The sequence below is a fragment of the Streptomyces corallincola genome (assembly GCF_019104725.1).
Classification (GTDB): Bacteria; Actinomycetota; Actinomycetes; order Streptomycetales; family Streptomycetaceae; genus Streptomyces; species Streptomyces corallincola.
Genome location: NZ_JAHRXF010000045.1, coordinates 1 through 53,867 on the forward strand (window position 1 = coordinate 1; position 53,867 = coordinate 53,867).

A 53,867-nucleotide genomic window follows, 5' to 3' on the forward strand; every position below is an offset into this window, starting at 1 on the left:
CGCGGGCGCGGCGAGCGGCACTCGCGCGAGACCCCAGCGCCGGGCGGCGGCGACCAGCCGCGTGTGTTCGGCGGCGGCGCGCTCGGCGGCGGTCATCGGCGCCTGCGCGCCGGGGCCGCCCTGACCGGAGGCGGAGCCGCCGGAGCCGCCGGAACCGGTCGAGGAGCAGCCGGAGACGACGGCGGCGGTGGCGAGGGCGGCCAGCGCGCAGCGCAGGGCACGGCTCCGCTTCCACGTCCCGGACTTGTCTTTTTGTCCTACTTGTCTCATGGTGCGGGATACTGACAGGCCACCGTCCGGCCGTCGGCCCGACACCCGGACCGCCGTCGCACGGTCCACCGACTGGCCCACAGCGACCCGGCGGGCGGCCTGGCCCACAATGGGCCGGTGAACGACCTCGCCCCGCTCCTGACCCCCGAAGGCCGCGCCCTCCTCGCCGAGGTGCGCGGCACCGATCCCGCGCGCGAACTGGCCGTGGCGACCCGGCTGCGCCGCGACCACCCGGCCGAGCTGGTGTCGGCCGCGCTCGGCCAGGCCCGGCTGCGCAGCCGCGCGGAGGCCAAGTTCGGCGCCGAGGACGCACAGCGCATGTTCTTCACCCCCAACGGCGTCGAGCAGTCCACGCGGGCGAGCGTGGCCGCGTACCGCGCGGAGCGGATGCGGCGGCTCGGGGTGACCTCGGTGGCGGACCTGTGCTGCGGGATCGGCGGCGACGCCGTCGCGCTGGCCCGCGCGGGCATCCGGGTGCTGGCCGTGGACCGGGACCCGGTGACGGCCGCCGCCGCCCGCGCCAACGCCGAGGCGCTGGGCCTGACGGAGCTGATCGAGGTCCGCGAGGCGGACGTCACCGAGGTGGACACCGCCGGGTGGGACGCGGTGTTCGTGGACCCCGCCCGCCGGGGCGGCCGGGGGCGGATCTTCGACCCGGAGGCGTACTCACCGCCGCTGTCCTGGGCGGTCGCCGCCGCGCGCGGCGCCGGGCGGGCCGCGCTGAAGGTCGCGCCGGGCATCCCGCACGAGGCGGTCCCGGCCGAGGCGGAGGCCGAGTGGATCTCGGACGGCGGCGACGTCAAGGAGGCCGTCCTGTGGTTCGGCACCTCCCCCGGCCTGGTCCGCGCCACCCTGCTGCCCGGCCCGCGCACCTTGGAGTCCCGCGCACTCCCCGACCCGCCGGTCCGCCCGGTCGGCCGCTACCTCTACGAACCGGACGGCGCCGTGATCCGCGCCCACCTGGTCGCCGAGGTGGCCGAGGAGGTCGGCGGCGGCCTGCTGGACGAGACGATCGCCTACGTCACCGCCGACTCCCTCGTCCCGACGGCATACGCCACCGCCTACGAGATCACCGACCAACTCCCCTTCAACGTGAAGAAGTTGAAGGCACTGCTCCGGGAACGCGAGGTGGGCGTGCTGACCGTCAAGAAGCGGGGTTCGGCCGTGGAGCCGGAGGAACTGCGCCGGAAGGTGAAACCGCAGGGTCCCCACTCCGCGACGGTGTTCATGACGCGGGTGGCGGGAGCGCCGACGATGCTGGTCGGGCGGCCGGTACGGGGGTGAAGCCGCCCGTGCGGCAGAGGGGTTGATCCGCGGGCACGGCACAGCACGGCACGGGTGGGGTGAAGTCCGCTTCATGGCACGTGAGTTGCCGTACGGATGGTCAGTGGTCCGGGCTCAGCCGAGGGAGTTCCACAGCTTGCCCGCCGCCGGTTCCTTCGGGATGACTCGGTTGGGGTCCGAAGGGGCGGTGACGACCGGCATCATCACCGTCTTCGTCCGGTCGGCCGTGATGCCCTTCAAGCTCCGCCCCAGGCTGGAGAGTTCGGACAGGGAGTCGAGGCCGGTGTCGGTGGTGAGGCTGGCGGTGACGGCGTCGGCGACGCGGTAGAGCCTGGCCGGGTCGGTGAGCAGGTCGGTGGCGGCGATCTGCTCCAGCAGGGCCTTCACCAGCTTCTGCTGGAGTCCTATCCGGCCGAGGTCGCTGCCGTCGCCTATGCCGTGCCGGGTACGGGCGAGCGCCAACGCCCGCTTGCCGTCCAGGTGTTGCGTACCCGCCTTGATGTGCAGGTGGCTGCTGTCGTCGTCGATGTCCTGGTCGATGGTGACGGTGACCCCGCCGAGGGCGTCCACCAGCTTGGCGAAGCCCGCGAAGTCGATCTCCACGTAGTGGTCCATGCGGATACCGGTCAGCGTCTCGGCGGTCTTCACCGCGCACACCGGACCGCCCACCTCATAGGCGCTGTTGAACATCGCGCCGTACGCCGCCACGCTCGTACCGCCGGACGGGAGCGGGCAGGACGGGCGGGTGACGAGGGTGTCGCGCGGGATGCTGACGACGGTGGCGCTGGTGCGGCCCGCGTCCACGTGCACGACCATCGCGGTGTCGGAGCGGGCACCCGAGCTGTCGCCGCCGCCGAGCTTTTTGTTGGCCTTGCCGCTGCGTGAATCGGAGCCCAGGACAAGGATGTTGAGCGGGCCGGAGGGCAGCGGTTCAGCGGCCGTGGCGGAGGGCACGGGCGGGCGGTCGTCACCCAGCGCGTGGTCGATGTCCACGCTTCTGATGTTGCCGTTGAGGTGGCGGTAGACCCAGCCGACGGCACCCGAGCCCAGCAACAGCGCGCCCACCAGGACGAGTCCGACGGTTCTCAGCCCGTTCGGTCTGCGGTCCTTGCGCGCGCCTTCGCCCTTCACACCCTGTCCGGTCACAGGAGGAACATAAGTCCGAATGACGGGAGATGGCGGGTGGAAGCCGGGCCGGGTGGGATTTCTTCGGAAAATCTCACGCTCCGGGCAGAGCCGGGGGCTCCGAGCGGAGAACCGGGGCTCCGGGTGAAGTCCGTACGGCGCGGTGTGCGCCACGCAGAACAACCCGCTCCCGTAAGTACCGGGAGCGGGGTGTCAGTTGAGCGCCGGGCAGGCCTTGCACCTGCATTTCCCCGCAGGAAGCGGGGCGTCTTTCCTTGGACCACCAACGCACTGCGTCCGGGCCGTTGTTGTTCCGGCCGTTCGCTGTGTGATGATCATAGGCATGCACGGCGGTGACATGCAAACGTCAGTCGCCGTCCACCGCCTCGAACCGCCACCGGTGCACTGCCCGGGTCACCAACTCGGCTTCGGGTTCGGGGAGTTCGGGAAGCTCCGCGTCGTAGGGCGCGTCCCACCACGTGACGACCAGCACCCGGTCCCCCGGTGCGCGCAGGGTCTCGCGGCGCAACGGGACCCGGCTCAGCTCCTGTTGGCGTACCCAGGCCAGCAGGTCGGCGCCCCGGCCGTCCACCGCCCGCGCCTCCCACATCAGGGCGACGGTCACGGGTACAGGTTCCCCTTGCTGACCTCGTGCACATGGTCGTGGCCCGTGTGCGAGTGCCCCGCGCTGCCCGGCACGTGCGGGTCGGTGACCGGCAGGGAGGGGTCGGCGGAGAGGTCCCAGTCGGAGGCTGCGCGGTTGCGGGCGACCATCTCGGCGCCGAGCGCGGCGACCATCGCTCCGTTGTCGGTGCACAGCTTGGGCCGGGGCACGCGCAGCCGGATACCGGCCGCCTCGCAGCGTTCCTGGGCGAGCGCGCGGAGCCGGGAGTTGGCGGCGACACCGCCGCCGATCATCAGGTGGTCCACGCCCTCGTCCTTGCAGGCGCGGACGGCCTTGCGGGTGAGCACGTCCACCACGGCCTCCTGGAAGGACGCGGACACGTCCCGCACCGGGACCTCCTCGCCCGCCGCCCGCCTGGCCTCGATCCAGCGGGCCACGGCGGTCTTCAGCCCGGAGAAGGAGAAGTCGTACGGCGCGTCGCGCGGGCCGGTCAGACCGCGCGGGAAGGCGATGGCGGCCGGGTCGCCCTCGCGGGCGTAGCGGTCGATGACCGGGCCGCCGGGGAAGCCGAGGTTCAGCACGCGGGCGATCTTGTCGAACGCCTCGCCCGCCGCGTCGTCGATGGTCGCGCCGAGCGGGCGGACGTCGGAGGTGATGTCGGCCGACAGCAGCAGCGAGGAGTGCCCGCCGGAGACCAGCAGCGCCATCGTCGGCTCGGGCAGCGGGCCGTGCTCCAGCTGGTCCACGCAGATGTGCGAGGCGAGGTGGTTGACGCCGTAGAGCGGCTTGCCGAGGGCGTAGGCGTACGCCTTGGCGGCCGAGACGCCGACGAGCAGGGCGCCCGCGAGGCCGGGTCCCGCGGTGACCGCGACGCCGTCGAGGTCGCGGGCGGAGACACCGGCGTCCTTCAGGGCGCGCTGGATGGTCGGGACCATCGCCTCCAGGTGGGCGCGGGAGGCGACCTCGGGGACGACTCCGCCGAAGCGGGCGTGCTCGTCCACGCTGGAGGCGACGGCGTCGGCCAGCAGGGTGGTGCCGCGCACGATGCCGACGCCGGTCTCGTCGCAGGAGGTCTCGATGCCGAGGACGAGGGGTTCGTCAGCCATTGATCTCGGTTCCTTGTACGGAGGACGACGGGTCGGTCAGGCGCATCACCAGGGCGTCCACGTTCCCCGGCTGGTAGTAGCCGCGCCGGAACCCGATGGGGGCGAAGCCGAAGCGCTCGTAGAGCTTCTGGGCGCGCAGGTTGTCCACCCGGCACTCCAGCATGACCTCGGCGCACTCGAAGGTGGTGGCCGCGCGCAGCAGCTCGGTGAGCAGGCGGGCGCCGAGGCCGCTGCCCTGGAGGGTGCGGGCGACGGCGATGGTCTGTACGTCGCCCAGGTCCCCGGAGGCGGCGAGGCCCGCGTAGCCGACGAGCCGTCCGCCGGTGTCCTCGGCGACGACGTAGCGCCGGGTGGCCTCGGGGCCGCGGGAGTGGGCCAGCTCGGACCAGAACATGCCGCGGGACCAGGCGTCCTCGGGGAAGAGATCCCTCTCCAGCTCCAGGACGGGATCGATGTCCCACCAGCGCATGTCCCGCAGTCGGGGGGTTGCCGGCGCCGTCACTTCGGGGTGACCACCTTGTAGTTCTTCGGCACCTGCGCGTCGGGGCGGCGCAGGTACAGCGGGCGGGGCGCGGGCAGCTCCCCGCCCGCCGCGAGCCGCTCGGCGGCCAGCGCGGCGAGGGAGGCGGCGGAGACGTGCTCGGGCGCGTGGACGGCCGGGAAGGTCTCCGGGTAGAGCAGCGCGCCCGCGCCGACCGCCGGGAGCCCCGCGACCCGCTCCGCGATGTCGGCGGGGCGGTCCACGGCCGGGTCGGTGAGCCGGGTGCGCGCGTCGGCGTACGTCGCCCAGTAGACCTCCTTGCGCCGGGCGTCGGTCGCCACGACGAAGGGGCCCGCGCCGCCGGGGAGGTCGGCCGCGTACGCCAGTCCGTCCAGCGTGCACACGCCGTACACGGGGACGCCGAGCGCGAGGCCGAAGGTGTCGGCGGTCATCAGGCCGACCCGCAGGCCCGTGTACGGGCCGGGTCCGGTGCCGGTGACGACCGCCGTGACGGCGTCCAGTCCGAGGCCCGCCTCGGCGAGCACGCGGTCCACGGCCGGGAGCAGCAGTTCGCCGTGCCGGCGCGCGTCCACCTGGCTCGACGAGGCGATGACGTCCGTGCCGTCGTGCAGCGCGACGGTGACGGCGGGGGTGGCGGTATCCAGAGCGAGCAAGAGCACGCGAACAGCCTACGGCGCCCGCGGCTCGCGCACGGCCGTCCGGGACGGACGGTGACCGGCTGCTACGGTCGGTGGCGAAATACGACATGTCGCATCAAGGTGCCGCGTCCGCCGCGCACGCTCGTCCGGCATGGCACACGTCCTCGTACCCGTACGAAGCAGAGGTGGGCGCACGTGGCAGGGAGCAGTTCGGGGATCGTCGCCGGGCTCACCGCGGCGGCCGTCGGCATCGTGGGGTTCCTCGCCTTCCAGGCGTCGGCCACCGTCCCGGCGAACCTGGGCGGCAGACCGGGCGCGGGCGCGTCGCCCTCGGCGGCCGTCACCAAGGCGCCGCGCGACCGCAGCCACCCCGGCGCGCTGCCGGGCGCCTCGGGCACCGGCGAGCGGGTCGTGTACTCGGTGGACGACAACCGGGTCTGGCTGGTGGACGAGCGGGGGCGCGCGGAACGCACCTTCGGGGTCCAACCGGGCAACGTGGACCCCCCGGTGGGCACCTACTGGGTGACCTCCCGCTCCAACGCCGTCACCGGCACGGACGGCACCCCCATCGAGCACGTGGTGCGCTTCACCAGCGTGGACGGCGTGGTCATCGGCTTCAGCGCCGCCGTCGGCAAGGGCGAGGAGGACCCGGTCACCCCGGGCGTCAAGACCGGCGGCATCCGCGAGCGGCGCGAGGACGGCGCCGCGATGTGGGAGTTCGCCACGATCGGGGTGCGGGTGGTGGTGATCCGCTGAGGCGCGCGAGGCGTACGGAGTGCGCGGGGGGCGCGGAGGGCGTACGGCGCGCGTGAGGCGCGCGGACGGCGTACGGCGCGCGGAGGGCGCGCGGTACGGGCCGGGCCCGGGCCGGGGTTTCCGACAAGCTGTCGGAATCATATTGCGCAGGACACCGTGGGCATGGTCACATGGAGACCAGGCCGTTGTTAGGTGTACCTAACCACACTCCGCCCCCGCACCTCAGGAGGCGTCCGTGTCCGCTCCCCGCCCCACCGCGCGTCCCGCCGTCACCGGAGTGCCGATGCGTGACCTGCTGGCTTCCTGCGCGGCAGCGGCGGCCGTCTCCCGGCCCCCGCGTCTGCCGGAGCCCGGCACCGGGACCGAGCCGGAGACGGGTACGGGGGCCCCGGTCGGGGCCGGTCACCCGGAACCGCACACCGACCGGTCCTCCCGCACGCGTCCACATCACCGCGAAGCCGCCTGACGCCTACTCCCTGACCCCTACCCCCTGCCACCTGACAGCGCGGGCGTCGCGGGCGTCGCCGCCGGGCCCGGTCGGGCCGCGGAAAGCGGGGCGTTTCGGCGGGCCCGGTTCAGTCGGCCAGTTTCTCCAAGTCCGCGTCCGCCCAGCGGGCACCCAGCCCGGTCAGCACCACGTGCCGTACCTCGTCCGAGGTGTCCCCGACCGCGCGGTGGATGACGACCTGGAGCCGGTCCTCGGTCAGTTCCTCGACCTTGCCCTCGCCCCACTCCACGACCACCACCGACTCGGGCAGCGACACGTCGAGATCGAGGTCCTCCATCTCGTCGAGCCCACCGCCGAGGCGGTACGCGTCCACGTGCACCAGCGGCGGACCGTCCCCGAGGGAGGGGTGAACGCGGGCGATCACGAAGGTGGGCGAGGTGACCGCGCCCCGCACGCCGAGCCCTTCGCCGAGTCCTCGGGTCAGCGTCGTCTTGCCCGCGCCCAGCTCGCCGCTGAGCATCACGAGGTCGCCCGCGCGGACGATCCCGGCGAGCCTGAGACCGAGGTCCCGCATCCGCTCGGGGGAGGTGACGGTCAGCCGGGTCTCAGCGGGAGCGTGCGGTGCCGCCGGCGCTTCCGGCGCTGCTGCTTCGTCCATAGCCACTTACCGTAGCCCCTGCGGGCACGGCTCCCGCGCGGGTGAGCAGGTCGGCGAGGCGGTCGGTGACCACCTCCGGGTGCTCCAGCATCACCAGGTGCCCGGCGTCCGGGACCAGCACCAGCTCCGCCTCCGGCAGCAGATCCGCGATGGCCTCGCTGTGCTCGCTCGGGGTGACGAGGTCGCGCACCCCGGCCAGCACCAGCACCGGGAAGTCCCGGAAGCAGGCGAGCGCGCCGGTCTTCTCGTGGTCGGTGAACGCCGGGTAGAACTCCGCGACCACGTCGATCGGCGTGGACTCGATCATCCGCTCCGCGAACCGCTCCACCGCCGGGTCCACATCGCGGGACGCGAACGAGTACCGCTTGATCACCCCGGCGAACAGGTCGGCCGTCGCCCGGCGTCCCTTCTCCACCAGCTCCGCCTGCTGCCCCAGCGCCTTCAGCACGCCCGGCAGCACCCGGCGCACCGCGTTCACCCCGGCGACCGGCAGACCGAAGTTGACCTCACCGAGCCGCCCGGAGGACGTGCCGACGAACGCCGTCGCCACCACCCGGTCCCGGATCAGCTCCGGGAACTCGGCGGCCAGCGCCATCACCGTCATCCCGCCCATCGAGTGCCCGACCAGCACCACCGGGCCGTCCGGCACCGCCGCGTCCAGCACGGCCTTGAGGTCACGGCCCAACTGGTCGATGGTGAGCGGACTTCCGTCCCTGCTCTGTGCCACCCCGCGGGCCGACCGGCCGTGACTGCGCTGGTCCCAGTGCACGGTCCGGACGACACCGCGCAGCGCGGCGCGCTGGAAGTGCCAGGAGTCCTGGTTGAGGCAGTAGCCGTGGCAGAAGACGACGGTGACCGGGGCGGGTGCCTTGCGGCCGAAGAGGCGGCGGCGGCGCGGGGCGACACCCGGACCGGGGTCCGGCTCCACGTCGTCCACCTCGTAGTACAGCTCCGTGCCGTCGTCCGAGACCGCCCTGCCCGGCGTACCCCGCAGGGTGCCGTACGGGCCCGTCGAGTCCAGGGCGAGCCGGGCGCGGCGGCGCATTCCGCGCCCCACGGTCATCCGCTCGACGGCCACCCCGGCCGCCGCACCGGCGGCGAGCACACCTATCGCGGCACCGGCGATACCGGTCGCCCGGCGCCAGCTCCCGCTCGCGTCGGCGGCCGAGACGGCTTCGGCCACCGAGGCGACCGCACCGGCGACGGCCTCCGCACTGCTCTCGCTCACGTACCGCTCCTTGTCGCCGCATCGCCGTGTCGCTCTGTCGCCGTGTCGCCGTCTCGCGCCGTGTCGGACCGGCGGGGGCTGCCGGGAAGGGTGCCCGAAGTCCTCCGTGGGGGCAATGGGTGGTGCTGGTGTGACGCGTGTCGCCGGTCGGCGCCCGTCCAATCCGGTCGGCGGGCCGTCCGGCTCACGGACGGGTTACCCGCCGGTGCCCGCGTTCACCTCGGCGTCCCCGCCCGCGTGGACGCGGGGTGCCGCGTCCAGATGCACGCGGGGCACGCGCGTACCGATCCGGGTCACGATCTCGTACGCGATCGTGCCGCACGCCTGCGCCCAGTCCTCGGCGGTGGGTTCGCCCTCGTCACCGGGGCCGAACAGCACCGCCCGCGCGCCCGCCTCGGGTTCGTCGCCGCCGAGGTCCACGACGAACTGGTCCATCGCCACCCGCCCGGCCGCCGTACGCCACTTGCCCTGGATCAGCACCGGCCCGGTGCCGGAGGCGTGCCGGGGGATGCCGTCCGCGTACCCGACGGGGACCAGGCCGAGGGTGGTCGGGCCCGGAGTGACGTAGTGGTGGCCGTAACTGACACCGTGTCCGCCGGGTACGTGCTTGACCAGGGCCAGGGAGGCGCTGAGCGTCATCACCGGGCGCAGTCCGAGGTCGGCGGGGGTGCCGATCTCGGGGCTGGGCGAGATGCCGTACAACGCGATCCCGGTGCGCACCAGATCGAAGTGCGCCTCCGGAAGGGTGAGCGTGGCCGGGGAGTTGGCGATGTGCCGCACCTCGGGGCGCACACCCTGCTCCTCCGCGTACGCCACCATCTCCCGGAACCGGGTGAGCTGCGCGGCGATCGACGGGTGGCCCGGCTCGTCGGCACACGCGAAGTGTGACCAGAGTCCGGTGACCCGCAGCAGCCCGGCCTCCTCCGCGCGCAGCGCCTCGGCCACCAGCTCCGGCCAGTCCTCGGGCTGACAGCCGTTGCGGCCGAGGCCGGTGTCGGCCTTGAGCTGCACCCGCGCGGTCCGGCCCGCAGCACGGGCGGCCCCGGTGACCTCGCGCAGCGCCCACAGCGCGCTGACCGCGACGTCCACGTCCGCCTCGATCGCCTGCCGCCAGGGCCCGCCGGGCACCCACAGCCAGCAGAGCAGGCGCGTGTCCAGCCCGGCCGCGCGCAGCGCGAGCGCCTCCTCGGGCGTGGCGGTGCCCAGCCAGGTGGCGCCCGCCTCCACGGCGGCCCGCGCACAGGGCACCGCCCCGTGCCCGTACCCGTCCGACTTGACGACGGCCATCAGGGCAGCACCACCCGCACGGGCCCGCAACGCCCGCACGTTGGCCCGCAGGGCCCCCAGATCGATCTCGGCCCGCGCCCGCAGAGTCGCGGTAGACACCGCTGCTGTCTCACTCATGACCCCTCCAGTGTCTCATCGGGCGGGCGCGCGGCCGGGTTGCGGTGGTGCGGGGTGATTTGGGGTGGCGTGGGGGGCAGGCGGAGGAGGTGGCGGCCGTGATGCGGGGCGGGACGGGGTGCGGGTGCGGGTGCCTGAACGGGTACGGGTACGTGATCATCCCCGCTCCGCTCGGCACTCCCGGTTTCCTCCGCGACCGGTGCCACCTCCCCGTTCCCGAACACCAGGAACCGGAACAGATTGCCCACCGGGCTGCCCTCGCTCCAGCTGAAGTAGGCGTGCGGCACGCTCCCGGTGCGGTCGCGCAGGGCCAGCAGGATGGCCGCGATGGTGTTCGGCACCGTGGGACCGGAGGCGCGCAGCCGCATCACCCCCTGCTCCTCGTCGCCCCGGACCTTCACCTCCGTGGTGAACTCGGAGGAGTCGCGCACCCGTACCTCCAGGAACAGCACCGGGCCGCCCTCGGGGAGATGGCTGTGCGCCCGGCGCTCGTACTCCTCGGCGCGGTCGCGCGGGCCGCCGTGCACGCGGGGCTCGTCCGCGATCACACGAAGCGGCCCGTCGTGGCCCGCCCGTGCGAGCAGTCGCTCGGCGCTGTCGTCGAACACGACCTCGGCGGCCCGCAGTTCGAAGGCGCGGTGCGCCCGCGAGCCGAACGAGGTGAGCAGGATGGCCGTGATGAAGATGAGCGCGATCTTGATGCCGTCGGGGCGCTCGATCACATTCACGACCAGGGTGTACGCGAAGACACCGGTGATCGTGCCGAAGCCGAGGGCCGCCGCGCGGCGCCCGCGCCGGTGTGCGGAGACGGTCGAGGCGAACGCTGCGGACAGCATCAGCACCAGCACACCGGTGGCGTAGGCGCCGCTCTGCGCGTCCACGCTGGCGTGGAACCACAGGGTGATCAGCACGGCGGTCGTCAGGAAGACCAGCACCATCGGGCGGACCGCGCGGGTCCACTCCGGGGCCATGCCGTAGCGCGGGAGATAGCGGGGGACGAGGTTGAGCAGTCCGGCCATCGCGGAGGCGCCCGCGAACCAGAGGATCGTGATGGTGGACAGGTCGTAGACCGAGCCGAAGATCCCGCCCAGTTCCTGGTGCGCGAGGTAGGAGAGCGCGCGTCCGTTGGCGGGGCCGCCGGTGCGGAAATCGGACTGGGGGATGAGGATCGTGGTGGCCAGGCTGGACAGCAGCAGGAAGCAGCTCATGATCAGCGCGGCCGTGGTGAGGAGTCTGCGGGCGCCCCGAATGCGCCCGGCGGGTTCCTCCCAGGTGTCGGAGGCGTCGCCCTTGATCTGCGGCATGACGGCCACGCCGGTCTCGAAACCGGACATGCCGAGCGCGAGCTTCGGGAACACCAGCAGGGCCACCCCGACCATCGCCAGCGGGGAGGAGTGCTGGGTGGTCAGCGCCCCCGTCCAGTCGGTGATCTTCACCGGGTGCGCGAAGACCTCGTAGGCGGAGACCGCGAGGACCACCAGATTGAGCGAGAGGTAGACGGCGACCAGGATGAGGGCGATGCCGATGGCCTCGCGGAAGCCCTTGAGGAATACCGCGCCGAGCAGGGCGACGAGGGCCAGGGTGATCCAGGTGTTCTCGCCGTGCGCCCACTGCGGGGCGAGGGGGTTCTCGGAGACGTGCGCCGCCGCGTCGGCCGCCGACAGGGTGATCGTGATCATGAAGTCCGTGGCGGCGAAGCCCAGCAGCACCAGGACCAGCAGCTTCCCCGACCACCAGGACAGCAGCCGCTCCAGCATGGCGATCGACCCCTCGCCGTGCGGGCTCTCGTGCGCCACCCTGCGGTACACCGGCAGCGCGCCCAGCAGGGTCAGCGCCACCAGCACCAGCGTGGCCAGCGGCGACAGCAGCCCGGCGGCGAGCGCGGCGATGCCGGGCTGGTAGCCGAGCGTGGAGAAGTAGTCCACACCGGTCAGGCACATCACCCGCCACCACGGGTGGCCCTCCTGGTCCGGACGCGGGGTCCGGTGCGGGCCGGGATGGCGGGCCGTCTGCTCACTGAGCCCCTCCAGCAGCCACGCCCGCAGGCGGGACCGCGCGGCGGACGGATCGGCGCCCGGTCTGGGCACGGCGGAGCTGGTCATACGGGCGGGCCTCCTGGCGGGCGGGCGTCCGGCGACGGGCACGTCCCGTGGCACGGGGACTCTGTACCCCGCATGCGTACACCCACCGCCGCCGGTCGCCCCGGTACGGCTCGCATAGGCTGACCGGATGCAGGACGAGTACCGCACAGTGGCCCGTGCGGGCGTGCACGAGACCGAGGTCAACCGCTCGCGCTTCCTGTGCGCCCTCGCTCCGGCGGCCACCGAGCAGGAGGCGCGGGACTTCGTCGCCGCCGTCCGCAAGGAGCACCCCGACGCCTCCCACAACTGCTGGGCGTACGTCATCGGCGCCGACGCCTCCGTCCAGAAGGCCAGCGACGACGGCGAACCCGGCGGCACCGCCGGAGTCCCCATGCTCCAGATGCTGCTGCGCCGCGAGATGCGCTACGTCGTCGCCGTCGTCACCCGCTACTACGGCGGCGTCAAACTCGGCGCCGGTGGCCTGATCCGCGCCTACGGCGGAGCGGTCGGCGAGGCCGTGGACACCCTCGGCACCCTCACCCGCCGCCGCTTCCGCCTCGCCACCCTCACCGTGGACCACCAGCGCGCCGGGCGGCTCCAGAACGACCTGCGCACCACCGGTCGTACCGTCCGTGCCGTTCACTACGGCGAGGCGGTCACCATCGAGATCGGGCTCCCCGAGGCCGACCTCGCCCCCTTCCGCGCCTGGCTCGCGGACGCGACGGCGGGGACGGCGGGGTTCGAGGCGGGCGGGGAGGACTACGGGGACGTGTGAGGCGTGCCGGGGTGAGATGTGTCGGGGGAGGCGTGCACCACGGGGGCGTGTGGGGCGTGTCCGAAGCGTGGCTGTGTGAGGCGTGGCCGTGTGAGTCGTAGCGGTGTGAGGCGTGCCCATGAGGTGCGGCCGTGAGGTGCGGCCGTGTGGCATTCATCGCATAAACGGACAGGGTGCCTGCGCTGAGCCGCCGTTCCCCGAGATCCGTGCCCGTCCGGAGATCCGGAGGCATTAGCGTGGTGGCTGTTCTGCGCGTGCCTGGCCGGGTTCGTGCTGGTTCTTGAGGGCGGATGGAGCAGTCGTGCGGGCCGGAGCGGTTTCTTGAGAGTGCTGCACACGTCGGACTGGCACCTCGGCCGGTCCTTCCACCGCGTGAACATGCTCGGTGCGCAGGGCGAGTTCATCGCCCGGCTGGTCGAGACCGTCCGCGCGCGCGAGGTGGACGCCGTGGTCGTCTCGGGGGACGTGTACGACCGCGCCGTACCCCCGCTGGCAGCCGTGGAACTCTTCGACGACGCCCTGCACCGGCTGGCCGCGCTGGGCGTGCCCACCGTGATGATCTCCGGGAACCACGACTCCGCGCGCCGCCTCGGTGTCGGCGCGGGGCTGATCGGCCGCGCCGGAATCCACCTGCGCACCGAACCCTCCGCCGCCGGTACGCCCGTCGTACTGGCCGACGCGCACGGCGATGTCGCCTTCTACGGCCTGCCCTACCTCGAACCCGCACTGGTGAAGGACGAGTTCGGGGTGGACCGGGCCGGGCACGAGGCCGTGCTCGCCGCCGCGATGGACCGGGTCCGCGCCGACCTCGCGGCCCGCCCCGCCGGAACCCGCTCCGTCGTCCTCGCGCACGCCTTCGTCACCGGCGGCCGGGCCAGCGACAGCGAACGGGACATCACCGTGGGCGGAGTCGCCGCCGTACCCGCCGAGGTCTTCGACGGCGTGGACTACGTCGCCCTCGGCCACCTGCACGGCTGCCAGACCATCACCGGGCGCGTCCGCTACTCCGGCTCCCCGCTCGCCTACTCCTTCTCCGAGGCCGACCACCGCAAGAGCATGTGGCTGATCGACCTCGGCGCCGACGGCTCGGTCACCGCCGAACGCCTCGACTGCCCCCGGCCCCGGCCGCTCGCCCGGCTCCGGGGCACCCTGGACGGCCTGCTCGCGGACCCCGCGCTCGACGTGCACGAGGACGCCTGGGTCGAGGCCACCCTCACCGACCCGGTCCGGCCCGCCGACCCGATGGCACGGCTCGCCGAACGCTTCCCGCACACCCTCAGCCTCGTCTTCGACCCCGACCGCGGCCCCGACGAACCCGGCGTCAGCTACGCCCGCCGCCTCTCCGGCCGCAGCGACCAGCAGATCGCGGAGGACTTCGTCGCCCACGTCCGCGGCAGCGGCCCCGACGAACGGGAGACGGCCGTGCTCCGCGACGCCTTCGACGCCGTACGCGCCGACGACACCGCGCGGGAGGTGGCCCGGTGAGGCTGCACCGGCTCGACATCACCGCCTTCGGGCCGTTCGGCGGCACCCGTAGCGTGGACTTCGACGCGCTGTCCGCCGCCGGGCTGTTCCTGCTGCACGGCCCGACCGGCGCCGGGAAGACCTCCGTCCTCGACGCCGTCTGCTACGCCCTCTACGGCGCCGTCCCCGGCGCCCGGCAGAACGGCCAGGGCACCACCCTGCGCAGCGACCACGCCGACCCGGCCACCCGCACCGAGGTCCGCCTCGACCTCACCGTCGCCGGACGCCGCCTGGAGATCACCCGCCAGCCCCCGTGGGAACGCCCCAAGCTGCGCGGCACCGGTATGACCACCGACAAGGCACAGACCTGGCTGCGCGAGTACGACCCCGCCACCGCCGAGTGGAAGAGCCTCAGCCGCTCCCACCAGGAGACCGCCGAGGAGATCACCCAACTCCTCGGCATGAGCAGGGAACAGTTCTGCCAGGTCGTCCTGCTGCCCCAGGGTGACTTCGCCCGCTTCCTGCGCGCCGACGCCGAGGCACGCGGACGGCTGCTCGGGCGCCTCTTCGACACCCGGCGCTTCGCGGACGTCGAGAAGCGGCTCGCGGAACGGCGCCGGACCACCGAGGCACGCGTCCGCGAGGGCGACGCCGCGCTGCTCGCCGACGCCCACCGCATGCAGCAGGAGGCCGGCGACGCCATGCTCCTGCCCGAGCTGGCCCCCGGCGAACCCGGCCTCGCCGACGCCGTGCTCGGCGCCGCGGCCGTCGCCCGCAGCACCGCCCGCGAACGCCTCACCGTCGCCCACTGCCGTCTCACCGGGGCCGAGTCCGCGCGGGACACCGCCCGCGCCGCCCTGGACGCCGTACGCGAACGGGCGCGGCTCCAGGCCCGGTTCGCCGAGGCCACGCGCCGCGCCGACCTGCTGCGCGAGCGCTCCGGCGCGCAGCGGGCGGCCGAGGAACGCATGGCCCGCGCCCGCAGGGCCCAGACGGTCGCCCCCGCGCTCGAACTCCGCGAGACCGCCGAGACCGAACACCGGCGCGCCGCCGCCACCGAGGCCCGCACCCGCCATGCCCTGCCCGGCAGCCACGCGGACGCCGGACCCGCCGGACTCGCCGCCGCCGCCCGCCGCGCCGCCGAGGAACTGGGCGGCCTGGAGTCCGCCCGCCGCGCCGAACAGCGGCTCACCGCGATCGCCGGGGAACGCGCCGGACTCGACCGGCAGGAACGCGCCGACGAGGACGCACTGCGCGAGGCAGCCGCCTGGCTGGCCGACTGGGACACCGCCCGCGACACCCTCCAGGCCCGCGTCGATCACGCCCAGGAGGCCGCCACCCGCGCCGAACAGCTCGCCGTCCGCCGCGAACCCGCCCTGCGCCGCCTGGACGCCGCCCGCCGCCGGGACGCCCTCGCCGCCGACCTGACCCGCGCCGAGGACACCGGCCGCACCTCCCGGCAGACCGCCCAGGACGCCCGCGACCACTGGCTCGACCTCAAGGAACAGCGCCTCACCGGCATCGCCGCCGAACTCGCCGCCCACCTCAGCGACGGCACGCCCTGCGCCGTCTGCGGGGCCACCGAACACCCCGCCCCGGCCCGCCGGGTCGCCGGGCACGTGGACCGCGAGGCGGAGGAGACCGCGCTCACCGCGTACCAGAGGGCCGAGGAACGGCACGCCGGTGACGTACAGCGGCTCGCCGCCGTACGCGAGGCGATGGCCGCCGCCGGTGCCGAGGCCGGTGACCTGTCCGCCGGTCGGCTCGCCGCCGAGGCGGAGGAACTGGAGCGGGAGTACGGCGACGCCCGCCGGGACGCCTCCGACCTGCACACCGTGCGGGAACGCCTCCGGCAGGGGGAACGGGAGCGCGAGCGGCGCCAGGACGAACAGCGGCAGGCCGAGGTGCGCACCGCGTCCCGGCAGACCCGCCGCGACGCCCTCGACCGTGAACGCGCCACGCTGGCCGACGAGGTGACCCGCGCCCGTGGCTCCGCGCCCGACGTGGCCACCCGCACCGCCCAGTTGAAACGCGGCGCCACCCTGCTCACCGAGGCCGCCGACGCCGCCCGCGCCGCGGAGAACGCCGCCCAGCGCCTCAAGGACGCCGACGCCCGCCTCGCGGACGCCGCCTACCGCGCCGGGTTCGACACCCCCCGCGAGGCCGCCGACGCGCTGCTCGACGACGCCGCCCACCGCGACCTCCAGCACCGGCTCGACGCCTGGCAGGCCGAGGACGCCGCCGTACGCGCCGTCCTCGCCGAGCCCGACACCCTGGCCGCCGCCGCACAGCCGCCCGCCGACCTCGCGGACGCCGAGCGGACCGCCGCCGAGGCCGAACGGCGGCTGCGCGAGGCGGCCTCCGCGCGGGACGCGGCGGACCGCTGCCGCGCCGAACTCGACCGGCTCTCCGCCCGCGCCACCACCGGCGTACGCCGCCTCGCACCCCTGCGCGACGAGTACGAGCAGGTCGCCCGCCTCGCCGCCCTCACCGCGGGCACCTCCGCCGACAACGAGCGCCGGATGCGCCTGGAGTCCTACGTCCTCGCCGCCCGCCTCGAACAGGTCGCCGCCGCCGCGACCGCCCGGCTGCGCCGCATGTCCGCCGGGCGCTACACCCTCGTCCACTCCGACGACCGCAGCGGACGTGGACGCAGCGGCCTCGGACTGCACGTCGTGGACGCCTGGACCGGCCGCGAACGGGACACCGCCACCCTGTCCGGCGGCGAGACCTTCTTCGCCTCCCTCGCCCTCGCCCTGGGCCTCGCCGACGTCGTCACCGACGAGACGGGCGGCGTCCGGCTCGACACCCTCTTCATCGACGAGGGGTTCGGCAGCCTCGACGACCAGACCCTGGACGAGGTCCTCGACGTCCTCGACTCCCTGCGCGAACGGGACCGCAGCGTGGGGATCGTCAGCCACGTACCCGATCTGCGGCGCCGGGTGCACGCGCAGCTGGAGGTCGTGAAGGGGCGGGACGGGTCCTCGCTGCGGGTACGGGGGGTGTAGGCACGGTTCCGGCGGCGGTCGGTGGGGGCGTGGGCGCGGTTCCGGCGGCGGTCGGTGGGGGTGTGGGCACGGTTCCGGCGGCGGTCGGTGCCGCCTTCGGGGGGCGTTGTCAGTGGCCTCGTGCATGATCGGTGAGGTCGGCTCCCTTGCCGGGGGCCGGTCATCGACCGGATACGGGGGGCGTCATGACCATCACCGAGCAGCGGATCACCGAGCACGAGTTCCTGCGCGGGCTGTACGCCGACGGGTACTACCCGGACGCCGTCGTGGACCGGGGGCGGGACGTCCTGCTCGCGCTGTGCGCCCGCATCGAGGCGGAGCGACCCGCCGACCTCACGGCCCTGTACGCCCTCACCCACGAGGCCACCCGCGCGTTCAACCGGCTGGAAGCCGACTTCGAGGCGGCCGGGAGCGAGATCGAGACCGTGGCGCGGGAGGCGATAGCGGAGGACTTCTGGTTCATCGCGTCGGCGTACGGGTTCGCGGGGGCGGACGTGGAGGAGTTGATCGCGCCGCGGGAGTGGTGAGGGGGTGAGGGGTTGCTGTGTGGGCTGAGGGGTGCTGCTCGGCCGAGGGTACGGCGCGCGTGCGCGTGTGGCGCCCTGGGTGCGCTCGGGTGCTGGTGCCGGTGGGGCGCGGGCGCCGCTGAGAGGCGCGGGTGTGCGCCGCGCGCTGTACGGCGTCCGCCGCCCGGCCCTGTCGAGGGCGTGCGGGCGGCGGAAACGTACGGTTGTCGGGCTCCGGGGCGGCGCCCGGACAGCGCGGTGTCCCGGCGGGGCCGCCGGTGTCAGCGGAGCCCGTCGAACGCGATGTCCAGGTGGCGCGGGCCGCGCAGCACCGCGTTCTGGCGGTACGGCGGCGGGTCCTGGACCAGGCGCGGATTGTCCATCCGCCGGGCCAGCTCAGACAGCGCGATCTGCGCCTCCAGACGGGCCAGCGGAGCGCCGAAGCAACTGTGGATGCCGCTGCCGAAGCCCAGGTGCTCGATGTCCTGCCGGTCCGGGTCGAACGTGTCCGGGTTCTCGAACCGCTCGGGGTCACGGTTGCCCGCCGCGAGGACCAGCCAGATCCGCGAGCCCTTCGGGATGGTCACCCCGCGCACCTCGATGTCCGCGATACAGGTCCGCTGCGGCACCATCTGCACCGGCGGCTCGTACCGCAGCAGCTCCTCCACGATCCGCACCGACAACTCCGGCTCTTGGCGGAGCCGTTCCAGTACGTCCGGGTGGCGCAGCAGCGTCAGCATGCCGTTGGTGATGAGGTTGACCGTCGTCTCGTGCCCGGCGATCAGCAGCAGCACCGAGGTGCTGAGCACCTCCATCATGGTCATCGCGCCGTCGGGACCGTGGCTGTTGACGAGGTCCGACAGCAGATCGTCGCGCGGCTCCTTGGAGCGCTGCTCGACCAGTTCCGCGAGGAACATGCCGAGCTGCATCCGCGCTTCCTGCGCCGCCTTCTGGAACTCCGGGTCCGAGCCCTGCCGGGTGTCCGGGTCCAGGCTCGCCACCAGCGGGTCCACCCACGCCCGGAAACGCGGCTCGTCCTCGCGCGGCACCCCGAGCAGACGGCAGATCACCGTCACCGGGAACGGATAGGCGAACTGGTCCACCAGATCGATCTCGCGGGCATCCCCGAAACCGTCGATCAGTTCGGAGACGATCGCGGCCATCCCGTCCCGCATGTCCTCCACCCGGTGCGGGCACTGCGGCGGGCCGAACGCGCTGTTGGCGATACGGCGCAGCCGGTCGTGCTCGGGCGGGTCGAGCCGCAGGAACGACGGGGGCAGCCCGGTCTGCTCGGCCTCCCCGAGCGGGTCGTAACCGGCCGCCGCGAGATTCGAGGCGTCCGAGCTGATCCGCGGGTCGTGCAGCAGGCTCTCGATGTCCCAGTACGAGCTGATCACGTACGGGCCGCCGTCCTGCTCGTGCAGCACCGGCGTCTTCCGCAGCTCCGCGTAGACCGGGTACGGGTCCGCGCGATTGGTGAAGTCGGTGATCTGGTGCACCAGTGAGACTTTCGTCGTCATGAGAAGTCCTCGCGGGTCGGGCCGTGCGGCGGCGAAAGCGGGGGTGTGGGTGCGGGTGTTTCGCCGGATGCTTCGGCGAGTGCGGACGGCGGGGCCCGTCGTATGAACGGCGGGCCCCGCGACGGTCGTTCAGTGGCGCGCCGGAGTGAAGACCAACTGCTGGTCGGCCGGTGAGTAGCCGCTCAGGGTCACGCCGGGCGCGTGGGTCGGCAACGACGGGTCGGGGAAGTCGGCGGCCACCGGCTGCCGTCCCTCGGGACGCCGGTCCACCGTCGGGAACTCCACCGGGAACGGCGCGCCCCGCTCGATCTGCCGCTGGTAGAACTCCAGCCAGCGCGTGTTGTCGAAGCTGACCGCGGCCACCATCCTGCCCTGGTGCCCGTATACGCCCACGAACCGGCGCTCGGCCAGCGACCCCTGGACGATCATCAGATCGTCGCCCATCGGCGGCACCCCGACCGACTTGATGTTCACCCCGAACTGCGACGACCAGAACGCGGGCATCCACAGATGCGGGCGCCGGTCGGCGGGCAGGCAGATCATGTTGTGCGCGGCGGTCTCCGCCTGCGCGACCGCGTTGCCCCAGTGCTCCAGCGACAGGAACTGGTAGCCGAACAGCGCGTGCGGGGAACGCGCCACGTCACCGGCCACGAACACGTCGTCCGTGACAATGCCCCGGAAGTCGAACGCCCGGCACCCCGCGTCGCACGCGATACCCCGCGGCCCGGCCCCCAGCCCCGACCCGGTCAGCCACTCCGTGTTCCGGAGCGAGCCCAGCGACACCACGACCACATCCGCCTCGACCACGCTCTCGTCGGACAGATGCACCGCGCGCACCCGGCCCACCGAGTCGCCCTCCAGCGCGGTCACCGTCACATGCGTGCGCAGGTCCACGCCGTTCTCGGTCATCAGATCGGCCGACACCGCACCGATCACCCCGCCCAGCGCGCCCACCAGCGGCGCCCCGGCCCGCTCCGCGACGGTCACCGCGATGCCCTTTTCCCGGCACGCGGAGGCGATCTCGCAGCCCGCGAACCCCGCCCCGATCACGAACACCCGGCGCGGCCCGGCCTTCAGCCGCTGCTGCAACCGCACCGCGTCGTCCCGCGTCCGCAGCACCAGCACGCCGTCGAGCGCGGCCTCCGCCTCGTTCGGCCACGGCCGGGCACGTGTCCCGGTGGCGATCAGCAGCCGGTCGTACTCCACGTCGTCGCCGTCCGCGAGCAGCACCCGCCTGCCCGGCAGGTCCAGCCCGGTCGCGGCCACCCCGAGCCGCCACTTCGCGTCGATCTCCCAGCGCTGCGGCAAATCCGTGTGCTCCGGGGACGCCAGGCCCATCAGCACGCCCTTGGACAGCGGTGGCCGGTCGTACGGTTCGTACGGTTCGTCGCCGATCAGCGTCAGCTCGCCGGTGAAGCCCTCGGCACGCAGTGTCTCGGCGGCACGCAGTCCGGCGAGGGACGCCCCGACGATGGCGATGCGGCCCTCGCGCCGCAGCCGTTCCATCCGGTCATCGGCCATCGCGGGCCTCCACGGTGACGACCTCCCGAGGAGTGACGGTCGCCGGTACGGCGCCGCCCTCCGCTGTCTCGGCCCGCACGGACGGCGCGTCCAGCCCGTCCGCCGTGATCGCCTGCACCGGGCAGGCGGCCACCGCACGCGCCACCCGCTCCCGCTGCTCCGCGTCCGGCCGGGGGTCGTAGGCCAGCGCCTCCTCGCCGTGCATGACGAAGACATCGGGCGCGAGGAACGCGCACTGCGCGTACCCCTGGCATTTGTTGAGATCGACGACGAGCCTCATCGACGCTCCGCCCTTCCGGGCCAGGTCCGGTGCGCCTCGCCGCGATACGCGCGGGCACCTCCGGACGGCGGTCATGTCCCGCTCGCCAGCATGGGAGCGGGGGAGGGGGGACCGCTTGCTGACTACTCCGTTCGGGTGAAGCGGGCTTCGCTTTCGCGGTCGTTCCCGCAGGTCAGCGCCGCACGCTGGATATTCGGTGCGGGGTGCGGGGTGCGGGGTGCGGGGTGCGGGGTGCGGGGTGCGGGGTGCCGAGTCCGGGTGCCGGGTACTGGATCTCGGTGCTAGGTGCTAGGTGCTAGGTGCTCGGTGCTCGGTGCTCGGTGCTCAGCGTTCGGCGTTCGCGCGGTGGGTGTCCCGCCGCCTCCGCGCCCGCCCGCTCGCCACGAGGATGTGGACGCTCAGCACCAGTGACCAGGCCGGGAACACCAGCTCCGCCCACGGCACGTTCGACGACACGAACAGCAGCGTCACCGCCGTGAGGAAGCCGATCACCGTCAGCCAGCGGGGCAGTACGCCCAGCCGGTGCCCGATGACCGACATCGAGCACACGAACACCGCCGCCATCCGCATCGCGTACCCCGTCATCAGGGTGTACGCGAAGTGGCGGCCGAAGTCCCAGGCGGCCGGTGACGGCACGGCCCCCGAGGGATGCGCCACGGACAGCACGGCACCGGCCGCCGCAGAGGCACCGAACATCGTGGCCGTGAAGATCAGCCCGCTCCCCAGGAACACGGTGGCCAGGAACTTGTCCTCGACCGCACCCACATGCGCCCGCACCGCGCCGACGAACCACAGGAAGAAGATCCCGGCGAACGGTACGAGCGCCAGCGCCGCCCCCACCGCACTGCGCCGCCCGGCATCGGTGAACCCCTGTGCGGTGACCGCGTCGGCGCCCTCCGGCAGCCCCAGCCGCATCAGCACGATCGTCGCCGCCAGCAGCAGCGCGAAGACCACCCCGGCCAACCCGGCCGCCCGCGGTGTCTCCAACGCCTCCTGCCCCCGCCCCTTCGACTGCAACGGCTCTGCCCGCATCGGCGGTCCGCCTCCTCGATCCGGTTCCCGCCACCAGCAAGCGGGGTTCCCGCCGGATGCGCCACCTGGGCTCGGCCGTACGGGCACCGCCACGAAATCCACTCGCCACCCGACCCACCCCCTCCGTATCGTCGGCGCCCATGCCCACCCCGACTCCGCCCGCCGCAGGCGAACTGCGCCGCGACCCCCTCCCACTGCGCGGCCGTACCGCGCTGGTCACCGGTGCCGGCCGCCGCGCCGGAATCGGCTGCGCGGTCGCACGCCGCCTCGCCGCGTACGGCGCCAACGTCTACGTCCACCACCATGTGCCACACGACGCCGCGATGCCGTGGGGCGCCGACCGTCCAGAGGAGGTCGAGCGGTCGGTGGCGGAGGCGCTCGCCGATCCGGCGGCACGCGTCGCCTCCGGCCCCGGCGACCTGTCCGACCCGAACGAACCCGCCCGGCTCATCGACACCGTCGTCGCGGAGTTCGGCCGCCTCGACATCCTCGTCGCCAACCACGCCCTCAGCGGCTCCGACGGCACCCTCGACACCATCGACGCGGCCATGCTGGACGCCCACTGGGCCGTGGACACCCGCTCCGTCCTGCTCCTGGTGCAGGCGTACGCCCGCTCACGCGCCGCCCTGCCCGACGGCACTCCCGGCGGACGCGTGGTGATGATGACCTCCGGCCAGGACATCGCGGGCGGCATGCCCCACGAGATCGCCTACGCCCTCCAGAAAGGCGCCCTCGCCTCGGTCACCCGGTCCCTCGCCGCCGCGCTCGCCGGGCGCGGGATCACCGTGAACACCATCAACCCAGGCCCGGTGGACACCGGTTACGCCACCGGCGCCGCCCACGCGGAGATCGCCGCCCGCTTCCCCGCCGGACACTGGGGCCGACCGGACGACCCCGCCCGCCTCGTCGCATGGCTGGCCACAGACGAGGCGGCCTGGATCACCGGGGAGGTCATCAACTCCGAGGGCGGTTTCCGGCGCTGAATCCGGCCCCCGGCGCCCTCCCCGATGCTCCGCTCACGCGGGTCAGAGCTGCGAAAGCTCCTCCACCAGATCGTCCAGGCCCAGCGAACCCTGCGACAGCGCGGCCATGTGCCACGCCTTCAGGTCGAAGGCGTCACCGTGCCGCGCGCGGGCGTTCTCCCGGCCCAGCAACCACGCCCGCTCACCGAGCTTGTAGCCGATGGCCTGACCCGGAATCGTCAGATACCGGGTCAGCTCGCTCTCCACGAAGTCCGCCGGACGGCTGCTGTGCGCACCGAAGAACTCCTGTGCCAGCTCCGGCGTCCACCGCTCACCCGGCCGGAACGGCGAGTCCGCCGGAATCTCCAGTTCCAGGTGCATACCGATGTCCACGATCACCCGCGCCGCCCGCATCATCTGCGCGTCCAGATAACCCAGCCGCTCCTCCGGGCCGGTCAGATAACCCAGTTCGTCCATCAGCCGCTCCGCGTACAGCGCCCAGCCCTCCAGGTTGGCGCTGACCCCGCCCACCGTCGCCTGGTAGCGGGACAGGTTCTCCGCCACGTGCGCCCACTGCGCGAGCTGGAGATGATGACCGGGCACGCCCTCGTGGTACCACGTGGACACCAGGTCGTAGACCGGGAACCGGGTCTGCCCCATCGTCGGGAGCCAGGTCCGGCCCGGCCGGGAGAAGTCCTCCGAGGGCGCCGTGTAGTACGGGGCTGCCGCGCCGCCCGGCGGGGCGATCCGCGACTCCACCCGCCGCACCCGCTCGGCCAGTTCGAAGTGTGTGCCGTCCAGGTCCGCGATGGCCCGGTCCATCAGGCTCTGCAGCCACTCCCGGACCTCGTCCACGCCCTCGATGTGCCGCCCGTGCTCGTCCAGGTGGGCCAGCGCCACCCACGGCGTCTCCGCGCCCGGCAGGATCTTCTCCGCCTCCTGCTTCATCTCGCCCAGGATGCGGTGGAACTCCGACCAGCCGTACGCGTACGCCTCGTCCAGATCCAGGTCGGTGCCGTTGAAATAGCGCGCCCAGCGGGCGTACCGCTCGCGGCCCACCGTGTTCGGGGCGCCCTCGATCGCCGGTGCGTACACGTCCCGCATCCAGTCGCGCAGCTCCACCAGCGCGGCGGACGCGGCACGGGCCGCCTCGTCCAGCTCCGCGCGCAGCGCGTCCGGCCCGGCCGCGGCGAAGTCCTCGTACCAGCCGCGGCCCTTGCCGTCCGTGTCCGACCACTCGGAGAGCTGGCCGACGAACGTCTGCGTCGGGCGCGGGGCGGCGAACAGCTTCCGCTCCAGGCCCAGTTCCAGCGACTCCCGGTATCCGCCGAGCGCGGCCGGAACCGCGTGCAGCCGCTCGGCGATCGCCGCCCAGTCCTCCTCGGTGTCGGCCGGGGTCACCGTGAAGATGTCCCGCACCGAGTGGCCGGGCGTGCTCATGTTGCCCACCGCGCGCAGGTGTTCGTCCGCCTCGTGCGTGGCCAGCTCGGCGGTCAGCCGCTCGCGGAGCAGCCGGGCGCAGCGCCGCTCCACGTCGGTGTCGGCGCCGGGCAGCTTCTCGGCCTCGGCCAGCCGGACCAGCGTGGTACGCGCCAGCTCCGCCACAGCCTCCTGGCCGCGCGGCGAATAGTCGGGCAGCCTGCTCGAACTCTCCCGCACTCCGAGATACGTGCCGGTGATGGGGTCGAGGGCGATGAGGTCGTCCACATACTGGTCGGCGACCTGACGGGGCAGCAGGCTCTGGTTCTCAGACATATGGCCATCCTCGTACGGCGACCGCACCCCCGTCATCAGTGTTGTCCCTGATTCCGCTCAGGGCATGCCCTGAGGGCCTCTCGGGGGCGCACTCCGGAGCGCGCGAGCCCGTTCACCACATCAGGGCAGGTCCGGGGACCTTCACTCGGCCGGTGTCCGGGGCAGCAGCGGCCCGCAGTCCCACTGCTGGAAGATCAACCGGGTCTCCACCCGCGCCACCTCGCGCCGCGACGTGAACTCGTCCAGCACCAGCCGCTGCAGATCCGTCATGTCCGCGACGGCCACTTGCACCAAGTAGTCGTCCGGCCCGGTCAGATGGAAGACCGTCCGCGACTCCGGCAACGCCCTGATCCGCTCCACGAACGGCCCCACCAACTCCCGCCGGTGCGGCCTGACCTGCACCGACAACAGTGCCTCCAGCCCACGCCCCAGCTTCGCCGGGTCCAGCCGCAGCTGATGCCCGAGGATCACGCCCGACCGCCGCAACCGCGCCACCCGGTCCAGACACGTGGACGCCGCCACGCCCACCTGCGCGGCCAGCTCCCGGTACGTCGTCCGTGCGTCGTTCTGCAACAGGCGCAGCAGATGCAGGTCCACCGAATCCAGTACGACACTTTCCGTCATGTTCCGAACGCTACACGGAGCACGGCCGCTCCAGCCCGTGCTGTGTTCACCCTTCCGTCATGGACACAGCGAGCATGGACGCCCACGACGTGGTGGGCGCCGCACCGAGAGCCCTGGCCACGGAGGCCGTCCACGCCGGACGCGACGACCTCGCCCGTCAGGGCCTGCACGCCCCACCGATCGACCTGTCCACCACCTACCCCTCCTACGACAGCCGGGGCGAGGCCGACCGCATCGACGCGTTCGCCACCGACGGCGCCGACCCCTCCGGCCCGCCGATCTACGGACGGCTCGGCAACCCCACGGTCGCCCGCTTCGAGACCGCCCTCGCCCGCCTGGAGGGCACCGAGTCCGCCGTCGCCTTCGCCAGCGGCATGGCGGCGCTCAGCGCGGTCCTGCTCGCCCGGTCCGCCGAAGGGCTGCGGCACGTGGTCGCGGTCCGCCCGCTCTACGGGTGCAGCGACCACCTGCTCACCGCCGGACTGCTCGGCACCGAGGTCACCTGGACCGACCCGGCCGGTATCACCGACGCGCTGCGCCCCGACACCGGCCTCGTCATGGTCGAGTCCCCGGCCAACCCCACCCTCGCCGAAGTGGACCTGCGGGCGGTCGCGCACGCCTGCGGCACGGTCCCGCTGCTCGCCGACAACACCTTCGCCACGCCCGTGCTCCAGCGCCCCGCCGAACAGGGTGCCCGGCTGGTCCTGCACAGCGCGACCAAGTACCTCGGCGGCCACGGCGACGTGCTCGGTGGAGTCGTCGCCTGCGACGAGCGACTCGCCGGGCGCCTGCGGCAGATCCGCTTCGCCACCGGCGGCATCCTCCACCCCCTCGCCGGTTACCTGCTGCTGCGCGGCCTGGCCACCCTCCCGGTCCGCGTCCGCGCGGCCTCCGCGAGCGCTGCCGAACTGGTCCACCGGCTCACCGCCGACCCGCGCGTCGCCCGCGTCCACTATCCGCGCATCGGTGGCGCCATGATCGCCTTCGAGGTGCACGGCGACCCGCACGAGGTCATCTCCAGGGTCCGCCTGATCACCCCGGCGGTGAGCCTGGGCAGCGTGGACACGCTCATCCAGCACCCCGCCTCCATCAGCCACCGCATCGTGGACGCCGACGACCGGCGCGGCGCCGGTGTCCACGACGGGCTGCTGCGGCTGTCCGTGGGCCTGGAGGACGTGGACGACCTGTGGGCCGACCTCGACCACGCCCTCGGCGGACGAGCCGTCACTCCGGTGCCCCTCCAGGCCGCCGCGCCCCTGCGGGAACCGGCAGCGGGCTGATCCCCGCGCGGCCGTACGACGGCGGCCCTCCCCGCACCGGGGGAGGGCCGCCGACGCACGCGCCGATCACACCGGGGTGCTCGTCGTCGCCCCTGTGCGTTCCTGTCCGCCTCAGTCGCGCCGGTGCGCGCCCCCGAGCCGCCGCTCGTCACCCTCGTACGGGGCACGAGAAGCGGCGGACCGGGCCTGATCGAGGCGCGCGGTGATCACCAGGGTGCCCTCCTCGATCTGATAGTCCAGGGGAAGTCCCAGACCACGCATGGCGGCGACCATCCCGGTGTTGGAGGCCCGCGTCACCGCGTACACGCTCTCGCAGCCCGCCTCCTCCGCCATACCCACCAGCCGGGTGAGCAGTTCGGCGCCGATACCGCGCTGCTGCCACTCGTCCTCGATCAGCAGCGCGACCTCGGTCTCGTCGCCGTCCCACAGCAGGTGGCCGAGTCCCACGATGCGCCCCGATGCCGTTCCGGCCGCCAGCGTGCGTCCGAAGCGCGGGCTGAGCAGATGCTTCAGGTAGCGGTCGGCGTCATCGACCGGCCCGTGGTAGCGCATGCCGAGCGTCCGCTTTGAGCACCGCTCGTGCATCTCACGGGCGGCGGTCAGATCACCGGTGTCCACCCGGCGCACCGTGATGTCGTCGCCCGCCAGCGTCAGCACGTCCTGCCCGCGCGGAATGCGCGGCCCCAGCCGTCCGTCCAACTCGACCAGCGCCCTGGCCCGTGCGAACTCCGTCGGCGTGAACGGCAGATACGGCCGCTCCACCGTCAGCACCCCGCCCTCGGGCGCCCGCAGCCGGATGACGGTGTCGTCCAGCACACCCTCCACCGGTACGGACTGCTCACCACTGGGTACCGCGGGCAGCGAACGGATGGTGCATCGGCCCAGCAACTGCCTGAGCGCCAGCGGGAGTTCCGCCGTATCCAGCGCGGTGCGCGCGGCGAGGCCGAGTACGCGGGTCGGGGCGTCCACCAGATCGTGGGCGTCGGCCCGCTCGATCCAGGTGGACGTACCGCCCGCCGCCGCCACCTCACGCGTCAGCTCGGTCGCCGTGAGCGTGCCGGGAGCCCGCAGCAGGAACTCGTCCACCGTGCCGTCTCCCAGCGGATGCGTCTGGAGACTGAGGATGTCCACCCGCCGACCGGCGAGCGCCACGCACAGAGCGGCCAGCGAACCCGGCTCGTCCCGCACCGTCGTCCGCATCCGCCACAGCACGCTCGCCACGGGAACGTCCTGTCCGGAGTCACCAGTCGTGGGGTGGCCTCCCTCGGGCCTGTCCTGCCCCGCCGGTGTGCCCTCCGCCGCGGTGTGCTGCTGCTTCCCGCCCTGCCGCCGCCCGGTCCCCCGCCGCGCATCGACGGGGGACCGGGCCCCGGTATCCTCGGTCGGCGGTGCGTGTACATGGCGTCGTGACCACCACGTGTGGAAGCCCGCCGTCGCGGCCAGCGCCACGGCCGAGACCACCAGCAGCAGCGGACCGTCCGGCCCGTGCCCGATCAGGTTGGCCACCCCGTCCGCCACCGCCACCGCGGTGAACAGCGCGGCGAGCTCAACGAGATCGCGCCGCCAGTGGTGGACGGGCCGCCCGTTCTTGGTCCGGTTCACTCGGGACATGTCTGGAGTCATGCAGCCACTGTGAAGGAATGGTGTTGCGTGATCACGAACTCATTGTGACCGATGGGTTAAGCGTGCTTCCGCCTATTTTGTTGCATTTTCTACAGTCGGTCGAGGGAGTGGGCGGAGATCCTCGTTCGGAGGTGCCGTCCGAGATGCTCAGGCGACCGATCCTCCGAACAGCCACGCCCCCGACCACCACGCCTCGCCCCCGCCCCCGCCAAGCCTTTTCCTCAGGCGGCCACCTCCAGCGCCAGCGTGTCCCGCAGCCGCCGTGCCTGCGTGACCATCCGGGAGGAGCCGGTCCGTGCCGCCGTCTCCGCCAGGTGTGGAACCTCGCCCAGCACTCCGGCCCGTTCGGCGCACTCGGCCGCCACGGCGAGCAGGTCGCCCAGACTCCGGGCGGCGACGGCCGCCACCGCCGGTTCCGCGCCGGACAACTCCGCCAGAGGCGCGGGCAGGGCATGCCGCAGCACCTCCCACATCGTGAGGCCGGCCCCGGTCGCGGCGGCCGTCCGCGCGGACTCCGCGAGCCGCTGCGCCTTCACCGCGCCCCGCACCATCAGCTCGCCCAGCGCCGAACCGAGCCGGACCGCGTCGAGCTGACCGCGCGCCGCCAGCACGAGGAGCGCGTCCACCGCCGACAGCCGGTCCTCGGCGTGCCGGGCTGCGAGACCGTAGGCGAGGCACAGATGCACCGCCTCTCCGGCTTCCCCCGCGCCCTCGGCGAGCAGCGGTAGTATCTCGGCACCCCTCTCGTCGTCCACGGCCAGGTCCGCGAGGTCGTGCAGCATGCGCGCCGCCATCACCTCACGCCGTTCCGGAAGCGCGGCCAGCCAGTGCGCGTGCGCGGACCGGTCCCAGTGGTGGCAGCGCCAGCGGTCGGTGTGCACGGACAGAGGCATCCCCAGGGACCGGAACTGCTGGGGCATGTCCTCGTCGATCTGCGGGAGTCCCTCCATCTCCAGCAGAACACGGGACCCCTTGAGGCGGCGACGGACGCCGGGGAGACCAACCGGCCCGGACGTCAGCCAGCGGGCCACCCTCTTGCCCTCTCTGGTGCCCAGGGTCAGCGCCAGCCGGGCCGCTTCGTCGGCGGCCACCTGATCGTCCCGGCGCACCCGGAGGAGCGCCTGCCCGAGGTCGATCACGCAGACGTCCGCCTTGAGCCGCCGGTACTCGACGAGGCGGGCCACCAGATCCGCGGGTTCCAGCAGCCCCGTGCTCCAGGTCGGCGTCGAGAGCAGGAACGGCAGCGGCCTCGTCCTCAGCCGGTACGCGATCGCCCGCAGCCGGGTGTCGAACACTCGCGCCGGGCCACTGTGCGCACACTCCTGCCCTTCCGCCCCGCGCACGACGGCGTCGTGCAGCCTGTTGGCGCGGACCTGGCCGCGCAGCGCCGCGAGCATCAGATCCAACCCCACCGAGGGGGTGAGGAAACCGCGGCGGGTGGTGCCGACGTGGACCTCCGGCAGGCGCTCCCCGTCGGACTGCTGCCCCTGCTGCGAAGCCCACCACCGTGTGCCGATCACCGGCTCCAGCGCGGTGCGCAGCGCCTCCGGGTCCCGGTGGGCGTGGCGCATCAGACCGTCGAGCGCCCGCTCGAACGTGCTCACGTCCCCCTCGGCGGCCAACAACGCGCCGATCTCCTCGGCCAGTTCCTCGGGTGTCTCCGGTGCCGGGTCCAGCCGGACCGGCTCCGGAGCGGGCGGCAGCATCTCCTCGTACACCTCGAATGACACTGCCTCGTCCACCGGCACACCCAGCAGGGCGGCGGCTCGCGGACGCAATGAGGGGGTCAACTGCTCCGCCGCGCGGTGCAGTTCCTGCCATACCTCGTCGGACGGACGGTCCGTCACGGGTGTCCCGGCCGCAGCGCCCGCGGTCGGCTCCGGCACCGGTCCCAGCGCCTTCACATGCCGCTCGACCAGCCGCAGCGCCCGCTCCTGGACCTGAGTGTCCTCGTGCCCGAACGCTTGGGCCACGACGGGCAGCAGTTCGGCAGCCGCCCCCGGATCGCGGACGAGGACCTTGCCGAGCAGCGCCAACTGGGCCCGAACGAGCTTCTTCTCCGTACGGAACAGCAGCCCCTCGGAGACCTCGACCACCTGTTGTACCGTCAGCTCACTGTCGGCCGCGAGACCCGCCAGTACCGCTTGGGCGTGCGAGGCGACGGGGGAGACGGCATCGCGGGCCAACGCCGTCCAGTCGGCCGTGCGCGCCCGCACCTCCTCGCGGGTCGGCTCCAGCGCGGTCAGCCACGGCAGAAAGATCCGGTGATCGGTCGGACCGCCCCCGCGCAGCAGCCGCGCCACGCACGCGTCCAGGACGAATTCCCGGTCGAGCGAGCCCTCCTGGACGAGTACCGGCAGAGCCGCCTGCCACGAGCCCGGTCCGGTGCGGCTCAGCACCCACCGGACATCGGACACATCCGCCAGCGTGAACAGGCCGCCCACCAGCGTGCTCAGATGCGGTTCGCGGCGCAGCCGGTCGAGGAGCGTGCCCGTGACGTCCTCGCCGAGGCTCAAGTGCCTGATCCAACTCCCCACATAGGCGTCCGTCACCGGTACCTCGCACCCGGAGCGGCTGACCAGCCCCGCCATGAGCGGATACGGCACGTCCGCCGAGGCGGGCCGCTCCGCAAGTCGCCGGGCCACCTCGGCCGTCCACCCCGTGTCCCGCTGCTCCAGCATCCGGAGCAGCATCTCGACAGGGGCGGGAGTCCACCGCAGGTCGCTCGCGGCAAGCCAGGCCGCCGCCGCCGCGGCTCCCGTGTGGCAGCCGGCCCCGGCCAGATGCAGGGCCGGGGCCGCCTGGAGGCGCCGAGGCTCCCAGAACCGCGACTCCCGCGCCTGCTTGCGCTCCGCCTTCAGCGCGGGCAGGCACGCCCTCCGCTCCGGATCCGTCATCCCTCGCACGAGCCGGAGAGTCTCCTCCAGATCACCCTTCCGTACCGCTTCCAGCAACTCGCTCATCGTTCGCCCCCGTAAATCTCCGTCATTCCCGCCATCACGGCCGAGTTCCGTCGCGCCATGCGCACCGCCAGCGCGTGCTTGCACGGTCCCCGGCCGCCCCGGTATTTCGCCCACCAGAGGCAACTGCAGCTCAGCGCCCCCGCCTCGTCCCGCACCCGGTGCACATGGCCGTCCTGCGCCGTCACCGTGGCCAGCGCGCCGTCCAGGCTCACCGCACCCGCCGCCACCAGTGACCGGGCCGAACGCAGCCGTGGGTTGTGGCGCTCGACGCGGTCCGCGTCGTACGGGAGTTCCCGGTGGAAGTAGGCCGCCTCCGCGGTGTCGTAGCCGACCCGCCCCGATGTGCCGAGCCGGACCAGCGCGGCTCGCACGCGCTCGGGCACGAGCCCCGAGGCGGCTGCCAGGTCGGCCACGTCGATCCGGGGCTCCCAGGACAGCAGCACGGATATCAACTCGGCGTCCCCGACGGCCTCGTCCGTCGCCAGCGCGTCCAGGACACCGCCCTCGCCCGAGAAACCGCGCGCCGCGTCCGGGGACAGCGTCAGGGTGAGGCGCATACCGGGAAGCACGACCTCCCACGCGGCGGCCACCGGCTCGCCCGCCCCGCCGCCGGAGGACCTCCCGCCGACCGCCGGTCCGTAGACCCGCAGCGCTGTGGCGTGCCGCAGCACCCGCTGGAGTGCGGCCAGCCGGTCCGGCCCCGGCAGGCACACCGCACCCGGCACCGCGCGCATGGTGGGCCGCAGCCCACGCCCCACCGGAACCACCCACTGCGCGGCGGGGGCGCCCCGCCGCGTTCCGCCGGTCCTCGGCAGACTCCGCAGGAATCGTACGGCTTCGTCGGCGGGGAGTTCCGCGCGCAGATCGAACCCGGCCGCGACCACCTGTGCCTCGGCGAAACCGCGCAGCCAGCGGTCGGGCAGGGGCACCTTCTTCTCCACCACCGGACCGGACAGCGTGGTGACCGCCATCTCCTCCGGTCCCACCCGCAGATGCAGCGGATCGTCCGTGCCGAGCCGGGACAACGCCTCACGCAGTGGGTTGTTCACGTCCACATTGGTGGTGCCGTGCCCCACCTCACCTCCGTCCAGCCCCGGCGTGAGCACGTCCAGCCGGGCGTACACCCCGCCGCACCCGGAGAAGGACTCGAACCGCAACCGGTCCCCGTTGCCCGTCACCACCGGGTCCAGCGAGGCCCGCAACCGCGGCTGGTAGTACCGCGCCGCCGCCACGTCGGCCACCGACAGCAGCGCCGAGGCCGCTGCCTGAGGAGAGGTCAGGAATCCCGAGAAGAACCGGGGATGCGCCTCGGCCCCCGTCGGAGTCGCGCCGCCGGAAGTCTCCAGTCCGAGTAGATTCCCGCCCACGGCGGATTCCAGCACGGAGAGTCGCCGATAAGCCACGTTCTGCAGTGATCGCGTCATGGGAAAACCGTAGACGCGACCACTGACAACGGCTCCGGCCTGTGGACAACTCACCGTCGAGGGCGATTGCCGTCACCCTTGACGGAGGGTCGGACCCGGCCGACCGAACCACCGTCAGGCTGGGAACCGCGCCCGCGGGTCCGTTCACCGCCCGACCGGGACCGTCCGCCGTACCGCTCGGGCGCCTACTGACCGACCAGCCCCGGCCGCAAGGTCTGTGTGAACAGCACGCTCCCGTCCTGCTCGCGCAGCCGTACCGTCAGCTCCCCGCTCCCGCCGTCGATGTCCACCTCGCCGAAGAACTGGTAGCCGTCCGCGGGCGAGACGTTCGACGCGGTCGGCGCCTTCACGAACACCCGCTCGGGACCGAACGTGCCGTCCAGATCGCTGGCCGGGAACGCACCCGCGTTGAGCGGCCCCGAGACGAACTCCCAGAACGGCTCGAAGTCGGTGAACGCCGCCCGCGAGGGCTGGTAGTGCTGCGCCGACGTGTGGTGCACGTCCGCCGTCAGCCACACGGTCCCGGTGATCCGACGGTGCTTCACGAACCGCAGCAGCTCCGCGATCTGCAACTCGCGGCCGAGCGGTGCGCCGGGATCGCCCTGCGCCACGGCCTCGAAGTTCGGCCGCCCCTCGGTCGTGTCCGGTACGACCAGTCCGAGCGGCATGTCGGCGGCGATCACCTTCCACACCGCCCGCGACCCGGCCAGCTCCCGCTTCAGCCATTCCAGTTGCTCACGGCCGAGGATGCCCTGCGGGTCCGTCTTCTGGTCGTCCGGCGAATTCGGGTCGCGGTAGGTCCGCATGTCCAGCACGAACACATCCAGCAGCGGCCCGTGGCGCACCACCCGGTTCACCCTGCCCTCGCGCGCACCCGGTCGCAGTCCGGTGATCGGAAAATACTCACTGAACGCCCGACGGGCACGGGCGGCGAGTACGTCCACACTCTTCTCGGTGTACCGGGTGTCGCTGTCCGCGATCACCTCGCCCGGATACCAGTTGTTGCGCACCTCGTGGTCGTCCCACTGGACGATGGACGGCACCTGTGCGTTGAACCGGCGGAGGTTGTCGTCGAGCAGGTTGTAGCGAAAGTTCCCCCGGAACTCCGCCAGGGTCTCCGCGACCTTCGACTTCTCCTCGGTGGTGACGTTCCGCCAGGTCCGCCCGCCCGGAAGCGCCTGGGTGGCGGCGAGGGGGCCGTCCGCGTAGATGTTGTCGCCGCTGCACAGGAAGAAGTCCGGGTCCAGGCGCGCCATCGCTTCGTAGATACGGTAGCCGCCAAGTTCCGGGTTGATGCCCCAGCCCTGTCCCGCCAGGTCGCCCGACCACAGGAACCGCACGCCGTCGCGGCGTCGCCGGGGGACCGTGCGGAACGTACCGCTCACCGGCTCGCCGCTACGGCGCGGATCGTCCGGGTCGGCGAGCACGACCCGGTAGTGGATGTGCTCGCCCGAGGGCAGCCCGTGCAGCGGGGTGGTGCCGGTGAAGTCGGTCCCGGCGCCCAGCAGCGGGCCGTACCAGCGGCGCGCGTTCCGGAACGACTCGGTGGCGGCGGTCTCCACGATCATCCGGGCGGGCCGGTCCGAACGGACCCACACCAGCCCGGATCCGGCCGTCACATCTCCGGCCTGCACGCCCCACCGGGCCTCGGGACGACCGGACCGGGTGAACGCCGGGGCCGAAACGAGGGCTGTCGGCAGGGTCAGCGCCGCCGACGCGGCGAGCGAACCGCGCAGCACACTGCGGCGGGCGGGAAACGGACGGTGGGACATGGTGCGCCTCCAGGGGACGGTTCCGGCTGGTGTGCGCAGCCACACCTACTGGTGCGCGACGGCGAGGACGCTAACCTCGGGTGAACAAAGAGGCGTTGACCGTCGCGGGTGTGTCGTCCCCGCGCTCCCGGCGCCCCACCTCCGCCGTCTCAGCGGGCGCTGCCGTCCAGGATGACCCGTGCCACCAGCGCCGGATCGTCGTTCATCGGGCAGTGGCCGCAGCCAGGGAGCCGGATCAGCCGGGCGTGCGGGATGACCGCCTTCGCGCGCAGGCCTTGGCGGCGTACCAGCAGCCGGTCGCGGGTGCCCCAGGCCACCGTGACCGGCATCCCGGCCAGTTCGTCGGTGAAGCGGACTGTACGACCGGCGCGCAGTGTCGCGGCGAACCCGGCCGCCTCCGCCAGCGCGAGTGTCTCCGCGACGACCGCCTCGGGAGAACGCCGTGCCGGGTGCTGATAGATCGTGCTGGTCAGCGCGGTTCGTCCTGCGGCCGAGCGAGACATCCGCTGCACCAGGGGCAGCGGCAGCCGTACCGCGATCCCCCGCATGGCGCGCAGCACCGAGAAGGCGTAGATCCGCTCCGACTCGTTCCAGAACCCGGCGGGGGACAGGGCCGTGACGGAACGCACGAGCTTCTCGCGGCCGAGTTCCAGGGCGAGCAGCCCGCCGAGCGAGTTCCCCGCGACATGCGGACGGTCCAGTTCCAGCGTCTCGAACAGCGCGCCGAGCACCGCGTTGGTGGTGGGCAGGTCGTAGGCCAGACCGTCCGGCAGCCCCGGTGAGGCGCCGAAGCCGGGCAGGTCCACCGCCCACACCTCGCGCTCGGTGGCCAGGATGTCCACCACCGGGTCCCACGCCTGCCGGTGGTGCCCGATGCCGTGCAGCAGGACGAGGGGTTCGCCGCGCCCCACACGCGAGTACGCGACGGTCACGTCCCTCGGCCCGCGCCCGGAAGGGGCCTGGAAGGAGACGGTGTCGGACATGGGCTGCTCCTCGTCGTACGGTCGCACGGGCACGTCTTCCTAGACAGCTTGTCAGCAATTACTACCGGCGGGTAGCCCCTGCGGCGTGCGCACCCTCATTCCGCCTGGACACCACCCCGCCCATCGGGTGGGATGGAACCGTGACCGCCGACCCCGCGACCGACGTCTTCGAGGAGAACCGTCCCTTCCTCACCGGGGTCGCCTACCGCATGCTCGGCCGCGTCGCCGACGCCGAGGACGTCGTGCAGGATGCCTGGCTGCGCTGGTCGCGCGCCGACCGCGCCGACATCCGCGAGCCGCGCGCCTACCTCGTACGCGTCACCACCCGGCTCGCCATCGACCGCCTCCGCCAAGTCCATGCCCGCGCCGAGTCCTACGTCGGCCCCTGGCTGCCCGAGCCCTACGTCACCGAGTTCGGCGCCACCGCCCCCGACGCCGCCGACCGCGCCGTACTCGCGGACACCGTCTCCCTCGCCGTCCTGGTCGTACTGGAGTCCCTGTCCCCCCTGGAACGCGCCGTCTTCGTGCTGCACGAGGCGTTCGGCTACCCCTACGCGGAGATCGCCCCGCTCCTCGACCGCGAGGAGCCCGCCGTACGACAACTCGGCGCCCGGGCCCGTCGGCACGTCGAGGAGCGCCGCCCCCGGTACGACGTCGATCCCGACCGGCGGCGCGACCTCACCGAGCGTTTCCTCGCCGCGGCCTCCGGCGGGGATCTCCAGCAACTCGTGGCGCTGCTCGCCCCGGACGTCCGCCTCATCGCCGACAGTGGCGGCAACGCGAAGGCCCCGGTACGCGTCCTGTACACCGCCGACAAGGTCGGCCGCTTCCTCGTCGCCGTCACCGACCACACCGCGCCCGGCCTCTCCGTCGAGTTCCTGGAGGTCAACGGCGGCCACGCGGTCCTCCTGCGACGCGACGGCCGACCGGACACCGTCCTCCAACTGGGCATCGCGGACGGCCTCGTGACCACCGTCTACATCCTCCGCAACCCGGACAAGCTGCGCCCCCTCTCGCGCTAGGGCCTGTCTTCAAACTCTCCTCGTCGTCCGGAGGACGGCCCCGCGGCGTCCGGTGCGTGCTCTCGGCGTGTCGGCCGTGATCCCTCGTACTGGGCGTACTCGGGGTCGCGGCCGGTGCGGCGAGAGGGCGTGCCGGGCGTCGCGGGGCAGAGGAGAGTTTGAAGACAGGCCCTAGCCGCACTGCCCGGGCCGTCGTACGCGGTCGGTCACCCCTGTGCGACGGGAGCTTTGCGGCTCGGTCACCCGGTCCGCCTTGTGCGAACGCCACGTGAACGCTCTGCGTCCCTTGACCCGTGTATTGCCCTGGGAGCCGAGGATTGGTCTTGACCAAGGGGGTTGGTCGTCCTATGGTCGCTGATAAGTGCAACAACCTTTAATAAACAAGGGCACCAAAAACTGCCGGACCACGGCTCTCGCGGAGGACAGGGTGGGGACCACTCAGCTGGAATCGGTGCCGGAGCCGAAGTACTGGCATCTCAGGACCGTGCTCACCGAGGCGCTGGACTCGGAATTCGCCGTGGGCGAGGTCCTGCCCAACGAACGCGACCTTGCAGCCCGCTTCGGCGTGGCCCGCGCGACGCTGCGCCAGGCACTGGAACAACTTGAACTCGAAGGGCGCCTCCAGCGGCGTCGAGGCGTCGGAACGACCGTCGCACCGCCGCGTGTGGGTGTCGATGTCGGCACCCGACGGCAGAACTGGCCGGGCATGGCGGACGACGACTGGCAGCCCGAAGGCTGCGACCGGACCGTGCCGCCCGCCGCCGTCGCCCGCGCCCTGGAGATCACCTCCGGCGACACCGTGCACACAGTCCGCCGGTCCCTGATGTCCCAGGGCCAGCGCGTCGCCACCGAACTCCTCTACGTCCCGGACGCCTCCGTGCCCGGCCTCAGCGCCATAGACGCGCCCTCCGCCGCGGCCCGCGCCCGCGCCGTGCTCCGCGAACTCGCGCACCGCGATCTCGACGGCCAGGAACGCGCCGTGGAACTGGGCTCGGCCCGTGCCGACGAGGCCAAGGACCTCGACCGCCTCCCCGGAGCGCCCGTCCTCGTCCTGACCACCCGCTTCGTCGCCGAAGGCCGCCCGGCCGCCGTCTCCGTGGCGACCTACCGCGCCGACACCTGCCGCCTCACCTTCGGCGACTCGCCCGAGGTCGAGATACACCACGGCCCCGAGCGTCAGGCTTCCTGAACCGCCCCCCCCGGCATCACATCCCGCCGCGCCCCGGAACTCCACCGGGGCGCTCGGCATCTCTGGACCTCGCCACGGCAGGACCACGCAGCGCCGGAGCGGTCACCCCGGCGCCACCACCGCCTCCTCGACCGCGAACAACTCGGCCTCGACATGGTCCAGCGCCAGCCGCAGCGCGCCCGTCGTGATGGACGCCTCCCCGAGCAGGGACAGCGACACCCGAGGCGGGCGCAGGCAGTAGCGGGCCAACTCCCGCCGCAGCGGATCGAGTACACCGTCCAGCCCGGCCGCCCATCCGCCGACCACGACCAGCTCCGGATCCAGCGCCAGCACCAGCGCGGCCACATCGTGCACCAGCCGCCGATTGAACCGGTCCACAGCGGCCTCCGCCCGCTGATCCCCTTTCCGTGCCAGCGCGAAGACCTCCGCGACCGCCTGCTCGTCCAGCGGATGCAACGGCTGATCGGTGGTGGACAGCAGGGTCTCCGGCGTGACCTCACGGCCCAGCAGATGCAGCGCCCCGATCTCCCCCGCGGCCCCGCCGAAGCCCCGGTGCAGCCGTCCTCCGATCAAGGAGCCCGCCCCAGGACTCAGCCCGGCCAGCACGAACACCACGTCGTCCGTCTCGGTGGCGACCCCCTTCCAATGCTCGGCCACCGCCGCCGCGTTGGCGTCGTTCTCCACCAGCACCGGGCACTTGAAGGACCGGCTCAGCCGCTCACCCAGCCGCAACCCCGTCCACTGCGGCAACGCCGTACCCAGCCGTACGGTCCCGTCCGCCTCCACGATGCCGGGCGTTCCCACGCCCACCGCACGCAGCGAACCACGGGCGACCCCGGTCCGGCGCAGCAACTCCGCGACCGCCGCCCGCAGCCGGTCCAGCCGCTCGTCCGCCGGAGCCTTCTCGTCCACCTGCTTGGCCTGCGCCCCGAGGATCCGGCCGTCCAGGTCCGACAGCAGCGCCGCGACCCGGTGCGCGCCTATCTCCAGCCCCAGCAGATGCCCCGCCTCGGCCCGGAACCGGTACCGGCGGGCCGGCCGCCCCTGTCGCCGCGCCGTTCCCTCCTCGGCGGCCTGCTCCACCACGAGCCCGGCCTCCATGAGCCCTTCCACGACCCCCTCCACCGTGGGGCGTGAGAGTCCGGTGACCTGAGTGACCTCGGTGAGCGTCGCGCAGTCCGCCGCACGCAGGGCGCGCAGCACCACTGCGGAATTGATCCTCCGCAACAGCGAGGGATCACCACCGGTCAGTCGCCCCACCGTCGGTCCTCCCAGCTCGCAGCCGTGTTGGGCGGATCGTACTCGGCCGCGCCCACCCCGGCGAGTGCCGGGTTCGGACCGGCTTCCCATCCCCTCGCCCCCTGCCCCTCCCCGATGCCTCTCCGGGACGGATGCCCACTGATGTGCCTAGCGTGGCGATACGAAGCCCGACTCGTACGCCGCGATCACGGCCTGGGTGCGGTCCCGCGCCCCGAGCTTGGTCAGCACGGCGCTGACATGCGACTTCACGGTCTCGGCACCGAGGATCAGCCGGGACGCGATCTCCGCGTTCGACAGCCCCCGCGCCATCAGCCGCAGCACCGCCCCCTCCCGCTCGGTCAGCCTTGCCTCCGCCAACGGAGTGCCCGTCGGCCGCTCGCCCCCGTACCGCGCCGCCAACTGCCGCACCGACGCGGGAAACAGCAGCGAATCCCCCTCAGCCGCAAGTCGCACCGCGTGCACGATCTCGGTCGGACGTGCCCGCTTCAGCAGAAACCCGTGCGCACCCGCCCGCAGCGCCTCGTACACGAATTCGTCGTCCTCGAACGTGGTCACCACCAGGATGCGAGGCGGATCGTCCACCGTGCGCAGTACCGCCCGGGTCGCCTCGATCCCGTCCATCAACGGCATCCGCACATCCATCGCCACCACGTCCGGCCGCAGTTGACGCACCAGCGGGATGACCGCCGCACCGTCGGCCGCCTCACCCACCACGGAGAGGTCGGGTTCCGCCTCCAGAACGGCGCGCAACCCTGCGCGGACCAGCGGTTCGTCATCAACGAGCAGTACGGTGACGGGCATTCCGACAGGCTAGATCACCCGAGAGGCAGATCCACGCGCACTTCCCAGTCGCCCTGGTCCGGCCCGGCGTGTGCCCTGCCTCCGAGGAGGGCGGCCCGCTCCCGTATGCCCCGCAGCCCGCTGCCCCGTCCCGTAGTCACCTGAGACCCGGTGGGAAGGGAGTTGCGGACCTCCAGGACGAGGTTCTCCGGACTGACTGCGATGCGGAGCCGTATGGGCACCGGACCCGCATGTCTCAGGACGTTGGTCAGCGCTTCCTGGACGATGCGATACCCCTCACGGGTGACCGGTCCCGGCAGCGCGTCCACCGGCCCGGTCACCTCGGCGTCGATCTTGGCCCCGGATGCCCGCGCCGAATCCAGCAGACGGTCGGCGTCGGCCAGCGTGGGGCGGGCGCTGGCAGGCCGCTCCGACTCGCGCAGCACGCCCAGGACCCGTTCCAGATCGTTCAGCGCCGCTCGCCCAGTCTCTTCTATCGCCTCCAGCGCCCGATCGGTGAACTCTGGGTCGCCCGCCGCCCTGGCCGCGCCCGCCTGCACCACCGCGATCGTGAGTGCGTGACCGATCGAGTCGTGCAATTCGCGTGCTATCCGGGTCCGTTCGAGCAGTTGCTCCGTCCGCTCCTCCAGCGCGGCCAGCCGCTCGGCCCGCGACGGCCCCAGCAGAAGACGGGCGCACACGGTGACCAGGGAGCCGAGCCCTACCAGCGCTCCGTACAGCGCGAGCAGTGAGAGCGGGGCGAGCAGTGCCAGGGCCGGCTGTCCGGGAAGCCCCCGGAGGAGAGGCATTCCTGACGGGGCGTGGCCCCAGGCGCAGCGTGCGAGTTCGACGGTGATGACCAACAGCCACACCGTCAGGTAGCCCGTCACCCAGCCAACTGCGAAGCGCAGCAACAACCAGACGACCGTGCGCAGCCCGTCCCACCAACTCGTGGACCGTGTCCGGGAGATACCGGGCTCCTCCACACCGGGGGTGAGAAGCAGACGGGCCTGTATCCCCTCGGCCTTGCGTACGACCGGGATCAGCCCGAGCGGAATCAGCCCGAGGGCCGGCAGCCACGGTCGAGACATGTCGATGAACAGCCAGACGGCCTCGGCCGCCATCGGCAGCCACAAGTGGATCAGGCGGGTGTACGTGGACGCACGCGAAAGCGGGCGGAGGAAACGGGGCATGCGGACATCGTGGCAGCCGGGCCGGTCGCCGCACCTCCCCCGGACGGGGGAGACGATCCCCTCGGACGGGGGAGGTGCCGGACCCACGTGCTCGGCCAGCCTTGAGCCATGACCAGCATCGACGTACGAGATCTCACCAAGCACTTCGGCAGCAGGCGGGCCGTGGACGGGCTCACGTTCCAGCTCCGCCCGGGCCGCGTGACCGGCTTCCTCGGCCCGAACGGCGCGGGCAAGTCCACCACCATGCGGCTCGTGCTCGGCCTCGACCGCCCGACCTCCGGCACCGCCACCATAGGAGGGCGTCTGTACGCCGAACTCCGTGATCCGCTCCGCCGGGTCGGCTCCCTTCTCGACGCGGGCGCCGCGCACGGGGCGCGCCGTGCCCGCGACCACCTCCGCGCCATCGCGGTGAGCAACCGCATTCCCGCGGGTCGGGTCGAGACGGTCCTCGGCGAGACCGGTCTGACGGAGGTGGCCGACCGCCGGGTGCGGACGTACTCCCTCGGCATGCGCCAGCGACTCGGCATCGCCGCCGCCCTGCTCGGCGACCCCGAGGTGGTGCTGCTCGACGAGCCCGCGAACGGACTCGACCCCGAGGGCATCGTCTGGATACGCACCCTGCTGCGTCGGCTCGCCGACGACGGGCGGACGGTCCTGGTCTCCAGTCACCTGATGAACGAGACGTCCGTATTCGCGGACCACCTGCTGATACTCGGCCGTGGCCGCCTCCTCGCGGACACCCCGGTCAGGGAGTTCATCGACACCCGCGTCCGGCCCGAGATCAGGATCCGCACCACCGACGACACCGCGCTCGCGGATCTCCTCGCTCTGCACGGCCACGACGCCTCCCGCGCCGAGGACGGCACGTGGAACGTTCGCCACGCGGAGCTGGAGGGCATCGGCCGTCTCCTCTTCGAAGCGCGCATACCCGTGAAGGAGCTGGCGGCCCGCGAAGCCACGCTGGAACAGGCGTACCTCGATCTGACCGCGGCCGAGGCCGAGTTCACCACCCACCCCCAGGAGGTCTGACCATGTCCTTCGCTCCGGCCCTGCACGCCGAGTGGATCAAGCTCCGCTCGCTGCGGGCGCTCACCGCCGCCTTGGCCGCGATCGTGGTGGCCACCACCACGTTCTCGATACTCTTCGCCGCCTCCCCGGACGACAGCGGCGCGTCGGACCCGCTCTTCACCTCCTTCTTCGGTGTCTCGTTCGGCCAGATCGCCGCGATCGCCTTCGGCACGACGGCCCTCTCCTCCGATCTGAGGCCCGGTGCCCTGGGCCTGGCCTTCGCGGCCATGCCCGACAGACGGCGCTGGTTCGCGGCCAAGGCAGCGATGGTGGCCCTCCCAGTCCTGGGTACAGGACTGCTCACCGGGGTGGTGACCCTGCTGGCCTGCAGAGCGGTCCAGGGCGCTTCCGCCCCCACCTGGGCCGAAGATCTGCGCGGGGTCGTCGGTTGCGGCGTGCAGCTCACCTTGACGGCCCTCTTCGCCACTGGCCTCACCGCACTGCTCCGCAGCGGGGTGGCGACGCTCTCGCTGCTCATCCCGTTTCTGCTGGTGCTGTCCTTCGTGGTCGGAGACCTCTCGTCGGGGATCGCGGACCTGCTGCCCGATCGTGCGGGACAGATAGCCCTGCACAGCACCTGGGACGGCTCACTCGGTCCCTGGAGCGGTCTGGCGGTGAGCGCGGCATGGACCGGGGCCGCGCTGCTCGTCGGAGGATGGCGTCTGAACCGCCGGGACGCCTGACGCCACGGCAATTGTCAGTGGAGCCGGGTTTACTGGGGGCATGGACATCGTGCGCGATCTGGCCGTCATCGACCGGCTGTGTCTCCGGGAGTTTCCCGAGGCGTACGGCAGGACGGACGTGGGCGCGGGCGGTCCCGGATATCTAATAGCCGAGCTGCGGACCAGCGGCGACTTCTACGAGGACGACGGCTCCGACGGTGAGGAGACGGCGGCACAGTTCGAGGCCGAACGTGACGCACTCGGACTGCTGCTGGCCGAACGGTGGGGTGAGACCCACGCGTTCGGACTGGGGGGAGTGTTCCTGCGGAGTCAGGAGGGGGAGAACATCCCCGAACCGTGGGCGACACTCGCCGCGCACGTCCCCGATGTCCAGGCGTGGCACACGGATTCGGGGCGCTGGGTGGCGCTCGGGGTCTCGCACTGGGGCGCTGAACTGCCCCTTCAGCTCCTGGCGGTGGTGACGGAGACCGAGCCGCCGTGACCGGAGGCCCCGGCGGGGACGGCTCGGCCGCCCGGTCAGTGCTGGGCGGCTTCCCGAAGGCGGCCGAACTCCTCGGCCATCGTCGCAGTCGTCCAGTGGGCGTTGAGCCCGCTGGGGTTGGGCAGAGCCCACAGCCTGGTGTCACCGATGGTGCGTTCCTGCGGTCCGATCCGGGCCTTGGGATCGGTGAAGGCGGCGCGGTAGGCGGTCACACCCACCACGGCCAGCCATCGGGGACGCCGCTGGAGCACCTTGGCCGTCAGTAAGCGTCCGCCCTCGACGTATTCCTCGGCGGTCAGCTCGTCGGCACGGGCGGAGGCCCGCTGGACGACGTTGGTGATGCCGAGGCAGTGGTTGAGCAGTTCGTTCTGCTCGGAGGGCTTGAGCAGGCGGGGGGTGAAGCCGGACAGGTGCAGGACCGGCCAGAAGCGGTTGCCGGGGCGGGCGAAGTGGTGGCCGGTGGCCGCCGACATCAGGCCCGGATTGATGCCGCAGAACAGAACGCGGAGACCGTCCGCGATCACGTCGGGGACGAGACGGTCGCGGGCGGCCTCCAGTTCGGCCGGGGTGAACCGGGTCAGAGGATCGCTCCGGGGGTGTAGGAGGCAGCCTCCGGGTGCTGCTTGGCGATCTCCTCGATCCGGGCGACGACAGCGCCGACCTGGTCGGCGGCGGCGCCGGTGAAGGAGAGCTTGTCGGCCATGAGGGCGGTGAGCTGCTCGCGGTCGAGGGGGAGGCGGTCGTCGGCGGCGAGCTTGTCGAGGAGGTCGTTGCGTTCGGCGCCCTGCTCACGCATGGCGAGCGCGGTGGCGACGGCATTCTCCTTGATCGCCTCGTGGGCGACCTCGCGGCCGACCCCGGCACGGACGGCGCCCATGAGGACCTTGGTGGTAGCGAGGAAGGGGAGGTAACGGTCCAGTTCGCGGGCGATCACGGCGGGGAAGGCGCCGAACTCGTCCAGCACCGTCAGGAAGGTCTCCAGCAGGCCGTCGAGAGCGAAGAACGCGTCGGGCAGCGCGACCCGGCGCACCACCGAGCAGGAGACGTCGCCCTCGTTCCACTGGTCGCCCGCAAGCTCTCCGGTCATCGAGGCGTAGCCGCGCAGGATGACCATCAGGCCGTTGACGCGCTCGCAGGAGCGGGTGTTCATCTTGTGCGGCATGGCGGAGGAACCCACCTGGCCCGGCTTGAAGCCCTCGGTGACCAGTTCGTGCCCGGCCATCAGCCGGATGGTCTTGGCCAGGGAGGAGGGGGCCGCCGCGAGCTGCACCAGGGCGGTGACGACCTCGTAGTCCAGCGAGCGGGGGTAGACCTGGCCGACCGAGGTGAACGCCTCGGAGAAGCCGAGGTGACCGGCGATGCGGTGCTCCAGGTCCGCGAGCTTCGCGGCGTCGCCGCCGAGCAGGTCGAGCATGTCCTGGGCAGTGCCGACCGGGCCCTTGATGCCGCGCAGCGGGTAGCGGCCGAGGAGTTCCTCGACGCGGCCGTGGGCGACGAGGAGTTCGTCGGCGGCGGTGGCGAAACGCTTGCCGAGGGTGGTGGCCTGCGCGGCCACATTGTGAGAGCGCCCGGCCATGACCAGCTCGCCGTACTCGGCGGCGAGTCTGCCCAGACGGGTCAGGACGGCGACCGTGCGGTCGCGGACGAGTTCGAGGGAGAGGCGGATCTGAAGCTGCTCGACGTTCTCGGTGAGATCGCGCGAGGTCATGCCCTTGTGGACGTGCTCGTGACCCGCGAGGTCGTTGAACTCCTCGATGCGGGCCTTCACATCGTGCCGGGTGACCTTCTCCCGCTCCGCGATGGAGGCGAGGTCCACGGTGTCGAGCACACGCTCGTAGTCGGCGATGGCCTCGTCCGGGACCTCGATGCCGAGGTCCTTCTGCGCCCGCAGCACGGCGAGCCAGAGCTGACGCTCCAGCCTCACCTTCTGCTCCGGCGACCAGAGGGTGGCGAGCTGGGCGGAGGCGTAGCGTCCGGCGAGGACGTTCGGGATGCGGGGCTTGGCGGGCGCTGAAGTCACATGACCGGATTCTACTGGCGGTTCGTGCAGGGCGGTGCCAGGGGGTTGTTCGGTGGAAGCTACGAGATCCGCGTCACGTCGGAGAGGGGAGGTGCTTGGTGGAGGCGGACGCCGCTGTTCCTGTGGGTGTGGCGTGCCTCAGCCCGTGTCCTTCGTCGTCGATTCGACCAGCTCCGCGAGGATGTCCGCGTGGCACAGTTCCGGGGCGCACCAGCAGGCCAGGGTTTTGTCGCGGAGGGCGGGCAGCTGGTCGAGGAGGTCGGGGCGTTCCAGGAGGCGGGCGCGGTACATGGCCATGACTTCGGCTCGGGTGCCGTCCCGTTTCCTGCGCGGGGTGTCATAGGCGAACGGATTGGAGAGCGGGTGGCGGGGGAGATCCCAGCCACCGAGGGTCCAGCGGCGGCCGACGTAGACCACGTCCTGCGGGGCGTGCTCCAGGCGGGGGCCGAACTCGTGGAGGCGGCCCCGGAGATTGATCACCCGAGTGGTCATGGCACCGACGTTACGCCGGATCTGTGTACGGCAGCAGATCCGGACGCTTGGCCGGGAGGCCGTCGCCGGAGGAGCGGCCGGTCAGTCGCCTTCCTATCCAGGGCAGCAGGTGCCGACGGGCGAACCTGGCGTCGGAGACGCGGCGGGCCGTCCAGCCGGGTGGGGGTGTGGCCGCCATCGGGGTGTGCCACTCGTGGTCCTCGGCGTCGTGGCCGAGCGCCTGCCACACCGCCTCCGCGACCCGGCGGTGACCTTCGGCCGTCAGGTGCAGCCGGTCCACGTCCCACATGCGGGGGTCGGAGAGGGACGGAGCGCCGTACAGATCGACGACCACGGCGTCGTGCTTGGCCGCCAGGTCATCGACGCAGGCGAAGAGTTCCTCCATGCGCGGGCGGAACCGTTCGAGCACCGGCCCCTGGCGGCCGGGGCTGCGCATGAGGACCAGACGCCCGCAGCTCGGGGCGAGGCGTTCGACGGCCTCCGTCAGCAGGCCCTTGACCCGGCCCATGTCGCAGCGCGGGCGCAGGGTGTCGTTGAGCCCGCCGACCAGGGTGACGACATCGGCCTTCATCGCGGCGGCGACGTCCACCTGCTCGTCCACGATCTGCGCGATGAGCTTGCCGCGCACGGCGAGGTTGGCGTACCGGAAGTCGGGGTTGAGCGGGGCCATCCGGGCGGCGAGCAGGTCGGCCCAGCCCCGGTAGGAACCGTCGGGCTGCCGGTCGGACATGCCTTCGGTGAAGGAGTCGCCGAGTGCGACCAGGCTGGAGTAAGGGGGAGGCGTGGGAATCGTCTGCATGGCGAGAGCGATGGTAACCCGGTTCCATACCCGTCGGTCGGTGGCCGGGTTCCGCTGGACGCGCGGTCCGGCGGGCCACGGTTCGGCCGCTGCCGCTGTGGGGCACCGGACCAGGTCGGCCGGTGCCCCACCACCCCTTCGGGGCCGGTTAGACCGGCTGTCCGAACAGCTCCCGGAGTACGTCCTCCATCGTCACCAGGCCCGCCAGACGTCCGTCGTCGCCGAGGACGGCCGCGAGGTGGGTGCGGCTGCCGCGCATCGCGGTGAGAACGTCGTCCAGCGGGGTGACGGCGCGGACGCGGGCGATGGGCCGCATGTCGCGCAGCCGGAACGGCATGTCCCTGGGCGACGCGTCCAGGGCGTCCTTCACATGGAGGTAGCCGACGATCCGGCGGTTCTCGTCCGCCACGGGGAACCGGGAGAAGCCCGACTCGGCCGACAGGCGTTCCAGCTGTTCCGGGGTGACGTCGGTGCGCGCGTACACGACCCGTTCCAGGGGCACGACCACGTCCCGGACCGGGCGGCTGCCCAGTTCCAGGGCGTCGTGGAGGCGTTCCTGCGCACGGTTGTCGATGAGGCCCGCCTCGCTGGCGTCCTTGACGATCTCGGCCAGCTCGGTGTCGCTGAAGGTTGCCGCGACCTCGTTCTTCGCCTCGACCCGGAGCAGTTTCAGCAGCGCGTTGGCGAAGGCGTTGATGGTGAAGATGACCGGCCGCAGCGCACGGGCCAGCGCGACCAGCGGCGGCCCGAGGAGCAGCGCGCTGCGGACCGGTTCCGCGAGGGCGATGTTCTTTGGGACCATTTCGCCGAGCAGCATGTGCAGGTAGGTGGCGAGGGCCAGGGCGATCACGAACGACACCGCGTGGCCGACACCGCTCGACACGCCGACGGCGTGGAACAGCGGTTCCAGCAGGTGCGCGATCGCCGGTTCGGCGACCACACCCAGGACCAGTGTGCACAGCGTGATGCCGAGCTGGGCCGCGGCCATCAGCGCCGACACGTGCTCCAGACCCCACACCACGCTGCGCGCCCGCCGGTCGCCCTCCTGGGCGAGCGGCTCGACCTGGGAACGGCGTACGGAGATCAGCGCGAACTCGGCGCCCACGAAGAACGCGTTCACGACCAGCGTCGCCAGACCGATCAGCAGCTGTACGGCGGTCATCGTGTCCTCTCCTTGCGGCCGCCGCCGGTTTCGGCGTGCGTCGCCTCGTCGTCCAGCGGGGCGTGCAGCAGGACGCGGGCCGCGCGGTGCCCCGACGCGTCCACCACGTCCATCCGCCAGCCAGTCACCTCGACGCTGTCCCCGGTGGCGGGTATCCGGCCCAGTTCGGCGGCGACCAGTCCGGCGAGCGTCTCGTACGGTCCCTCGGGGACGCGCAGGCCGAGACGGGCGAGCTGGTCGGTGCGGGCGGCGCCGTCGGCGGAGTACAGGGCGCGGCCGTCGGTGTCGGCACCGGACGGGGCGATGTCGGGCGTCTCGTGCGGGTCGTGCTCGTCCCGCACCTCCCCGACGACCTCCTCGACGATGTCCTCCAGGGTGACCACGCCCGCCGTGCCGCCGTACTCGTCGATGACGACGGCCATTGTGTGCGTACCGGAGAGGCGGTCCAGCAGTCGGTCCACGGTCAGGGACTCGGGGACGAGCAGTGGCTCGCGCATGACCTGGGCCACGGACCTCAGGGTGCGGGCCTCGGCGTCCATCGCCAGGACGTCCTTGATACGGACGACGCCGACGACGGTGTCGAGGTTGCCCCGGTACACGGGGAAGCGGGACAGGCCGGTCGCGCGGGTCGCGTTGGCCACGTCCTCGCAGGTCGCTTGGACGTCCAGGGCAACGACCTGGACGCGCGGGGTCATCACGTTCTCGGCGCTCAGATCCGCCAGGTTCAGCGTGCGGACGAACAGTTCGGCCGTGTCCGCCTCCAGTGCGCCCTCCTTCGCGGAGTGGCGGGCGAGGGCGGCCAGTTCCTGGGGGCCGCGTGCCGAGGCCAGTTCCTCGGCGGGCTCCAGGCCGATACGGCGGACGAAGCGGTTCGCCGTGTTGTTCAGGTGCGTGATGAAGGGCCGGAACGCCGCGCTGAACCAGCGCTGGGGAGTGCCCACGTGCCGGGCGACCGCCAACGGAGAGGAGATGGCCCAGTTCTTCGGGACCAGCTCACCGACGACCATCAGGAACACCGTGGACAGCGCCGTGCCCAGCACCAGAGCGGCCGAGCTCGCCGCCGTCGGGGACAGGCCCAGGGAGCGGAATGGTCCGGACAGCAGCTTGGCGATCGAGGGTTCGGCGAGCATGCCGACGACCAGATTGGTCACCGTGATGCCGAGCTGGGCGCCGGAGAGCTGGAAGGTCAGGTTCCGTACGGCCTTCAGGGCGCCAGCGGCGCCCCGCTCGCCGCGTTCGGCGGCGCGCTCCAGTTCGCCGCGTTCGACAGTGGTCAGTGAGAACTCGGCCGCGACGAAGGCTCCGCAGGCCAGGGAGAGCAGGATCGCCACGAGGAGGAGCAGCACTTCGGTCATCGGGTCACCCCTACCTCAGGATCGGGCAGGACGGGGTGGGGCGCTCGGTGGCGTGTACTGGGGGGATCGTCCATGTGCGGACGCTCACGACCTTTCGGTGAGTGCGGATGCGTTTCTCAAGGGTAAAGGATGGGCAAAGTTGATGCAGGGCGGGGTGTCTGTAGCTCGGGGCGACAGGGCCTCGATTCTGGTCGGAGAGGGGGGTGGTGCGGTGGGTGGTGATCTGCGGGCGGGTGGTGGCTGGTCGCGCCGTTCCCCGCGCCCCTGACACGGATGGAACTGCCCTGCGGGTGCGGGTGCGGGTGCGTGGTGGCGGGTCCCGGGCGGTGTGCTGGCTGGCTTGTTGCGCTAGCACCTCCGCGCTAGCTTCGGAGTATGGCCAAGACGCAGTTGAATGTGCGGGTGGACGAGGAGACCGCGCGGGCGGCGCGGGAGAGGGCGGGGGCTCGGGGGATGAGTGTGAACCGGTATATCGAGGAACTGGTGCGGCAGGATGCCGGGGAGGCGGGGCGCGCGTTCGTGGATTCGGCCGCCGACTTCATGAACCAGTACGCGTCCGTGTTCGCGGAGGAGTTCGCGGAGGCGCGGTGTGGCGACCGGGGCGAAGGCCGCGGCTGATCCGTTGTCCGACCTGGGTATCGATCTCGCCTGGCTCCTCATGCTCGCCGAGCAGCGCACGCCCGGGGACCCGCAGGTCTCCGACTGGGGCGCGCTGGTTGCCGCCGTCGCCCGGCACCGGGCGGACATATTCGGTGTGCCCGTCTACGAGACCCCGTACGACCGCGCCGCGGCCCTGCTCCAACTGCTCATCCACGTCCCCGCGCTGGAGCGCTCCAACGCGCTGTTCGCCTCCGCCGTCGCCTACGGCTACCTCGTCGCCAGCGGGCTCAAGGTCAGCACGACTCCCGAGCAGGTGCGCGACCTCGCCCGCCTCGTCAAACGGGACGAGGCGAGCGTCTCCGACATCGCCCGTGAACTCCGTAACTGGAGCGCCTGACGCGGTAGTCGCGGGGGAGCCCTGCCGCCGGTCCGCTACGCGCCTTCCCGCGCCCGGAACTCCTCCGCGTCCCACGTGCCGTCCAGCCCCGGCGCCAGCCACCCCGGAGCCGCCGTGCGAAAGGCGGCCGGGGTGAGGGACCCCGCCCCGGCGGGCAGCGCACCGAGCAGTGGGGCGTCGGCCACCTCCGGGAGGTCCACGATGTTGCAGCGGGCAGCCAGATCTGGGGCGTCCGGCCAGGAGCCGATCACCACACCGGCGAAGTCCAGTCCACGGAAGAACAGTTCACGTGCCGTCAGCTCCGTCGCGTTGAGGGTGCCCAGGCCCGCCGGGGCCACGACGAGTACCGGCGCGTCCAGCAGCCGGGCGGCGTCCGCGAGGGTGCCGCCCGCCGGGTCGAAACGTACGAGCAGGCCGCCCGCGCCCTCGACCAGGACGAGGTCGTGCTCGGTGGCCAGCTTGGCGGCGGCCTCCGCGATGTCGTGCGGGCCCACGGCGGGGAGCCCGGCGCGCCGGGCGGCCGTGGCCGGGGCCAACGGCTCGGGATAGCGGGCGAGTTCGGCGGTGGTGACGGGGCCGGCGAGCCGGGCCACCTCGTCCGCGTCGCCGCGCTCGCCGGGGCGTACCCCTGTCTGCGCGGCCTTGAGGACGGCCACCGTACGGCCCGCCGCGAGGGCGGTGGCGGCGACGACGGCGGTCGTGACCGTCTTGCCGACCTCCGTGCCCGTGCCCGTGATGATCAGTACCGGCATGTCATCCCTCCCGCGCGGCGGCGCACACCGCGCGTCCGATCCGTACCACGTCCGCGTCCGTGGTGACGTACGGCGGCATGGTGTAGACGAGATCGCGGAACGGGCGCAGCCACACGCCCTCCCGCACGGCGGCCCGTGTGGCCGCCGCCATGTCCACCTCGTGATCGAGCTGGACCACCCCGATGGCACCCAGCACCCGGACCTCCCGCACACCCGGAAGATCCGCCGCCGGGGCGAGGGCCGCGCGCAGGCCCGCCTCGATCCGGGACACCTCGGCCCGCCAGTCCCGCGCGAGCAGCAGATCCAACGAGGCGCAGGCCACGGCCGCCGCCAACGGGTTGCCCATGAAGGTCGGGCCGTGGGCGAGGACGGGTACCTCGCCGCGCGAGATGCCTTCCGCGACCCGCGAGGTGCACAGCGTCGCCGCCAAGGTCATATAACCGCCGGTCAGTGCCTTGCCGACGCACATCACGTCCGGCGTGACCCCCGCGTGGTCCGCCGCGAACAACTCGCCGGTGCGGCCGAACCCGGTGGCGATCTCGTCGAACACCAGGAGCACGCCGTGCGCGTCGCACGCCTCCCGCAGCACCCGCAGATACGCGGGGGAGTGGAACCGCATCCCGCCCGCGCCCTGCACCACCGGCTCCACGATGACGGCCGCCAGTTCGTCCGCATGCCCGGCGATCAACGCGCGGAGATGATCCGCGTACGACTCCTCGTACGTGGTCGGCGGTGTGTCGGCGAAGACCTGGCGCGGCAGGACGCCGGTCCACAGCTCGTGCATGCCGCCCTCGGGGTCGCACACGGACATGGGCTGCCAGGTGTCGCCGTGGTAGCCGCCGCGCCAGGTCAGCAGCCGGTGCTTCCGTGGGCGTCCGAGCGAACGCCAGAACTGGAGGCACATCTTGACGGCCACTTCGACCGACACCGAACCGGAGTCGGCCAGGAAGACATGGTCCAGGCCGTCGGGTGACATATCGACAAGGAGCTTCGCCAGCCGGACGGCGGGTTCGTGGGTGAGTCCGCCGAACATCACGTGGCTCATCCGGCCGAGCTGGGCACGCGCCGCCTCGTCCAGCACCGGATGGCGGTAGCCGTGGATCGCGGACCACCACGACGACATGCCGTCCACCAGCTCGCCCGAACCGTCCGCGAGCCGCAGCCGGACCCCGCTCGCGGACTCCACCACGAGCGGTTCGGCACGGCCGGGCATCGGACCGTACGGATGCCAGACGTGCCGCCGGTCCAGCTCCAGCAGCTCGGGCACACTCAATGAGCCCTGTCCACTGGCCGGTTCGGCTCCGATCGGCGGCACCTGCTCATGCCCCACCTGTTGAGGCATCACCCGCTCAGGCATCACCCGCTCAGGCATCACCCGCTCGGGTCTCGCCTCCTCGGGCCTCACCTCCGCGGGTCTTACCTCCTCGGGCCTCACCCGCTCAGGCATTGGGCGCGAGGTCCGTACCGGCGCCCCGGCGGCGTACCGCGACGAGATCCGTACGCGGCCCGGAGCCCCCCAGCCCCGAGCCCTCCAGCCCGGAGCCCTCCGGCTGCGACCTCCCCGGCTCGGAACCGACCGCCCCCGTTCCCGCACCCGACGCGGCCGTACCGCACAGCGCCCCCGGTCCCGCACCTGCCGACGCCGTCCCGCACACCGCCCCCGCCACACCCGCACCGCACGCATCGCCCCCCGCGTGTGCCCCGCACCCGGCCGCACATCCCGTTTCGCCGGAACCGTCACCGTGCGCTTCGCACCCGGCACTTGCAGCTCCCGCGCCCGCAGCGGTCCCGCACGAGCCGTCCGCCGCGTCCCGCACCCGGTGCCCCGGCAGCGTCACCTCGTCCGAGCCCTCCACCTCGAATCCGGCGTCCGCGATCATCTCCAGGTCGGCTCGGCCCGCCTGACCCTCGCTGGTCAGATAGTCGCCCAGGAAGATCGAGTTGGCGAGGTGCAGCGCGAGAGGTTGCAGGGTGCGGAGGTGGACCTCGCGTCCGCCCGCGATGCGTACCTCCACGTCGGGGCAGACGAAGCGGACCATCGCCAGGATGCGCAGGCAGCGCTGCGGGGTGAGGTTCCACTCGGCGGAGAGCGGGGTGCCCTCCATCGGGATCAGGAAGTTCACCGGCACGGAGTCCGGGTCGAGTGCGCGCAGCGCGAGGACGACGTCCACGAGGTCGGCGTCGGTCTCGCCCATGCCCGCGATCAGCCCGGAGCAGGCGGACAGTCCGGCGGCGTGTGCCTTCCGCACCGTGTCCACCCGGTCGGCGTACGTGTGGGTGGTGGTGATGTCGCCGTAGGTGGCCTCGGAGGTGTTGAGGTTGTGGTTGTAGGCGTCCGCGCCCGCCGCGCGCAGCCGTTCGGCCTGGCCGTCGGAGAGGAGTCCCAGGCAGGCGCAGACCTCGACGTCCTCGTTCTCCCCCTTGATGGCCTGGATGGTGGCGGAGACCCGGTCCACGTCCCGGTCGGTGGGGCCGCGTCCGCTCGCCACCAGGCAGACCCGCTTGGCCCCGCCCGCGAGTCCTGCGGCGGCTGCGCGCGTGGCCTGCTCGGGCTTGAGCCAGGTGTACTTGAGGATGTCGGCCGTGGAACCCAGCCGCTGGGAGCAGTAGGAGCAGTCCTCCGGGCACAGGCCCGACTTGAGGTTGACGAGATAGTTGAGTTTCACGCGCCGCCCGAACCAGTGCCGCCGCACCCGGCCGGCCGCGGCCACCACGTCGAGCAGGTCGTCGTCGGAGGTGGCGAGCACGGCGAGCGCTTCCTCGCGCGTCGGCGGCTCGCGCCGAAGTCCCTTGTCCACCAGCGTGTTCAGCAGGTCCATGAGGTCAGATCCTGGCCTACGCGACGCTGCGGGCCAAGGAGGATCCAGACAACGCGGCCGGTTCACTCTGTGGGTTTTCGCACATCCTGGGCGGCTCGCGGGGCCGCTACTGTCTGTCCGTTGCCCACAAAAACCACCCGTCCGGAGCCCGCCCGGCACACGTGTCCGATCGCATGTC

At 72.6% G+C, this 53,867-nt stretch carries 48 protein-coding genes and 1 pseudogene; 16 read left to right on the top strand and 33 right to left on the bottom strand.

What is annotated here, in order from left to right; genetic code table 11:
* Positions 1-270 (bottom strand): annotated as a pseudogene (locus KUM39_RS22975) (polysaccharide deacetylase family protein); the annotation flags it as partial.
* A gap of 117 nt (positions 271-387) precedes the next feature.
* Between KUM39_RS22975 and KUM39_RS22980 the strand changes: the two are divergent.
* The gene (locus KUM39_RS22980) at positions 388-1,554 is read left to right on the top strand and encodes a THUMP-like domain-containing protein (protein ID WP_308288212.1); all 1,167 of its coding nucleotides are present in this window, start codon (positions 388-390) and stop codon (positions 1,552-1,554) included.
* A 114-nt stretch (positions 1,555-1,668) separates the two neighbouring features.
* Here KUM39_RS22980 and KUM39_RS22985 read toward each other — a convergent pair whose 3' ends face one another.
* The 5 genes from KUM39_RS22985 to tsaB form a co-directional block, all read right to left on the bottom strand.
* A complete protein-coding gene (locus KUM39_RS22985) occupies positions 1,669-2,700 on the bottom strand; it encodes an LCP family protein (RefSeq protein ID WP_217787659.1) in 1,032 nt (343 codons plus the stop codon).
* Between the two features lie 346 nt (positions 2,701-3,046).
* On the bottom strand, positions 3,047-3,304 hold the full coding sequence (locus KUM39_RS22990) for a hypothetical protein (RefSeq protein WP_217787660.1): 258 nt from the start codon (positions 3,302-3,304) through the stop codon (positions 3,047-3,049).
* The gene (gene tsaD / locus KUM39_RS22995; RefSeq protein ID WP_217787661.1) at positions 3,301-4,410 is read right to left on the bottom strand and encodes a tRNA (adenosine(37)-N6)-threonylcarbamoyltransferase complex transferase subunit TsaD; all 1,110 of its coding nucleotides are present in this window, start codon (positions 4,408-4,410) and stop codon (positions 3,301-3,303) included. The genes KUM39_RS22990 and tsaD overlap by 4 nt, the downstream gene beginning before the upstream one ends.
* Positions 4,403-4,912: a ribosomal protein S18-alanine N-acetyltransferase gene (gene rimI / locus KUM39_RS23000; RefSeq protein ID WP_217787662.1), complete on the bottom strand. Its 510-nt coding sequence runs from the start codon at positions 4,910-4,912 to the stop codon at positions 4,403-4,405. The genes tsaD and rimI overlap by 8 nt, the downstream gene beginning before the upstream one ends.
* Positions 4,909-5,571, bottom strand: a complete 663-nt coding sequence (tsaB, locus tag KUM39_RS23005) for a tRNA (adenosine(37)-N6)-threonylcarbamoyltransferase complex dimerization subunit type 1 TsaB (protein WP_217787663.1) — start codon at positions 5,569-5,571, stop codon at positions 4,909-4,911. The genes rimI and tsaB overlap by 4 nt, the downstream gene beginning before the upstream one ends.
* A gap of 174 nt (positions 5,572-5,745) precedes the next feature.
* Here tsaB and KUM39_RS23010 point away from each other — a divergent pair, with 174 nt between their 5' ends.
* Positions 5,746-6,306, top strand: a complete 561-nt coding sequence (locus KUM39_RS23010) for a hypothetical protein (protein ID WP_217787664.1) — start codon at positions 5,746-5,748, stop codon at positions 6,304-6,306.
* Between the two features lie 235 nt (positions 6,307-6,541).
* Positions 6,542-6,772 carry a hypothetical protein gene (locus KUM39_RS28330; RefSeq protein ID WP_308288213.1) on the top strand — a complete coding sequence of 77 codons (231 nt, stop codon included), beginning with the start codon at positions 6,542-6,544 and terminating at the stop codon, positions 6,770-6,772.
* A 109-nt stretch (positions 6,773-6,881) separates the two neighbouring features.
* On the opposite strand, the gene tsaE is transcribed toward KUM39_RS28330, so the two are convergent.
* The 4 genes from tsaE to KUM39_RS23030 all read right to left on the bottom strand — a co-directional run bounded on the left by tsaE (position 6,882) and on the right by KUM39_RS23030 (position 12,146).
* Positions 6,882-7,412: a tRNA (adenosine(37)-N6)-threonylcarbamoyltransferase complex ATPase subunit type 1 TsaE gene (gene tsaE, locus KUM39_RS23015; RefSeq protein ID WP_217787665.1), complete on the bottom strand. Its 531-nt coding sequence runs from the start codon at positions 7,410-7,412 to the stop codon at positions 6,882-6,884.
* Entirely contained in the window at positions 7,360-8,640 is a 1,281-nt protein-coding gene (locus KUM39_RS23020; protein ID WP_217787666.1) for an alpha/beta fold hydrolase, read from the bottom strand. The genes tsaE and KUM39_RS23020 overlap by 53 nt, the downstream gene beginning before the upstream one ends.
* 195 nt (positions 8,641-8,835) lie before the next feature.
* On the bottom strand, positions 8,836-10,044 hold the full coding sequence (gene alr, locus KUM39_RS23025; RefSeq protein WP_217787667.1) for an alanine racemase: 1,209 nt from the start codon (positions 10,042-10,044) through the stop codon (positions 8,836-8,838).
* Entirely contained in the window at positions 10,041-12,146 is a 2,106-nt protein-coding gene (locus tag KUM39_RS23030) for an APC family permease (protein ID WP_246620598.1), read from the bottom strand. Before KUM39_RS23030 ends, alr begins: the two co-directional genes overlap by 4 nt.
* A gap of 127 nt (positions 12,147-12,273) precedes the next feature.
* Here KUM39_RS23030 and KUM39_RS23035 point away from each other — a divergent pair, with 127 nt between their 5' ends.
* From KUM39_RS23035 to KUM39_RS23050, 4 genes are all read left to right on the top strand, one after another.
* Positions 12,274-12,900: a YigZ family protein gene (locus KUM39_RS23035; protein WP_217787668.1), complete on the top strand. Its 627-nt coding sequence runs from the start codon at positions 12,274-12,276 to the stop codon at positions 12,898-12,900.
* Positions 12,901-13,221: 321 nt separating this feature from the next.
* Positions 13,222-14,385, top strand: a complete 1,164-nt coding sequence (locus KUM39_RS23040; protein WP_217787669.1) for an exonuclease SbcCD subunit D — start codon at positions 13,222-13,224, stop codon at positions 14,383-14,385.
* The gene (locus KUM39_RS28620) at positions 14,382-17,372 is read left to right on the top strand and encodes an AAA family ATPase (RefSeq protein WP_217787670.1); all 2,991 of its coding nucleotides are present in this window, start codon (positions 14,382-14,384) and stop codon (positions 17,370-17,372) included. The genes KUM39_RS23040 and KUM39_RS28620 overlap by 4 nt, the downstream gene beginning before the upstream one ends.
* Positions 17,373-17,557: 185 nt before the next feature.
* Positions 17,558-17,899, top strand: a complete 342-nt coding sequence (locus KUM39_RS23050) for a DUF5713 family protein (RefSeq protein WP_217787671.1) — start codon at positions 17,558-17,560, stop codon at positions 17,897-17,899.
* A gap of 260 nt (positions 17,900-18,159) precedes the next feature.
* Here the strand turns inward: KUM39_RS23050 and KUM39_RS23055 are convergent, their stop codons facing one another.
* The 4 genes from KUM39_RS23055 to KUM39_RS23070 form a co-directional block, all read right to left on the bottom strand.
* Positions 18,160-19,398, bottom strand: a complete 1,239-nt coding sequence (locus KUM39_RS23055; protein WP_217787672.1) for a cytochrome P450 — start codon at positions 19,396-19,398, stop codon at positions 18,160-18,162.
* Positions 19,399-19,527: 129 nt separating this feature from the next.
* On the bottom strand, positions 19,528-20,919 hold the full coding sequence (locus KUM39_RS23060; protein ID WP_217787673.1) for an NAD(P)/FAD-dependent oxidoreductase: 1,392 nt from the start codon (positions 20,917-20,919) through the stop codon (positions 19,528-19,530).
* Positions 20,909-21,199, bottom strand: a complete 291-nt coding sequence (locus tag KUM39_RS28345) for a ferredoxin (RefSeq protein WP_246620599.1) — start codon at positions 21,197-21,199, stop codon at positions 20,909-20,911. The genes KUM39_RS23060 and KUM39_RS28345 overlap by 11 nt, the downstream gene beginning before the upstream one ends.
* Before the next feature lie 324 nt (positions 21,200-21,523).
* Positions 21,524-22,231 (bottom strand): hypothetical protein, encoded by a 708-nt coding sequence (locus KUM39_RS23070; RefSeq protein ID WP_246620600.1) that lies wholly within the window; start codon positions 22,229-22,231, stop codon positions 21,524-21,526.
* A gap of 140 nt (positions 22,232-22,371) precedes the next feature.
* Here KUM39_RS23070 and KUM39_RS23075 point away from each other — a divergent pair, with 140 nt between their 5' ends.
* On the top strand, positions 22,372-23,214 hold the full coding sequence (locus KUM39_RS23075) for an SDR family oxidoreductase (protein WP_217787674.1): 843 nt from the start codon (positions 22,372-22,374) through the stop codon (positions 23,212-23,214).
* A gap of 42 nt (positions 23,215-23,256) precedes the next feature.
* On the opposite strand, the gene KUM39_RS23080 is transcribed toward KUM39_RS23075, so the two are convergent.
* Positions 23,257-24,948: a DUF885 domain-containing protein gene (locus KUM39_RS23080; RefSeq protein ID WP_217787675.1), complete on the bottom strand. Its 1,692-nt coding sequence runs from the start codon at positions 24,946-24,948 to the stop codon at positions 23,257-23,259.
* Positions 24,949-25,089: 141 nt separating this feature from the next.
* Positions 25,090-25,572, bottom strand: coding sequence for an Lrp/AsnC family transcriptional regulator (locus tag KUM39_RS23085; protein WP_217787676.1), 483 nt, complete (start codon positions 25,570-25,572; stop codon positions 25,090-25,092).
* Positions 25,573-25,631: 59 nt separating this feature from the next.
* On the opposite strand from KUM39_RS23085, the gene KUM39_RS23090 reads away from it, so the two are divergent.
* A complete protein-coding gene (locus KUM39_RS23090; RefSeq protein ID WP_217787677.1) occupies positions 25,632-26,852 on the top strand; it encodes a trans-sulfuration enzyme family protein in 1,221 nt (406 codons plus the stop codon).
* Between the two features lie 111 nt (positions 26,853-26,963).
* On the opposite strand, the gene KUM39_RS23095 is transcribed toward KUM39_RS23090, so the two are convergent.
* The 5 genes from KUM39_RS23095 to KUM39_RS23115 all read right to left on the bottom strand — a co-directional run bounded on the left by KUM39_RS23095 (position 26,964) and on the right by KUM39_RS23115 (position 35,617).
* Entirely contained in the window at positions 26,964-28,475 is a 1,512-nt protein-coding gene (locus tag KUM39_RS23095) for a GNAT family N-acetyltransferase (RefSeq protein WP_246620601.1), read from the bottom strand.
* Between the two features lie 221 nt (positions 28,476-28,696).
* On the bottom strand, positions 28,697-31,372 hold the full coding sequence (locus KUM39_RS23100; RefSeq protein ID WP_308288214.1) for a DUF7824 domain-containing protein: 2,676 nt from the start codon (positions 31,370-31,372) through the stop codon (positions 28,697-28,699).
* Between the two features lie 62 nt (positions 31,373-31,434).
* Positions 31,435-32,862: an SWIM zinc finger family protein gene (locus KUM39_RS23105; protein WP_217787679.1), complete on the bottom strand. Its 1,428-nt coding sequence runs from the start codon at positions 32,860-32,862 to the stop codon at positions 31,435-31,437.
* A 185-nt stretch (positions 32,863-33,047) separates the two neighbouring features.
* Complete coding sequence (locus KUM39_RS23110; protein WP_217787680.1) at positions 33,048-34,634, bottom strand: alkaline phosphatase D family protein; 1,587 nt, start codon at positions 34,632-34,634, stop codon at positions 33,048-33,050.
* A 149-nt stretch (positions 34,635-34,783) separates the two neighbouring features.
* On the bottom strand, positions 34,784-35,617 hold the full coding sequence (locus KUM39_RS23115; protein ID WP_217787681.1) for an alpha/beta fold hydrolase: 834 nt from the start codon (positions 35,615-35,617) through the stop codon (positions 34,784-34,786).
* A gap of 140 nt (positions 35,618-35,757) precedes the next feature.
* Between KUM39_RS23115 and sigJ the strand changes: the two genes are divergently transcribed.
* Together sigJ and KUM39_RS23125 are read left to right on the top strand one after the other, a co-directional pair.
* Positions 35,758-36,639, top strand: a complete 882-nt coding sequence (gene sigJ, locus KUM39_RS23120; protein WP_217787682.1) for an RNA polymerase sigma factor SigJ — start codon at positions 35,758-35,760, stop codon at positions 36,637-36,639.
* A gap of 427 nt (positions 36,640-37,066) precedes the next feature.
* Entirely contained in the window at positions 37,067-37,828 is a 762-nt protein-coding gene (locus tag KUM39_RS23125; protein ID WP_217787683.1) for a GntR family transcriptional regulator, read from the top strand.
* A gap of 102 nt (positions 37,829-37,930) precedes the next feature.
* On the opposite strand, the gene KUM39_RS23130 is transcribed toward KUM39_RS23125, so the two are convergent.
* The 3 genes from KUM39_RS23130 to KUM39_RS23140 all read right to left on the bottom strand — a co-directional run bounded on the left by KUM39_RS23130 (position 37,931) and on the right by KUM39_RS23140 (position 41,061).
* Positions 37,931-39,088 (bottom strand): ROK family transcriptional regulator, encoded by a 1,158-nt coding sequence (locus KUM39_RS23130; protein WP_217787684.1) that lies wholly within the window; start codon positions 39,086-39,088, stop codon positions 37,931-37,933.
* 147 nt (positions 39,089-39,235) lie between these two features.
* Positions 39,236-39,889, bottom strand: a complete 654-nt coding sequence (locus tag KUM39_RS23135) for a response regulator (RefSeq protein WP_217787685.1) — start codon at positions 39,887-39,889, stop codon at positions 39,236-39,238.
* A gap of 14 nt (positions 39,890-39,903) precedes the next feature.
* Entirely contained in the window at positions 39,904-41,061 is a 1,158-nt protein-coding gene (locus KUM39_RS23140) for a sensor histidine kinase (protein ID WP_217787686.1), read from the bottom strand.
* 108 nt (positions 41,062-41,169) lie between these two features.
* Between KUM39_RS23140 and KUM39_RS23145 the strand changes: the two genes are divergently transcribed.
* Genes KUM39_RS23145 through KUM39_RS23155 form a run of 3 tightly spaced genes read left to right on the top strand, consistent with a single transcriptional unit; the run spans position 41,170 to position 43,293 of the window.
* Positions 41,170-42,090 carry an ABC transporter ATP-binding protein gene (locus tag KUM39_RS23145; RefSeq protein ID WP_217787687.1) on the top strand — a complete coding sequence of 307 codons (921 nt, stop codon included), beginning with the start codon at positions 41,170-41,172 and terminating at the stop codon, positions 42,088-42,090.
* A gap of 2 nt (positions 42,091-42,092) precedes the next feature.
* Positions 42,093-42,812: an ABC-2 transporter permease family protein gene (locus tag KUM39_RS23150; protein ID WP_217787688.1), complete on the top strand. Its 720-nt coding sequence runs from the start codon at positions 42,093-42,095 to the stop codon at positions 42,810-42,812.
* A 40-nt stretch (positions 42,813-42,852) separates the two neighbouring features.
* Positions 42,853-43,293: a hypothetical protein gene (locus tag KUM39_RS23155; RefSeq protein WP_217787689.1), complete on the top strand. Its 441-nt coding sequence runs from the start codon at positions 42,853-42,855 to the stop codon at positions 43,291-43,293.
* A 35-nt stretch (positions 43,294-43,328) separates the two neighbouring features.
* Here KUM39_RS23155 and mug read toward each other — a convergent pair whose 3' ends face one another.
* The 6 genes from mug to KUM39_RS23185 form a co-directional block, all read right to left on the bottom strand.
* Positions 43,329-43,874 carry a G/U mismatch-specific DNA glycosylase gene (mug, locus tag KUM39_RS23160; RefSeq protein ID WP_217787702.1) on the bottom strand — a complete coding sequence of 182 codons (546 nt, stop codon included), beginning with the start codon at positions 43,872-43,874 and terminating at the stop codon, positions 43,329-43,331.
* Positions 43,871-45,313 carry an adenylosuccinate lyase gene (gene purB / locus KUM39_RS23165; RefSeq protein ID WP_217787690.1) on the bottom strand — a complete coding sequence of 481 codons (1,443 nt, stop codon included), beginning with the start codon at positions 45,311-45,313 and terminating at the stop codon, positions 43,871-43,873. The genes mug and purB overlap by 4 nt, the downstream gene beginning before the upstream one ends.
* 138 nt (positions 45,314-45,451) lie before the next feature.
* Entirely contained in the window at positions 45,452-45,805 is a 354-nt protein-coding gene (locus KUM39_RS23170) for a DUF4326 domain-containing protein (protein ID WP_217787691.1), read from the bottom strand.
* A gap of 10 nt (positions 45,806-45,815) precedes the next feature.
* Complete coding sequence (locus tag KUM39_RS23175) at positions 45,816-46,604, bottom strand: SGNH/GDSL hydrolase family protein (protein ID WP_217787692.1); 789 nt, start codon at positions 46,602-46,604, stop codon at positions 45,816-45,818.
* 148 nt (positions 46,605-46,752) lie between these two features.
* Positions 46,753-47,766, bottom strand: a complete 1,014-nt coding sequence (locus KUM39_RS23180; protein ID WP_217787693.1) for a hemolysin family protein — start codon at positions 47,764-47,766, stop codon at positions 46,753-46,755.
* Entirely contained in the window at positions 47,763-49,121 is a 1,359-nt protein-coding gene (locus KUM39_RS23185; RefSeq protein ID WP_217787694.1) for a hemolysin family protein, read from the bottom strand. The genes KUM39_RS23180 and KUM39_RS23185 overlap by 4 nt, the downstream gene beginning before the upstream one ends.
* 375 nt (positions 49,122-49,496) lie before the next feature.
* Between KUM39_RS23185 and KUM39_RS23190 the strand changes: the two genes are divergently transcribed.
* Positions 49,497-49,739, top strand: a complete 243-nt coding sequence (locus tag KUM39_RS23190; protein WP_217787695.1) for a toxin-antitoxin system HicB family antitoxin — start codon at positions 49,497-49,499, stop codon at positions 49,737-49,739.
* A gap of 4 nt (positions 49,740-49,743) precedes the next feature.
* Positions 49,744-50,118, top strand: a complete 375-nt coding sequence (locus KUM39_RS23195; protein ID WP_217787696.1) for a fic family toxin-antitoxin system, toxin component — start codon at positions 49,744-49,746, stop codon at positions 50,116-50,118.
* Positions 50,119-50,153: 35 nt separating this feature from the next.
* On the opposite strand, the gene bioD is transcribed toward KUM39_RS23195, so the two are convergent.
* The 3 genes from bioD to bioB form a co-directional block, all read right to left on the bottom strand.
* Positions 50,154-50,870, bottom strand: a complete 717-nt coding sequence (gene bioD, locus KUM39_RS23200) for a dethiobiotin synthase (protein ID WP_217787697.1) — start codon at positions 50,868-50,870, stop codon at positions 50,154-50,156.
* Position 50,871: 1 nt separating this feature from the next.
* Complete coding sequence (locus KUM39_RS23205; protein WP_217787703.1) at positions 50,872-52,137, bottom strand: adenosylmethionine--8-amino-7-oxononanoate transaminase; 1,266 nt, start codon at positions 52,135-52,137, stop codon at positions 50,872-50,874.
* A 172-nt stretch (positions 52,138-52,309) separates the two neighbouring features.
* On the bottom strand, positions 52,310-53,689 hold the full coding sequence (bioB, locus tag KUM39_RS23210; RefSeq protein WP_217787698.1) for a biotin synthase BioB: 1,380 nt from the start codon (positions 53,687-53,689) through the stop codon (positions 52,310-52,312).
* Between the last annotated feature and the right edge of the window lie 178 nt (positions 53,690-53,867).

Excerpts from the sequence above, each read along its gene's own strand:
- KUM39_RS28345 (WP_246620599.1), bottom strand. The coding sequence starts at position 21,199 with ATGAGGCTCGTCGTCGATCTCAACAAATGCCAGGGGTACGCGCAGTGC.
- KUM39_RS23100 (WP_308288214.1), bottom strand. The coding sequence starts at position 31,372 with ATGACGGATCCGGAGCGGAGGGCGTGCCTGCCCGCGCTGAAGGCGGAG.
- KUM39_RS23175 (WP_217787692.1), bottom strand. The coding sequence starts at position 46,604 with ATGCAGACGATTCCCACGCCTCCCCCTTACTCCAGCCTGGTCGCACTC.
- KUM39_RS23145 (WP_217787687.1), top strand. The coding sequence starts at position 41,170 with ATGACCAGCATCGACGTACGAGATCTCACCAAGCACTTCGGCAGCAGG.
- KUM39_RS23155 (WP_217787689.1), top strand. The coding sequence starts at position 42,853 with ATGGACATCGTGCGCGATCTGGCCGTCATCGACCGGCTGTGTCTCCGG.
- KUM39_RS23140 (WP_217787686.1), bottom strand. The coding sequence starts at position 41,061 with ATGCCCCGTTTCCTCCGCCCGCTTTCGCGTGCGTCCACGTACACCCGC.
- KUM39_RS23080 (WP_217787675.1), bottom strand. The coding sequence starts at position 24,948 with ATGTCTGAGAACCAGAGCCTGCTGCCCCGTCAGGTCGCCGACCAGTAT.
- KUM39_RS23150 (WP_217787688.1), top strand. The coding sequence starts at position 42,093 with ATGTCCTTCGCTCCGGCCCTGCACGCCGAGTGGATCAAGCTCCGCTCG.
- KUM39_RS23055 (WP_217787672.1), bottom strand. The coding sequence starts at position 19,398 with ATGACGACGAAAGTCTCACTGGTGCACCAGATCACCGACTTCACCAAT.
- KUM39_RS23105 (WP_217787679.1), bottom strand. The coding sequence starts at position 32,862 with ATGACGCGATCACTGCAGAACGTGGCTTATCGGCGACTCTCCGTGCTG.
- KUM39_RS23070 (WP_246620600.1), bottom strand. The coding sequence starts at position 22,231 with ATGCGGGCAGAGCCGTTGCAGTCGAAGGGGCGGGGGCAGGAGGCGTTG.
- KUM39_RS23185 (WP_217787694.1), bottom strand. The coding sequence starts at position 49,121 with ATGACCGAAGTGCTGCTCCTCCTCGTGGCGATCCTGCTCTCCCTGGCC.
- KUM39_RS23110 (WP_217787680.1), bottom strand. The coding sequence starts at position 34,634 with ATGTCCCACCGTCCGTTTCCCGCCCGCCGCAGTGTGCTGCGCGGTTCG.
- KUM39_RS23170 (WP_217787691.1), bottom strand. The coding sequence starts at position 45,805 with ATGACCACTCGGGTGATCAATCTCCGGGGCCGCCTCCACGAGTTCGGC.
- KUM39_RS23135 (WP_217787685.1), bottom strand. The coding sequence starts at position 39,889 with ATGCCCGTCACCGTACTGCTCGTTGATGACGAACCGCTGGTCCGCGCA.
- KUM39_RS23090 (WP_217787677.1), top strand. The coding sequence starts at position 25,632 with ATGGACACAGCGAGCATGGACGCCCACGACGTGGTGGGCGCCGCACCG.
- KUM39_RS23060 (WP_217787673.1), bottom strand. The coding sequence starts at position 20,919 with ATGGCCGATGACCGGATGGAACGGCTGCGGCGCGAGGGCCGCATCGCC.
- alr (WP_217787667.1), bottom strand. The coding sequence starts at position 10,044 with ATGAGTGAGACAGCAGCGGTGTCTACCGCGACTCTGCGGGCGCGGGCC.
- KUM39_RS23115 (WP_217787681.1), bottom strand. The coding sequence starts at position 35,617 with ATGTCCGACACCGTCTCCTTCCAGGCCCCTTCCGGGCGCGGGCCGAGG.
- KUM39_RS23085 (WP_217787676.1), bottom strand. The coding sequence starts at position 25,572 with ATGACGGAAAGTGTCGTACTGGATTCGGTGGACCTGCATCTGCTGCGC.
- KUM39_RS23095 (WP_246620601.1), bottom strand. The coding sequence starts at position 28,475 with ATGACTCCAGACATGTCCCGAGTGAACCGGACCAAGAACGGGCGGCCC.
- KUM39_RS23030 (WP_246620598.1), bottom strand. The coding sequence starts at position 12,146 with ATGACCAGCTCCGCCGTGCCCAGACCGGGCGCCGATCCGTCCGCCGCG.
- KUM39_RS23050 (WP_217787671.1), top strand. The coding sequence starts at position 17,558 with ATGACCATCACCGAGCAGCGGATCACCGAGCACGAGTTCCTGCGCGGG.
- tsaD (WP_217787661.1), bottom strand. The coding sequence starts at position 4,410 with ATGGCTGACGAACCCCTCGTCCTCGGCATCGAGACCTCCTGCGACGAG.
- KUM39_RS23075 (WP_217787674.1), top strand. The coding sequence starts at position 22,372 with ATGCCCACCCCGACTCCGCCCGCCGCAGGCGAACTGCGCCGCGACCCC.
- bioB (WP_217787698.1), bottom strand. The coding sequence starts at position 53,689 with ATGGACCTGCTGAACACGCTGGTGGACAAGGGACTTCGGCGCGAGCCG.
- KUM39_RS23190 (WP_217787695.1), top strand. The coding sequence starts at position 49,497 with ATGGCCAAGACGCAGTTGAATGTGCGGGTGGACGAGGAGACCGCGCGG.
- tsaE (WP_217787665.1), bottom strand. The coding sequence starts at position 7,412 with ATGGACGAAGCAGCAGCGCCGGAAGCGCCGGCGGCACCGCACGCTCCC.
- bioD (WP_217787697.1), bottom strand. The coding sequence starts at position 50,870 with ATGCCGGTACTGATCATCACGGGCACGGGCACGGAGGTCGGCAAGACG.
- KUM39_RS23035 (WP_217787668.1), top strand. The coding sequence starts at position 12,274 with ATGCAGGACGAGTACCGCACAGTGGCCCGTGCGGGCGTGCACGAGACC.
- KUM39_RS23180 (WP_217787693.1), bottom strand. The coding sequence starts at position 47,766 with ATGACCGCCGTACAGCTGCTGATCGGTCTGGCGACGCTGGTCGTGAAC.